This window comes from Actinomycetes bacterium (assembly GCA_036000965.1).
GTDB lineage: Bacteria > Actinomycetota > CALGFH01 > CALGFH01 > CALGFH01 > DASYUT01.
In genome coordinates this window covers 1-56,913 of the sequence record DASYUT010000089.1, presented here as the reverse complement: position 1 = coordinate 56,913, position 56,913 = coordinate 1, and the positions used below count along the sequence as shown (strand labels likewise).

Annotated in this window: 53 protein-coding genes, 3 pseudogenes and 4 riboswitches; of the genes and pseudogenes, 30 read left to right on the top strand and 26 right to left on the bottom strand. The window is 71.7% G+C overall.

Going from position 1 to position 56,913, the window contains the following annotated elements; genetic code table 11:
• Positions 1-196 precede the first annotated feature (196 nt).
• From VG276_07235 to VG276_07215, 5 genes are all read left to right on the top strand, one after another.
• The gene (locus VG276_07235) at positions 197-538 is read left to right on the top strand and encodes a hypothetical protein (GenBank protein HEV8649191.1); all 342 of its coding nucleotides are present in this window, start codon (positions 197-199) and stop codon (positions 536-538) included.
• Between the two features lie 88 nt (positions 539-626).
• Positions 627-893, top strand: coding sequence for a hypothetical protein (locus tag VG276_07230; GenBank protein ID HEV8649190.1), 267 nt, complete (start codon positions 627-629; stop codon positions 891-893).
• Complete coding sequence (locus VG276_07225) at positions 890-1,060, top strand: hypothetical protein (GenBank protein ID HEV8649189.1); 171 nt, start codon at positions 890-892, stop codon at positions 1,058-1,060. Before VG276_07230 ends, VG276_07225 begins: the two co-directional genes overlap by 4 nt.
• 347 nt (positions 1,061-1,407) lie before the next feature.
• Complete coding sequence (locus VG276_07220; GenBank protein HEV8649188.1) at positions 1,408-3,588, top strand: PAS domain S-box protein; 2,181 nt, start codon at positions 1,408-1,410, stop codon at positions 3,586-3,588.
• Positions 3,585-4,034 (top strand): response regulator, encoded by a 450-nt coding sequence (locus VG276_07215; protein HEV8649187.1) that lies wholly within the window; start codon positions 3,585-3,587, stop codon positions 4,032-4,034. Before VG276_07220 ends, VG276_07215 begins: the two co-directional genes overlap by 4 nt.
• Here the strand turns inward: VG276_07215 and VG276_07210 are convergent.
• A complete protein-coding gene (locus VG276_07210) occupies positions 4,007-5,197 on the bottom strand; it encodes an aromatic ring-hydroxylating dioxygenase subunit alpha (protein ID HEV8649186.1) in 1,191 nt (396 codons plus the stop codon). The genes VG276_07215 and VG276_07210 overlap by 28 nt on opposite strands.
• Positions 5,198-5,297: 100 nt before the next feature.
• On the opposite strand from VG276_07210, the gene VG276_07205 reads away from it, so the two are divergent.
• Positions 5,298-5,936: a TetR family transcriptional regulator C-terminal domain-containing protein gene (locus tag VG276_07205; GenBank protein HEV8649185.1), complete on the top strand. Its 639-nt coding sequence runs from the start codon at positions 5,298-5,300 to the stop codon at positions 5,934-5,936.
• Between the two features lie 77 nt (positions 5,937-6,013).
• Here VG276_07205 and VG276_07200 read toward each other — a convergent pair whose 3' ends face one another.
• The gene (locus VG276_07200) at positions 6,014-7,642 is read right to left on the bottom strand and encodes an NAD(P)/FAD-dependent oxidoreductase (protein HEV8649184.1); all 1,629 of its coding nucleotides are present in this window, start codon (positions 7,640-7,642) and stop codon (positions 6,014-6,016) included.
• 318 nt (positions 7,643-7,960) lie between these two features.
• Between VG276_07200 and VG276_07195 the strand changes: the two genes are divergently transcribed.
• Positions 7,961-9,172, top strand: coding sequence for a cytochrome P450 (locus VG276_07195; GenBank protein ID HEV8649183.1), 1,212 nt, complete (start codon positions 7,961-7,963; stop codon positions 9,170-9,172).
• A gap of 87 nt (positions 9,173-9,259) precedes the next feature.
• Here the strand turns inward: VG276_07195 and VG276_07190 are convergent, their stop codons facing one another.
• Entirely contained in the window at positions 9,260-9,637 is a 378-nt protein-coding gene (locus tag VG276_07190) for an ATP-binding protein (protein HEV8649182.1), read from the bottom strand.
• Positions 9,638-10,124: 487 nt separating this feature from the next.
• Between VG276_07190 and VG276_07185 the strand changes: the two genes are divergently transcribed.
• Entirely contained in the window at positions 10,125-12,038 is a 1,914-nt protein-coding gene (locus tag VG276_07185; GenBank protein HEV8649181.1) for an ATP-binding protein, read from the top strand.
• 1 nt (position 12,039) lies between these two features.
• On the opposite strand, the gene VG276_07180 is transcribed toward VG276_07185, so the two are convergent.
• On the bottom strand, positions 12,040-13,101 hold the full coding sequence (locus VG276_07180) for a sugar ABC transporter substrate-binding protein (GenBank protein HEV8649180.1): 1,062 nt from the start codon (positions 13,099-13,101) through the stop codon (positions 12,040-12,042).
• A 254-nt stretch (positions 13,102-13,355) separates the two neighbouring features.
• On the bottom strand, positions 13,356-14,375 hold the full coding sequence (locus tag VG276_07175; protein ID HEV8649179.1) for an SIS domain-containing protein: 1,020 nt from the start codon (positions 14,373-14,375) through the stop codon (positions 13,356-13,358).
• Positions 14,376-14,819: 444 nt separating this feature from the next.
• Between VG276_07175 and VG276_07170 the strand changes: the two are divergent.
• Positions 14,820-14,912 (top strand): annotated as a pseudogene (locus VG276_07170) (TMEM175 family protein).
• Between the two features lie 78 nt (positions 14,913-14,990).
• Positions 14,991-15,197, top strand: a complete 207-nt coding sequence (locus tag VG276_07165; protein HEV8649178.1) for a hypothetical protein — start codon at positions 14,991-14,993, stop codon at positions 15,195-15,197.
• Between the two features lie 274 nt (positions 15,198-15,471).
• Here the strand turns inward: VG276_07165 and VG276_07160 are convergent, their stop codons facing one another.
• Positions 15,472-15,834, bottom strand: a complete 363-nt coding sequence (locus VG276_07160) for a hypothetical protein (protein HEV8649177.1) — start codon at positions 15,832-15,834, stop codon at positions 15,472-15,474.
• Positions 15,835-15,937: 103 nt separating this feature from the next.
• Positions 15,938-16,504 carry a hypothetical protein gene (locus VG276_07155; GenBank protein ID HEV8649176.1) on the bottom strand — a complete coding sequence of 189 codons (567 nt, stop codon included), beginning with the start codon at positions 16,502-16,504 and terminating at the stop codon, positions 15,938-15,940.
• Positions 16,505-17,175: 671 nt separating this feature from the next.
• A riboswitch (Fluoride riboswitch) is annotated at positions 17,176-17,238 on the top strand.
• A 614-nt stretch (positions 17,239-17,852) separates the two neighbouring features.
• Here VG276_07155 and VG276_07150 point away from each other — a divergent pair.
• Positions 17,853-18,305: a hypothetical protein gene (locus tag VG276_07150; protein HEV8649175.1), complete on the top strand. Its 453-nt coding sequence runs from the start codon at positions 17,853-17,855 to the stop codon at positions 18,303-18,305.
• Between the two features lie 267 nt (positions 18,306-18,572).
• Positions 18,573-18,637, top strand: a riboswitch (Fluoride riboswitch).
• Between the two features lie 136 nt (positions 18,638-18,773).
• Here VG276_07150 and VG276_07145 read toward each other — a convergent pair.
• Entirely contained in the window at positions 18,774-19,073 is a 300-nt protein-coding gene (locus tag VG276_07145; protein ID HEV8649174.1) for a hypothetical protein, read from the bottom strand.
• A 52-nt stretch (positions 19,074-19,125) separates the two neighbouring features.
• Between VG276_07145 and VG276_07140 the strand changes: the two genes are divergently transcribed.
• A complete protein-coding gene (locus VG276_07140; GenBank protein ID HEV8649173.1) occupies positions 19,126-19,677 on the top strand; it encodes a hypothetical protein in 552 nt (183 codons plus the stop codon).
• Between the two features lie 311 nt (positions 19,678-19,988).
• Here the strand turns inward: VG276_07140 and VG276_07135 are convergent, their stop codons facing one another.
• Entirely contained in the window at positions 19,989-20,228 is a 240-nt protein-coding gene (locus tag VG276_07135; protein ID HEV8649172.1) for a universal stress protein, read from the bottom strand.
• Positions 20,229-20,235: 7 nt separating this feature from the next.
• On the opposite strand from VG276_07135, the gene VG276_07130 reads away from it, so the two are divergent.
• From VG276_07130 to VG276_07120, 3 genes are all read left to right on the top strand, one after another.
• Positions 20,236-20,676 carry a cation:proton antiporter gene (locus tag VG276_07130; GenBank protein ID HEV8649171.1) on the top strand — a complete coding sequence of 147 codons (441 nt, stop codon included), beginning with the start codon at positions 20,236-20,238 and terminating at the stop codon, positions 20,674-20,676.
• Positions 20,645-20,941, top strand: a complete 297-nt coding sequence (locus tag VG276_07125; protein HEV8649170.1) for a hypothetical protein — start codon at positions 20,645-20,647, stop codon at positions 20,939-20,941. The genes VG276_07130 and VG276_07125 overlap by 32 nt, the downstream gene beginning before the upstream one ends.
• Before the next feature lie 314 nt (positions 20,942-21,255).
• Positions 21,256-21,314: riboswitch (Fluoride riboswitch) on the top strand.
• Between the two features lie 17 nt (positions 21,315-21,331).
• Positions 21,332-22,555: an MFS transporter gene (locus tag VG276_07120; GenBank protein HEV8649169.1), complete on the top strand. Its 1,224-nt coding sequence runs from the start codon at positions 21,332-21,334 to the stop codon at positions 22,553-22,555.
• Between the two features lie 390 nt (positions 22,556-22,945).
• Here VG276_07120 and VG276_07115 read toward each other — a convergent pair whose 3' ends face one another.
• Entirely contained in the window at positions 22,946-23,947 is a 1,002-nt protein-coding gene (locus VG276_07115) for a hypothetical protein (protein ID HEV8649168.1), read from the bottom strand.
• Positions 23,948-23,992: 45 nt separating this feature from the next.
• Positions 23,993-25,156, bottom strand: a complete 1,164-nt coding sequence (locus tag VG276_07110) for a nucleotide pyrophosphatase/phosphodiesterase family protein (protein HEV8649167.1) — start codon at positions 25,154-25,156, stop codon at positions 23,993-23,995.
• 382 nt (positions 25,157-25,538) lie between these two features.
• On the opposite strand from VG276_07110, the gene VG276_07105 reads away from it, so the two are divergent.
• The 3 genes from VG276_07105 to VG276_07095 all read left to right on the top strand — a co-directional run bounded on the left by VG276_07105 (position 25,539) and on the right by VG276_07095 (position 29,933).
• The gene (locus VG276_07105; protein ID HEV8649166.1) at positions 25,539-26,003 is read left to right on the top strand and encodes a hypothetical protein; all 465 of its coding nucleotides are present in this window, start codon (positions 25,539-25,541) and stop codon (positions 26,001-26,003) included.
• A 374-nt stretch (positions 26,004-26,377) separates the two neighbouring features.
• Positions 26,378-26,438, top strand: a riboswitch (Fluoride riboswitch).
• Positions 26,439-26,874: 436 nt separating this feature from the next.
• Complete coding sequence (locus tag VG276_07100) at positions 26,875-28,410, top strand: DNA mismatch repair protein MutS (protein ID HEV8649165.1); 1,536 nt, start codon at positions 26,875-26,877, stop codon at positions 28,408-28,410.
• Complete coding sequence (locus VG276_07095; protein HEV8649164.1) at positions 28,407-29,933, top strand: DNA mismatch repair protein MutS; 1,527 nt, start codon at positions 28,407-28,409, stop codon at positions 29,931-29,933. Before VG276_07100 ends, VG276_07095 begins: the two co-directional genes overlap by 4 nt.
• A 900-nt stretch (positions 29,934-30,833) precedes the next feature.
• Here VG276_07095 and VG276_07090 read toward each other — a convergent pair.
• Positions 30,834-31,124 (bottom strand): hypothetical protein, encoded by a 291-nt coding sequence (locus tag VG276_07090; protein ID HEV8649163.1) that lies wholly within the window; start codon positions 31,122-31,124, stop codon positions 30,834-30,836.
• Between the two features lie 113 nt (positions 31,125-31,237).
• On the opposite strand from VG276_07090, the gene VG276_07085 reads away from it, so the two are divergent.
• Positions 31,238-31,558: a hypothetical protein gene (locus VG276_07085; GenBank protein HEV8649162.1), complete on the top strand. Its 321-nt coding sequence runs from the start codon at positions 31,238-31,240 to the stop codon at positions 31,556-31,558.
• A gap of 104 nt (positions 31,559-31,662) precedes the next feature.
• On the top strand, positions 31,663-32,409 hold the full coding sequence (locus tag VG276_07080) for an ABC transporter permease (protein HEV8649161.1): 747 nt from the start codon (positions 31,663-31,665) through the stop codon (positions 32,407-32,409).
• Here the strand turns inward: VG276_07080 and VG276_07075 are convergent.
• Positions 32,394-32,600, bottom strand: a complete 207-nt coding sequence (locus tag VG276_07075) for a hypothetical protein (GenBank protein ID HEV8649160.1) — start codon at positions 32,598-32,600, stop codon at positions 32,394-32,396. The two genes, VG276_07080 and VG276_07075, sit on opposite strands and share 16 nt — an antisense overlap.
• Between VG276_07075 and VG276_07070 the strand changes: the two are divergent.
• Positions 32,535-32,672 (top strand): annotated as a pseudogene (locus VG276_07070) (SAM-dependent methyltransferase). The gene VG276_07075 and the pseudogene VG276_07070 sit on opposite strands and share 66 nt — an antisense overlap.
• 95 nt (positions 32,673-32,767) lie before the next feature.
• Here VG276_07070 and VG276_07065 read toward each other — a convergent pair.
• Positions 32,768-33,001 (bottom strand): annotated as a pseudogene (locus tag VG276_07065) (DUF664 domain-containing protein).
• A gap of 729 nt (positions 33,002-33,730) precedes the next feature.
• Positions 33,731-34,243 carry a helix-turn-helix domain-containing protein gene (locus VG276_07060; protein HEV8649159.1) on the bottom strand — a complete coding sequence of 171 codons (513 nt, stop codon included), beginning with the start codon at positions 34,241-34,243 and terminating at the stop codon, positions 33,731-33,733.
• Positions 34,244-34,297: 54 nt separating this feature from the next.
• On the opposite strand from VG276_07060, the gene VG276_07055 reads away from it, so the two are divergent.
• On the top strand, positions 34,298-34,810 hold the full coding sequence (locus tag VG276_07055) for a PaaI family thioesterase (protein ID HEV8649158.1): 513 nt from the start codon (positions 34,298-34,300) through the stop codon (positions 34,808-34,810).
• 26 nt (positions 34,811-34,836) lie between these two features.
• Here VG276_07055 and VG276_07050 read toward each other — a convergent pair whose 3' ends face one another.
• Complete coding sequence (locus tag VG276_07050; protein ID HEV8649157.1) at positions 34,837-35,055, bottom strand: hypothetical protein; 219 nt, start codon at positions 35,053-35,055, stop codon at positions 34,837-34,839.
• Positions 35,056-35,188: 133 nt separating this feature from the next.
• The gene (locus VG276_07045) at positions 35,189-35,731 is read right to left on the bottom strand and encodes a DUF4158 domain-containing protein (GenBank protein HEV8649156.1); all 543 of its coding nucleotides are present in this window, start codon (positions 35,729-35,731) and stop codon (positions 35,189-35,191) included.
• 430 nt (positions 35,732-36,161) lie between these two features.
• Between VG276_07045 and VG276_07040 the strand changes: the two genes are divergently transcribed.
• The 3 genes from VG276_07040 (at position 36,162) to VG276_07030 (ending at position 38,295) form a co-directional block, all read left to right on the top strand.
• Complete coding sequence (locus VG276_07040) at positions 36,162-36,416, top strand: hypothetical protein (protein HEV8649155.1); 255 nt, start codon at positions 36,162-36,164, stop codon at positions 36,414-36,416.
• 82 nt (positions 36,417-36,498) lie between these two features.
• The gene (locus VG276_07035) at positions 36,499-37,557 is read left to right on the top strand and encodes an ROK family protein (GenBank protein HEV8649154.1); all 1,059 of its coding nucleotides are present in this window, start codon (positions 36,499-36,501) and stop codon (positions 37,555-37,557) included.
• Positions 37,558-37,581: 24 nt separating this feature from the next.
• Positions 37,582-38,295, top strand: coding sequence for an N-acetylmannosamine-6-phosphate 2-epimerase (locus tag VG276_07030; protein ID HEV8649153.1), 714 nt, complete (start codon positions 37,582-37,584; stop codon positions 38,293-38,295).
• Between the two features lie 113 nt (positions 38,296-38,408).
• Here VG276_07030 and VG276_07025 read toward each other — a convergent pair whose 3' ends face one another.
• The 5 genes from VG276_07025 to VG276_07005 all read right to left on the bottom strand — a co-directional run bounded on the left by VG276_07025 (position 38,409) and on the right by VG276_07005 (position 43,165).
• Positions 38,409-39,629 (bottom strand): sugar ABC transporter permease, encoded by a 1,221-nt coding sequence (locus tag VG276_07025; protein ID HEV8649152.1) that lies wholly within the window; start codon positions 39,627-39,629, stop codon positions 38,409-38,411.
• Complete coding sequence (locus tag VG276_07020) at positions 39,626-40,402, bottom strand: ATP-binding cassette domain-containing protein (GenBank protein HEV8649151.1); 777 nt, start codon at positions 40,400-40,402, stop codon at positions 39,626-39,628. Before VG276_07020 ends, VG276_07025 begins: the two co-directional genes overlap by 4 nt.
• A 73-nt stretch (positions 40,403-40,475) precedes the next feature.
• Positions 40,476-41,609 carry a sugar ABC transporter substrate-binding protein gene (locus VG276_07015; protein HEV8649150.1) on the bottom strand — a complete coding sequence of 378 codons (1,134 nt, stop codon included), beginning with the start codon at positions 41,607-41,609 and terminating at the stop codon, positions 40,476-40,478.
• A 421-nt stretch (positions 41,610-42,030) separates the two neighbouring features.
• Positions 42,031-42,225, bottom strand: coding sequence for a hypothetical protein (locus tag VG276_07010; GenBank protein ID HEV8649149.1), 195 nt, complete (start codon positions 42,223-42,225; stop codon positions 42,031-42,033).
• A 49-nt stretch (positions 42,226-42,274) separates the two neighbouring features.
• Positions 42,275-43,165 (bottom strand): GAF domain-containing protein, encoded by an 891-nt coding sequence (locus VG276_07005; GenBank protein ID HEV8649148.1) that lies wholly within the window; start codon positions 43,163-43,165, stop codon positions 42,275-42,277.
• Between the two features lie 274 nt (positions 43,166-43,439).
• Between VG276_07005 and VG276_07000 the strand changes: the two genes are divergently transcribed.
• The gene (locus VG276_07000; GenBank protein ID HEV8649147.1) at positions 43,440-44,420 is read left to right on the top strand and encodes a D-glycerate dehydrogenase; all 981 of its coding nucleotides are present in this window, start codon (positions 43,440-43,442) and stop codon (positions 44,418-44,420) included.
• Positions 44,421-44,616: 196 nt separating this feature from the next.
• On the opposite strand, the gene VG276_06995 is transcribed toward VG276_07000, so the two are convergent.
• Complete coding sequence (locus VG276_06995) at positions 44,617-46,014, bottom strand: S8/S53 family peptidase (protein ID HEV8649146.1); 1,398 nt, start codon at positions 46,012-46,014, stop codon at positions 44,617-44,619.
• Between the two features lie 173 nt (positions 46,015-46,187).
• On the opposite strand from VG276_06995, the gene VG276_06990 reads away from it, so the two are divergent.
• Complete coding sequence (locus VG276_06990) at positions 46,188-48,848, top strand: CHAT domain-containing protein (GenBank protein ID HEV8649145.1); 2,661 nt, start codon at positions 46,188-46,190, stop codon at positions 48,846-48,848.
• Between the two features lie 107 nt (positions 48,849-48,955).
• On the opposite strand, the gene VG276_06985 is transcribed toward VG276_06990, so the two are convergent.
• From VG276_06985 to VG276_06975, 3 genes are all read right to left on the bottom strand, one after another.
• Entirely contained in the window at positions 48,956-51,535 is a 2,580-nt protein-coding gene (locus VG276_06985) for a hypothetical protein (GenBank protein HEV8649144.1), read from the bottom strand.
• Between the two features lie 139 nt (positions 51,536-51,674).
• Complete coding sequence (locus VG276_06980) at positions 51,675-51,995, bottom strand: hypothetical protein (GenBank protein ID HEV8649143.1); 321 nt, start codon at positions 51,993-51,995, stop codon at positions 51,675-51,677.
• An 11-nt stretch (positions 51,996-52,006) separates the two neighbouring features.
• Positions 52,007-54,853, bottom strand: a complete 2,847-nt coding sequence (locus VG276_06975) for a penicillin acylase family protein (GenBank protein HEV8649142.1) — start codon at positions 54,851-54,853, stop codon at positions 52,007-52,009.
• 259 nt (positions 54,854-55,112) lie between these two features.
• Here VG276_06975 and VG276_06970 point away from each other — a divergent pair, with 259 nt between their 5' ends.
• The 3 genes from VG276_06970 to VG276_06960 all read left to right on the top strand — a co-directional run.
• Positions 55,113-56,492, top strand: a complete 1,380-nt coding sequence (locus VG276_06970; GenBank protein ID HEV8649141.1) for an aspartate aminotransferase family protein — start codon at positions 55,113-55,115, stop codon at positions 56,490-56,492.
• A gap of 2 nt (positions 56,493-56,494) precedes the next feature.
• Positions 56,495-56,656, top strand: a complete 162-nt coding sequence (locus VG276_06965) for a hypothetical protein (protein HEV8649140.1) — start codon at positions 56,495-56,497, stop codon at positions 56,654-56,656.
• A gap of 124 nt (positions 56,657-56,780) precedes the next feature.
• The coding region (locus VG276_06960) for a helix-turn-helix transcriptional regulator (protein HEV8649139.1) at positions 56,781-56,913 on the top strand (133 nt) is incomplete at its 3' end.

Sequence of the window (56,913 nt, the reverse complement as noted above, 5' to 3'; positions counted from 1 at the left end):
CGTCCTGGCCGGCTGGCTGGCCGAGAAGGGGGTGGCGATCGAGGAGGCGTAATACGCGAGGTGGTACGGCTCCGGGCGGTGGGCGAAGGGCACCAGCAACGCCCTGACCTGCGGGAACGGAGTCGAGTGTAATACAGGGATGGCCGGGGCGGCGTTGGAGCGCCCCCCGGCCCGACACCGAAGGAGTGAGCCTTCGATGCGAGAGCAGTCATCGCACGTGCGCGTGCTCAGCGTCAACGGCCTCGATGTGGCCCAGCGCGAGGTCCTGATCCAGGCCGGCGTCCGGCTCGCCCCGGTCCGGACCGTGAACCTCACCGATGGCCAGTGGGTCCGGACGGAGCTGCTGGACCACATCCCCACCGAGGAGGAGCTGGCCGGGATCGAAACGGCGTCACATGACGCACATTCCGGTCACGTCCTGTCTCAAGGGGCGGACCTGCCATCTCCCGATGGCCGGTGGGAAGACCTCGAGACCGAGCGGCGCTTGGAGGAAGCCCACTACGACCTGGGGCCCGACGACGAGGAGCGATCCGCGTGAGCGACCTCCGGGAGCAGCTGGACGAGGGCCTGCCCGAGCCCCTGATCCTCCACGAGGGGAGGCGTACGTCGGCCGCTACCTGCGCCTGGTGAAAGCCCACGCGGAGTACCGCGGGGACGTGTGGGTCATGGTCGTGGAAGGCGACGACGGGGAGCGCCGGAGCCTCTGGCTGCTCCACCAGGCCCTCCTGAACGGTTTGAAGCGGTTGCAGCCGAAGCTGGGGGAGATGGTCGGGGTCAAGAACCTCGGCAAGCGGAAGAGCGCGACCGGCTCGGACTACGTGGACTGGCGGGTCCTGGTCGACCGCCCACCGCCGGGATGGGACGCGATCGACCCAGCGGACGGTGAGCCGTGAGCGACCCGAGGGAGGTCACCAGGGAGGCGTTCCAGGCCGATGTGGAGCGGGTCGGGGAGCTGCTGGCGATGCTCACCGCCGACGCGCTGATCCTGGACATCAAGGTCCCCGGGATCATCGTCCAGCTCACCGGGGAACTCGACCGGTGGGCCAAGACCCTCCGATAGCCGAAGGCCTGGGTTAGACGTCTAACCCAGGCCGCATCACTCCCCTTACTCATCCTTCATCCAGGCGGAGGATCCGGTCGCGGTCCCGGCTCGGCGCGCAGCGTCGAGCCCTGTGCCGGCCGGTTTCCGGGGCGCCGGCTTCGTGCCGGGCGGTCAAGATCGCCGGGAGTGGCGCCGACGGGCGTTCCCGCCGTTTCGCCATGCGATCGGCGCGATGCTATAAGGACGCCCAATTAGCGGTATCCGGACCTCTGACCCACGGAGGGTGGCCGGGTCCGGAGGCGTGGGGGGGGATGGCGATGTGGATGGGTGGGCGCGCTGGGCGAGGGCGGCGCTCCAGGTGGCGGGTGCCCCCAAGCGACGTCCGGTCGATCGCGATCGTCGAGCAGGCGCCGTTGCCGGCGTGCGTGCTCGACCCGAACGGCTGGGTCGTCGCCGCCAACCGCAGGCTCGAGGAGCTGCTCGGGTGCGGCAGCGGAGGGCTCCGCGGCCGGTCGCTCGGGTCGCTCGCCTACCCGCCCGACGCCGAGCTCGCCCGCGGCGCGCTGGCGGCGGTGTTCGGCCAGAGACTCGACCGCCACCTGGTCGACACGCGCTGCCAGCGGCTCGACAACCAGCAGCTCGTCTGGGGCGCATGGGACCTGTCGCCGGTCCACGACGGCCGGGGACGGCCCCAGCTCGCCCTCGCCGTGGTGCGGGACCTGACCGAGGCCATGCGCTCCGAGCATGAGCGCCGGTTCTTCGAGTTCCTGCTCAAGATCATGGGCGAGGCCGCCGACAGCGACGCGATGCTGACCGCGGCGGTCCAGACGATCTGCCACTTCACCAGGTGCGCGATGGGCCAGGCCTGGGTGCCGGTGGACGGCGCCCTGGTGTGCAGCACCGGCTGGTATGCCAAAGGGTACGGCTTCGACCAGCTCCGCGCCGACAGCGAGCAGCTCCGCTTCGGGTACGGCGCCGGGCTCCCGGGCCGGGTGTGGACGACCGGCCAGCCGTGCCTGCTCCGCGACGCCGACGACCTGGACCGGTTCGACCGGGGCGCCGCGGCGCGCCGGAGCGGGGTCGGCGAGGCGATCGCGGTCCCCGTCAAGACCCCGACCGGGCTCGTGGCAGTCCTGGAGTTCTTCGTCGCCTACGAGCGGGTCGGGGAGCCGGGACGCCTGCAGCGCATCGCACGGGCGGCCGGCGAGCTCGGCCCGATCATCGAGCGCAGGCGCGCCGAGGACGCGCTGCGGGCGTCCGAGGAGCGGTTCCGGGGCGTGACGGGTGCGGCCATGGACGCGATCGTGTCGGCCGACGCCGAGGGGCGGCTGCGCTCGTGGAACCAGGGGGCCGAGCAGATGTTCGGCTGGGCCGCCGACGAGGTGCTGGGCCGGCCGCTGACGGTGATCATTCCCGAGCGGCTGCGGGCGCTGCACGAGGAGGGGCTGGCCAGGGTCAGGCAGAGCGGCCACTCCAAGCTGGCCGGCAGCGTGGTGGAGCTGGTCGCGCTGCACCGCGACGGCCACGAGTTCCCGGTCGAGCTGTCGATCGGCGCGTGGCGGTCCAGCGAGGGCCTGGCGTTCTCGGGCGTGATCCGCGACATCACCGAGCGCAGGCGCGCCGAGGACGCGCTTGCCGCAGCCAGCCGGGAGCTGGAGCGGACCAACGCCGAGCTCGAAACCCTGATGTACAGCGCCTCGCACGACCTCAAGAGCCCCATGGTCTCCCTGCTCGGCTACCTCGAGTACCTGAGGGTCGACTACGGCGACGTGCTCGGCGAGGAGGGCAACCACTACGTCCAGCGCATGTCCGACTGCACCCTGTACATGCAGCGGCTCATCCACGACCTGATCGACCTGTCACGGGTGGGCCGGCTCGGCGGCGACGTCGGCGAGGTCGACCTCGCCGAGCTCGCCGGGACCATCGTCGACGAGGCGGTCGTGGCCCACCCGGCGGCCAGGTTCCACGTGGGTCGGCTGCCGGTCGTGGCCAGCAACCCGGTCAGCTTCCGCCAGCTGCTCACCAACCTGGTCGAGAACGCCGTCCGCCACGGTGGCCGGCCCGACGTCAACGTGACCATCGAGGCCGCGACCCGCGCCGACGGCGCGCTGGAGCTGTCCGTGCGCGACGACGGCAAGGGCATCCCGCCCGAGCACCGCGAGCGCGTGTTCGGGGTCTTCGAGCGGCTGGACGGGCCCTCCACCAGCGCCGGGACCGGGATGGGGCTGGCCATCTGCCGCAAGATCGTCGAGCTGCTCGGCGGCAGCATCGCCATCCACGGCAGCGCCGGCAGCACCGCCATCCACGACAGCGGCGTCGACGGCAGCGGCAGCAGCGCCGGCGGCGGCAACAGCGGTGTCGGCGGCAGCGGCAGCGCCGGCGTCGGCAGCAGCGCCGGCGTCGGCAGCAGCGCCGGCGGCGGCAGCAGCGCCGGCGGCGGCAACGGCGGCGCCGACGTGCGGGTGGTGCTGCCCGGCCACCTGGTCGGCCGCTGGCCCGAGCAGGACCGGAACCTGGCCCTGCACGACCGGGGGGCACTGGTATGACCACGGCGGCGGTGCGCGTGCTGGTGGTCGAGGACGACGACGACCACCTCTTCCTGATCCGGCGCTCGCTCAAGGACCTGGCCGGCGTCACCGTCGACGTGGCCCGCACCGGCGAGCAGGCCCTGGACCACCTGCGGCGGGGCCGCTTCGACAGCCAGGCCCTGCCCCAGCTCGTGCTGCTCGACCTCAAGCTCCCGAGGCTCGACGGGCTCGAGGTCCTGGCCCGGATCCGCGCCGACGCCGCCCTGCGCTCGCTCCCGGTGGTCGTGCTGACGTCCTCGGAGCGGGAGGAGGACCGCGAGCAGGCCCTGCGGGTGGGTGCGACCTGGTATGTGTGCAAGCCCGTCGACGGCGCGCGCTTCCGGGCCGAGGTGGAGCAGGTCGCGGCCCGCTGGGCACGGGGACCGCGTAGCGGGCCCTACCCGCCCGGACGGGTGCCCAGGTAGGCGCGGGCCAGCATCGAGACGAAGTGGTGGACCGCGTCCTCGCTGGGCGCCATCGGGCCCGGGCGGAAGTGGGGGGAGGCCAGGCCGCGCTGCACCGACTCGCACGCCGCCCAGTCCTGCCGGTTGGTGGTGTCCCAGAAGGCCGTCGCGTACGAGGGGTCGAAGCCGGGACGCTCGGCCGCCTCGCGCGGGAAGTACCAGCTGCAGGTGACCCGGGTCGAGGCCGGGCCCAGCGGCTCGAGCAGGTGGGTCATCACGTAGTCGGGGTGCAGGGAGAGCAGCAGGTTCGGGAGCACGCCGAGGTACAGCACGGTGCGCAGCCGCTGGCCGTCGAGCCCGGGGATGGGCACGCCCAGGCTGCGCCCGTCGGCGGACATGGTCTCGGCGTGGTCGCGCAGGTCCATCGACCCGCCGACCCAGGCGCCGGCCTGCCCGCTGTAGTTGCGGCCGCTGTCGGGAGGGCTCACCCGGCACAGCTCCGGGTGGATGAGCGGGCAGTGGTAGCACTCGTGGTAGTTCTCGCACACCACCTTCCAGTTCGCCGCGAGCAGGTAGGTGTGCTCGCCGAGCGGGACCAGGTCGGCGAGCCGGTAGGGGGCGACCAGGTCGTCGAGCTCGCCGGCCTGCTCGGCCAGGGGCGGGGCGTCGCCCGAGGCGTTGACGAAGGCGAGGCCGTGCCACACCTGGACCGGGAGCGGCAGCAGCCCCCACTCGGCCGGGTCGAAGCCGGGGAGGTCGCGGAAGCCGGGGGCCGCGCGCAGCGAGCCGTCCAGGGCGTAGTTCCAGGCGTGGTAGGGGCAGACGATCGACCGCCGTGAGCGCTGCTTGTCCGGCTTGCCTGAAGCGAGCGAGACCGGGCCCAGCAGCTCGTGCCCGCGGTGCCGGCAGACGTTGGCGAACGCGCGCAGCTCGCCGTCGCCGCCCCGGACGAGCAGCACCCCGGCCGGGCCCACCTGGACCGCGCGCAGGCTGCCCGGCCGGGCCAGCCAGCCGGCCCATCCGACGCACGTCCAGGACCCGGCGAACAGGTGCTCGAGCTCCCAGGCGAGGACCGCCTCGGAGACGTAGGCGGCCCGGGGGAGCATGCGGCTCTGGCCGAACGGGAGCAGGCTGTCGTGGAGGTCGGTCGCGGTCAGGGGCGAGGCGGCTGCGGGCTGGGTCATCGGGCCTCCAGCTCTTGAACTGACTCACCAGTCAGTTTATCGGCTGGGACGTGCCGCGGACAGATGCCGGTCGCCGCACGACCCGGTAGAATCCCGGTTCGTGGCTCGTATCAAGGCGGACGTGCGCCGCGAGGAGATCCTCAGGGCGACCTGCCGTGAGGTGCGGGCACGCGGCTTCTCCAGCACCAGGGTCGGAGATGTGGCCGCCGCCCTCGGAGTGTCCAGCGGCCTGGTCTTCTACCACTTCGCGTCGAAGGACAACCTGCTCAGCGAGGCGTTCCGCCACGCGGCCCAGGCCGACCTGGACCAGCTCGCGGTGGCGGCCGCCGGGGACCACACCGCCCTGGACCGGCTCGACCGGGTGTTCCGGCTCTACGCGCCGGGCGGCAGCGACGCCTGGGTCATGTGGATCGACGCCTGGAGCCAGGCGCTGCGCAGCCCCGAGCTGCGGCGGGTCTCGCGCGAGCTCGACCTGCGCTGGAAGGAGACGATCGCAGGGGTGATCGGCGACGGGGTCGCGGCGGGGGAGTTCGCCTGCCCCGACCCGAGCGGGGCCGCCTGGCGGCTGGCCGCCCTCCTCGACGGCCTCGCGGTCCAGGTCACCGTCCACACCGGCGTGCTGTCCAGGCAGCAGATGCTCGACTGGGTGCGGGTCGCGGCAGCGGCCGAGCTGGGGCTCGCCCCGCCGCCCCCCGGCCAGGCCGCCTGGGGCGCGCCCGTGCCCGCCCGGGCACGGTAAGGAGCCGCCGGCATGGACTGGGACGGGTCGCTGCACGGCGCCGCCCGCGTCCCCGGGGTGAGGCGCGGCTGGCGGGCTCAGCGGAGGGGCAGGCGGGCCTTGCGGTGTCCCAGCCGGGCCCGGCGCAGGTCGCCGCGGATCTGGGCCACCGCGTTGCGGCCCGGGATGCCGGTCACCCCGCCGCCGCCGTGCGTGGCCGAGCTGGCCTGGTAGAGGCCGCGGACCGGGGTGCGGAAGTCGGCGTACCCGGCGGCCGGGCGGGTGTGGAACAGCTGGCTGGCCGACAGCTCGCCGTGGAAGATGTTGCCGCCGACCAGGCCGTACTCGTGCTCCATCTGGTAGGGCCCGATCACCTGCCGGTGCAGGATCGAGCTGGTGAACCCGGGCGCGAGCTCCTCGACGCGGGCGACCACCCGGTCGGCGTGGCCCTCCAGCTCGGAGTCCATGGGCTTGCCGGCCCACTCGTGAGGCACCCACTGGGTGAACATCGAGACGACGTGGTGGCCCTCGGGGCAGAGGGTCGTGTCGAACACCGACGGGATGCAGATGTCGGCGAACGGCTTGGCCGAGGGCCGCCCGGCCACCGCGTCCTGGAAGGCCCCTTCGACGTCGTCGAGGGACTGGGCGAGCACGATCGTGCCGCCGTGGACCTCCGGGTCGAAGCCGGGCTTGGCGGCGAACTCGGGCAGCCGGTCGACCGCGAGGTTGACCTTGACGGTCCCGCTTCGGGTCTTCCAGCGCTCGATGTCGGCGACGAAGTCGGCCGGCAGCTCGCGCGGGTCGAGGTGGCGCAGGAACGCGATCTTCGGGTGGGTGGTGGTCACCACCAGGCCCGAACGCAGCTCCTCGCCGCCCTCGAGCACCACGCCGGTGACCCGGCCGTGCCGGGTGGTGATCCGGCCCACTGGGGCGGAGGTGCGCACCTCCGCCCCGAAGGAGCGGGCCGCACCGGCCAGCGCCTGCGTGACCCCGCCCATCCCGCCCTTGGGGAAGCCCCAGCCGCCCAGCTTCCCGTCGCCCACGTCGCCGATGTGGTGGTGGGCCATGACGTAGGCGGTGCCGGGGGAGCGCGGCCCGGCCCAGGTGCCGATCACCCCGCTGACGCTCAGCACGCCCTGGAGTTCGGGCGACTCGAAGAAGTCGTCGAGCAGGTCGGCGATGCTCATGGTGAACAGCCGGGTCGTGTCGGCCACCCGGCGCTCGTCGAGTGAGCGCAGGCGCCAGGCCAGCCGCGCCTGCCTGGCCAGCTCGGCCGGCCGGTGGGACCCGAGCCGGGGCGGGACCTCCGACAGCAGGGGGCCGAGGACCGCGGCCAGGCCGCCCATCCAGGCGTCCCAGCGCTCCATCGCGGCGGCGTCGGCCAGCGAGAACTTCGAGATCTCGGCCCGACGCCTGGCCGGGTCGTCGGGCAGCTGCAGGTAGCGCCCGTCCGGGTAGGCCACGAAATAGGGGCCCTGGGGGTAGACCTCGTAGCCGTGCCTGGCCAGGTCGAGGTCGCGCACCAGCGCCGGCGGCAGCAGGCTGACCACGTAGGAGAGCGACGTCACCTGGTAGCCGGGACCGAAGGGCTGCTCGGTGACGGCGGCGCCGCCGACCACGTGGCGCGCCTCGCAGACCAACGTCGACAGGCCCGCCCTGGCCAGGTAGGCGGCCGCGACAAGCCCGTTGTGGCCGCCGCCGACGACGATGGCGTCGTACTCCCGCATGCTGCCTCCTGAGATCTCTCCGAGACGAGAGCCCCGCTCGAGTACCCATGCCGGGGGCGCACGACCCCTGAGGAGGCAGGTCCTGACCGCGACGCCGCTGCTCGACCGGCGCCCTCAGGATCTATCTAACTGACTCGTCAGTCAAGAATCAGGCGGCGTGGTAGCCGTGGCCGGCCCCGAGCACGGGAACGCGGCCCCGAGCACGGGAACGCGTCGACCCGGCAGCGTTCGCCTCGCCCCCGGCCAGCGCTCGGCTACCGGGATCGACGTGGCTGGCCGCCGTATCCTGGGTACGGCACCCACCAGCGGAGGTCGCGCATGACCGGGACGACGCCAGCGCTCGAGTTCAACCCCTTCCTGCCCGAGGTCCATGCGGATCCCTACCCGCTCTACCACCGGCTACGGGCCGAGGACCCCGTCCACCGCAACGGGCCCGGCTTCTGGGTGCTCACCCGCTACGCCGACGTGGTGGCCGTGCTCCGCGACCCGCGCATGAGCCGCGACCCGCGCCGGTCAGCGCAGTACCAGCTCCTCCAGCGCGGCAACGACGGCGCGGACCTGTGGGAGGACGGCGCCCCGTCGATGCTGTTCGTCGACCCGCCCGACCACACCCGGCTGCGGACGCTGGTCAACAAGGCGTTCACCCCGACGGCCATCGGCCGGCTCCGGGCCCGGGTCGAGGAGCTGGTCGAGGAGCTGCTCGACCGGGTGGCCGGTGCAGGGGAGATGGACGTGGTCGAGGACCTCGCCTATCCGCTGCCGGTGACCGTGATCTGCGAGCTGCTCGGGGTCCCGCCGGCCGACCAGACGCGGTTCCGGGACTGGTCGGGCGCGCTCGTGCACCTGCTCGACCCGCTGGTGGCCGAGGACGTGATGGAGCGGGCGCTGCAGGCGCGCGCGGCGCTCCGCGGCTACCTGGGCGACCTGGTCGCCGAGCGGCGCGCGCACCCGGCCGGCGACCTGCTCACCGCGCTCGTGGCCGCCGAGGACGAGGGACACCGGCTCAGCGCGCAGGAGCTGATCTCGATGTGCACGCTGCTGCTCGTGGCCGGGCACGAGACGACCGTCAACCTGATCGCCAACGGCACCCTCGCACTGCTCGCCCACCCCGCCGAGCGGGCCCGCCTGGCTGCCGACCCCGGCCTGGCCGCCAGCGCGGTCGAGGAGCTGCTCCGCTACGACAGCCCGGTGCAGCTGACCAGCAGGCACGCCACCTCCGGCCTGGAGGTCGGCGGTCAGCTCGTGCGCGAAGGCGAGACCGTGATCGCCGCGCTCGGCGCGGCCAACCGGGACCCGGCCCAGTTCGCCGACCCCGACCGGCTCGACCTGGCCCGCTCGCCCAACCGGCACGTCGCCTTCGGTGGTGGCATCCACTTCTGCCTGGGCGCGCCCCTGGCCCGGATCGAGACCCAGGTCGCGCTGGCCGCCGTGCTGCGCCGCCTCCCCGGCCTCGCCCTCGGCACCGAGGAGCCGACCTGGCGCGACACGGTCACCCTGCGGGGCCTCGCCACCCTCCCCGTCCGCTTCTGACGCGGCGTCCTCGTTCGATGTGGGGAGCTTGCTCTGGCGGCGATCGCCTCAGATGCACCCGGCGACTGCCGCAGACACATCCGCTGATCACACCGTGACCTCGAACCAGACGAGGTGGCCGCTGGTCACGCTGGTGCTGTCCCAGTCGGCGGCGAGCTCGTCGAACAGCTCGAGGCTGCGGCCAGCGATCGAGTCGATGCGCCGGCCGTCGCGCCTGAGCGGGAAAGGCGCGCCGGCGTCGCGGACCTCGACGTGGAGCAGGTCCGGCTCGAACGCGATGCTCACCTGGAACGTCCGGTTGGCGTCGCAGGCGGCCGAGTGCAGCAGGGGGTTGGTGATCGCCTCGTCAACGAGCAGCCGGGCCGTCTCGTAGGAATCGGTGTCGCGCAGCAGGGCGCTGCTCACGAACTGCCGTACGGCGGGCATCTCGTCGAGCCGCCCGGTGAACTGCCGGCGTACGGTCAAACGTCTCCCTCCTCCATGGGGGACCGGGCCGTGGAGGCCACGTTCCTGGCCTCGCCTACCCAAAGTGACCGGCTCCGAACCGTGCAGCCGACTGTCGCGACCCCTCAGGCGATCGGGGCCCGGCGCGCCTCAGTCGACCGCGCGGCGCAGGAAGCCGGCCGAGAGCCTCTGCCCGGTCGGCGCGCGGCAGATCTGCCCGCTTCGGTCGATCGCGCGGCCTGCCCGCTCCGGTCGATCGTGTAGAGCAGGAGGCTGCGGATGCCGGCCACCGCCCAAGGGGTATGCGAAAGTTCGCTCCTGCTCGTGTATCGTAGAAAACCCTCGTGACCCATTGGTCCCGTTTCACGGCCCCCCTTGCCAACCTGGAGGATCTCTACGAGGCCAGCGTGAGCGTTCCCAGCGGTAGGGTCGGTACCACCGCGGCGGTGGCCGGCCGGGCGTCAGCCTGGCGCGCGGCCCGCGCCGGCCACCCCTTGGGAGCCGGGCGGTGACGGCCCGGGTTGGCGGCCGGGACGTGGCCAGGGACCAGCGCCGCTTCCGCCTCGCCGTGCTCGCCTCCGCCGCGGCGGCGACTGCCTTCGCGGTCTGGGTCGGCCGGGAGGTGGGTGGGCCTCAGGTCAGCTCCGCGGTCGACGACGTCGGCTCGGTGCTGGCCGCGTGGGCGGCCGCGCTGGCCTGCTTCGCCGCCGCCCGGCGGGGGCCGTCGGGGCTCGGCCGAGCCTGGACGATGTCGATGCGCCGGGCCTGGTGGCTGCTGGGACTGTCGGCCTTCGCCTGGGGCATCGGGGGTGTGCTGTGGACCTGGTACCAGTTCGGGCTCGGGATCGAGGTGCCGTTCCCGTCCTGGGCCGACGTCGCCTACCTCAGCGCCATGCCGCTGGCCGCGGCCGGCGTGCTCGCCTTCCCGACCGCGCCCGTGCTGGCCGCCGCCCGCCTGCGAACCCTGCTCGACGGGCTGCTCATCGCCGCCTGCCTGCTGGCGGTGAGCTGGGGGACCATCGGCGACATGGTGTACTCCGCGACGGACCTGACGGTCGCCGAGCGTGCGGTCGGCCTGGCCTACCCGTTGGGCGACATCGTCACCGGCGCGATCGCGCTGGCCGTGCTGGCCCGCTCGCGCGGCCGCGGCGTGGTCCCGCTGACCTTGATCGCCATGGCGGTGCTGGCCTTGGCCGTGGCCGACTCGACGTTCCTGTACCTGACCCAGCGCGACCTGTACGGCAACGGCAACGTGCTCGACACCGGCTGGGTGGTCGGGTACCTGCTGCTCATGCTGAGCGCGCTGCGGCCCGCCGAGGCCAGGATCAGCCCCGACATCGACGAGCGCGGCTCGCTGGCCCGCATCTGCCTGCCCTACGCCGCGGTGGCCGCCGCCATCGTGACCATCTGCGCCGCGCAGGCCCGCAACGGCGCCATCGACGCGTTCCTGTTCTGGGACAGCGTGACCGTCATCGCCCTGGTGGTCCTGCGCCAGCTCGCGATGTTCGTGGAGAACCGGCAGCTGAACCAGCGGATGGAACGGACGGTGGTGGAGCTGTCGGAGCGGGAGGCGGAGCTCGGGCTGGCACTGGCCCGCGGGCAGACGGCCGCCGAAGGCCTGCGCGCCGCCGACCAGATGAAGGACACATTCCTGCGTGCGGTCTCCCACGACCTGCGCAACCCGCTGACCGCGATCCTCGGGGTGGCCCTCACCCTCGAGCGGACCAGGATGGAGCTGCCCCGCGACAAGGGCATGGAGCTGCTCGGGATGCTGGTGGACAAGGCCCACAAGCTCGACCGGCTCCTGACCGACCTGCTCGACCTGAACCGGCTCGAGCAGGGCGTGCTCGAGCCCAACCGCTCCCGGATCGACATCGGCGAGCTGGTGCGGCGGGTCGTCCGGGAGGTGGACCTGCTTGAGGGCTGGCCCGTCTCGGTGGGGATCGGCGAGCTGACCGCCGACGTCGACGGGCCCAAGGTCGAGCGCATCATCGAGAACCTGCTCATCAACACGGTGCGGCACACGCCGGCGGGCACGCCGGTGTGGATCCGGGCCGCCGCCGTCGGTCCCGACCTCGAGCTGGTCGTCGAGGACTGCGGCCCGGGCGTGCCGCCCGAGCTGGCCGGCACCATCTTCGAGCCGTTCCGGCGGGGCGACCCCGGGGTCGCCCCCGGGGTCGGCATCGGGCTGTCGCTCGTCGCGCGCTTCGCCCAGCTCCACGGCGGCCGGGCCTGGGTGGGGGAGCGGCCCGGCGGTGGGGCCGCGTTCCACGTGCTGCTGCCCGACGCCGTGCCGTGGGCCGTGAAGGCGGCGCCGCCGCTGGCCTCGCGGGTGGCCATCCCCCGCAAGCCCCACCCGGGCCTCACCACCCCGATCCAGCGCACCACCTCCGCGGCCCGGGCGCAGCGCTCGGCCGGATGAGTCAGCTGGTGATCTTGGCGGCCAGGCAGGCCTGCGCGTAGGCACCGGTGCAGATCTGCTCGGCGGTGAGAAAGCCGTCGGCGACGACTGTGTCCTTGATGTTGTCCTTGGTCACCACGACGGTGTCCAGCAGCGCCGAAGGCACCTCCTCGCTGCCGTTGTTGACCTTGCTCTTGGCGATGTCTGGGGGCGTCTTGCCCGTGGCGAGCGCGACCGCCAGCTCCGCGGAGGTCTCCGCGATCTTCTTGATCGGCTGGTAGACGGTCATGAGCTGCTGGTTGACGAGGATCCGCTGGATGGCCGCGACCTCCGCGTCCTGGCCGGTGACCGGCCGCTTGGCCGGGTCGATCTGGGCGCCCTTCATCGCCGCGATCACGCCGCCGGCCATGCCGTCGTTGGCCACGTAGACGCCGTCGAACCCGTCGGGGCCGAGGCTGGTGATGGCCTGCTCCATCTGCCGCTGGGCCTTGTCCGGGCTCCAGTCGGGGGTGTCGTACTCCTTGGCGACCTTGACGCCGGCGGGGTCGAGCACGCTGTGCGCGCCCTTCTTGTACGGCCCGGCGTTGCTGTCGGTCGGGGCGCCGTTGATCATCACCACCGTCGGTTTGGCCTTGCCGGCCTGCTTCAGCGCGTCCAGTAGGGACTGGCCCTGCTGCTGGCCGACCTTGTAGGGGTCGATCGACACGTAGTAGTCGAGGTCGGCGTCGCTGACCAGGCGGCCGTAGCTGATCACGGCAACCTTGGACTGCTTGGCGCGCTGCACGATGCCGGCTGCGGACTTCACGTCCACGGCGGAGATCACGATCACCTTGGCGCCGTTGGTGATGGCCGCCTCGGCCTGCTGCTGCTGCTTGGCCGAATCCTGGTTGGCGTTGTTGTAGATCACGCTGCAGCCTGAGCAGAGCTCCTTCACCTTGCGCTCGAAGTTCGGGCGGTCCTGCTGCTCGTAGCGAGTGGTCTTCGACTCCGGCAGCAGCAGGGCGATCTTGCCGGCGCCCTCGCCACCGCCTCCGCCGCCGCCCGAGCCGCTGTCGGTGGTGGCACAGCCGGCGGCCAGCAGCATCACGGCCGCGACCGCCGACGCCGTGCGGACCACCTTGCTCACCGTGCTGCCAGCCAACGCCCTCACTCCCTTCGGGATCCATTCTCGGGATGCGTTCCCCTTCGGGATGCGTTCCCCTTCGGGTTCGGGATCCGTTCCCGCCCGTGCAGCCTACTGCGCCCCGCCGGAATGTCCATTCGGACACCTTCCAGATAGCTCAGCGAGGCCAGATAGCTCAGCGAGGCGAGCAGGGCCGGGCGGCCGGGCGCGGGACATCAGAGCGTCTCAGTGACCTTCTCGAGACCCCGGGGGGCGTCCGGATCGCCACCCCGGGCGATCGCGAGGTCCCGCGCGAGCTGCTGGAACGGCAGGATCTCGAGCAGGGGCGAGAGCTCCTCGGGCACACCTGCGGGCAGCTCGACCCCGACCGTGGCCTTGGCCACCGCGTCCGGGCTGCCGACCACGAACAGGTCGGCGCCCACCTCGCGCAGCTTGGCGAGGACCTGCCCCATGGCGTCGCCGCCGACCCCGCTGGCCATGACCGCCAGCACCGGCACCTGCGGGTCGATCATGGCCAGCGGCCCGTGCAGCAGGTCCGCACCTGAGAACGCCTGGGCGGAAAGGTAGGACGTCTCCATGAGCTTGAGGGCCGCCTCGCATACGGTCGCGTAGGAGTATCCCCGGGCGGTCGTCACCAGGCGGGTGGCGAACCGGTAGCGCTCGGCCAGGTCGGCGACCACCTCGCCGTTGCCGAGCACGCGCCGCCCCAGCCCGGGCAGCCGGTCGCACCCTTCGCAGGCGCCGCCACGCCACCCGTCCACCACCAGGTAGAGCGCGAGCAGCTGGGCGGTGTAGGACTTGGTGGCGGCCACGGCCCGCTCGGGCCCGGCGAGCACGTCGACGTGGAGCTCGGCGGCCTGGGCCAGCGGCGACCCGGGCGCGTTGGTCACGGCCAGGGTGAGCGCGCCCTGCTCCCGGGCCAGCGACATGGAGTGCACCAGGTCGGGCGAGCCGCCCGACTGGCTCACGCCGACCATGAGCACGCCGGTCAGGTCAGGGCGGGCGCCGTAGGTGGTCATGGTGGACGGCGACACCAGGCCGGCCGGCAGCTCGACCAGGATCTCGACCAGGTACTTCGCGTAGAGCGCCGCGTTGTCGCTGGTGCCGCGGGCGACAAAGAGCACGAAGCGGGGGCGGTGCTCCCGGATGCGCCTGACCGCGGCCTGGACGTCGGCTTGGCCGCCGCGGAGCAGCCGCTCCCACACCTCGGGCTGCTCGGCGATCTCGGCGGCCATGCGACGCCCAGGCGCCGCGGGCGGCGGGAAGGGTCCGGAGGTCACGTCGTCCTCCCCTCGGGGTAGCGTGGAACTGCCAGTATGCCCGGTTGGTGGGGACGGCCACGCCGCCGTGCCGACGTACCCTGGGTCCGACGAGTAGGCGAACAGGATTGAACGCTACCGCCTTCGCCCACTCGTCGGACCCTACTACTCGTGGGCCTGCGAAGGCTGGCCGCCGGGACCGCGGGCGCTGCCGCCCATCGGGCCCGACCGCACGCTGCTGCTGCGCGACCCCGACCGGCGGGACAGCGATGGACGGCGCCGTCGCCGTGCCGCCGGAGCGGCACAACTTCCGCATCCGGTCGCGACGCGCCGAAACGTGGACCGGGCGCTTCACGATCTGGGTCAAGTCCGGCTGACAGTCGCTTGCAGCTTGCAAGTGACATCGATACGGTCGGTCCCATGGAGACGACCCGGGTGGAAGCGTTCAGCGACGGCGTCTTCGCCATCGCGATCACTCTGCTCGTGCTCGACCTGCGCGTGCCGCAGGAGGTGGCCACGGGCGGCCTCGGGCATGCGCTCGCACGGTGAGGGCCCCGTCGGTAGCTGCTCGGCTCACTACTGGTCGCCGTCATGGTGGCCGTCTCCGGCTATCGGCTGGGCTTTGCGGTGCTGGCCGTCCCCGGCGTGGCCGCGGTGGTGTTGTTGGCCCGGCTGCGCACCGCCGCTCCCGACCCGGCCACCCACGACACCGCCGACCCCATGGGTGACCGCCACCAACCCGAACCCCGGGCCGAACCCCGGGCCCCGGTAGAAGGTGGCCGGGTCGGGGCGCGTTGACGATCCGTCCCGGTCCTGTACGTTGCGGTGGCGGCTGGAAGGCGATGAGGCCCGCCCCGGGCCCGGCCGCCTTGCTCGTCGCCCAGCAGGACTGATGGCTTCTACCTCGAAGGTGAACGGGGTGGAAGCTGTACGCCTCAGGAGCCGATCCTCGGCTGATCCCATGTCCCTCACCTCTATCCGGGCGGCACGGCCCTTCAGGTCAGCCGGTCGCCGTCCGCCAGGGCCGGCTCGCCAGTCGCCCAGGCCGCGTCGATCTCAGTCCCCGAGGGGGCTAGTCAGCATGCGGCCCACCCGAGGTTGATCCGTGGTCGGCGGTCAGCCTGGAGAGCTCGGTTCGGAGCACCTCTTCTGCGGTCGCGTACCGCAGCGCGGCCACCCACAGGCGGTCAGAGGTCGCAGCGTGCCGGCGCCGACCGGGAGCTCGCCGCGGCGGCCACTCGGCAGGGGCGGCGTAGGCCGGGACGCGGGCGTCCCGGAACGCTGCGAGCAGGTCATCCACCAGCACTGGGTCGACGTCGGCGATCGGTGCCCAGGCCGGAGCGTCGAGCCCGTTGCCACGGCCGAACGGCGGGAGCCATGCCGCCCGCCCGTCTCCGTAGTGCGCCGCTGCCGGCGACGGGAACGATGCGGTCATCGCGGAGACCTCCGCCAAGCCGAGGAACGACGCATCCGGCCACCCGTCGGCGTGGGAACTTCGGCGCCCGGCAGGCGACCTGACGATCCTTCCCCGAGCCGGTTCATGGTGGGCCATGCGCCGACGTGCGGTCGCCAACGGCCGGCGAGCCTTCCTCGAGGTCCCGCAGCCGGGCGCCGATCATCCCTTGGGCGACGTGGATCCCGGTGATGGCGCTCGCGTGCAGTCGGTCAGCCCTCGCCGGGTCCTCGCACCGGGCGGGGCGCTCGCACGCGGTACGGAGCTGACCGAGGGTCCGGCGCAACCCGGACCGCATCAGCAGTGATGCGTGCCGGTCGACCTCCTGCTGGCACAGGTCGAGCTGCCGGCGCAGATCCAGCTCGTCGAGCGACGGGCTGCTGTACGGCTGCCCGCTGCGCCGTGCGGCTGCAAGACGAGCGTAGTGGTACAAGGTGCTGGCGCGGGCGAGCCGGGTGAGCCCGTCATGGGCGGCGAGCAGTGCCCGTCGCTCGTCCTCGTCCGCGACCTGCCGGGCCTTCTCCGCGCGTTCCAGCTCTATACGGGCCTGCTCGCGGCGCAGCACGCTCCGTTCCCGCCGCAGGTCGTAGAGACGCATGCCGACGCCGCCAGCGAGGGAGCCGGCCGCCACCAGGAGCACCGGTTCAGCCATCGTCAACCCCGTGGTGGTCGTGGGACCGGGAACATCCCAGGCGTGGAATCCACCGGATCGCAGGCTGGCCGAGTGCGGTCGACCCGTCGGTCGGCCCGACGGTCCGGCGCGGGACCACTGTCCGCGGTAAGTCTTGGGCAGCGGCGGGGGTTGTAAAGGCCACCCGGAGCCGGTCAGTGGTCGGGCCGGTGACCGAGCGCAGGATCGCCGGAAGCAGCGCGGGGATGGGATCGGCGCGAGCGGGGACCCCGGAGCGGTGCCGAGCCCCGAGCAGCGGCTGGCTGATCCGGACGTCCACGTCCAGGGTCGGCGCCGACCCGAGCGCACCAACGCCCTCGTCGTGTCCGTCGGACGGCAGCCAGCCTGGGCGCCCGCAGGCCCGATCCTGGTAGGAGACTGAGATGCACGACCCCGTCACGACCCCGCCTCCTGCCACCCGCGTGAAGGGCAGGACCCATCGGCCGGTCGGCGGTTGGACCGCTCGTGGTTGGCGGTCCCGGCGGGGGCCAGCGCCGGGCGGCCGGTGCGACCGCACCTCAATGATAGCCTCGCGGGGAGCCTCCCTGATGAGCTGGCTGGAAGGATGCTGATCGCCAGACACGGCCCAGAATTACCGAGCAGAGCAGCAGCATTCCTCCCCTGGCCTGCCCGGCCCACGCGCCAGCCGCTATCCTGGTCGTGGCGATGAGGCTCGCCTGGACCGCGCCACGTGCGCTGATGGCTTCTACCTGCTGTCCCACCTGGCGTCGAGTGAGCAGGGGTATGCCGATGCAGCCCGGTCGTGATCCCGACGAACTCGCCATGGTCATCGAGGGAGCATCGGCGCGGTGAGCTGGCGTCGGCGGCGGCGCGCGGGCGTGGCGAGTTCAGCGGGCGAGCTAGCGGGCCTGGTCGCCCGCGACGGCTGCCCGCTGTGCGGCGTGCTGGCGCAGGCCGAGGATCGTTGGTTCTTCTGGTTCGTGGCCGAGTCATATAGCTTCCCAGAACTCACCGGGCAGCTGCGAGCCTCCCTCGGGCTGTGCCCGGCCCACACCAGGCGTCTGCTGGCGTCCACCGCCCCCGTCAACGTCGTGCGTCACCTCGGCGACCTCGCCGAGGTGGATGCCAAGGCGGGGGCTACAACGGCCCGCGTGCACGCAGCCCTGTGGCAGGCCGAGCTGGAGCGCTTCGCCGCCGCACTGGACGGGGGCTCCCCACGACCGGCGCTACCGGGCGGCTGCGGGACCTCGCACGCTCGTGGCGGACACACGCGCGATCCTCCCCCCGCCTCCGCGCGAGCCGCCGAGCCACGCTCGCGCTGCGTGACGCGCTCCGCTCGCGCCCCGCGGCGGTCGCGCACGCCCGCGGCATGCTGCGGCACCAGCCATCGTGCACGGCTTGCCGGGCGGTCGGAACGGTCGAGGACCGCCAGGCCGCGCTGCTGCGCGCCGGCCTCGGCGACGTGAGCACGCGTGCCGCCTACGACCGCTCGCACGGCGTCTGCGCCTGGCACGCGGCAATCCTGGAAGGAGGGCTGGCAGGCCCGGCGCGTGATCTGGCACAGACCCGCCTGGCCGTCCTCACCTGGGAGCTGGACGAGCTGGATCGCAAGTCGAGATGGTCGACACGGCACGAGCCGTCAGGCCCGGAGGGCGACGCCTGGCTGCGGGCGTTCGCGGCGGTGGACGGCCACGCCTTCCTCGGCGGTCCGGCGCGCGGGTCCGGGCAGGCTTGCGCGGGCAGCCGTGACGCACCGGACCTTAGAGCCGCTGTGGGGATGGAGCCTCCCGTGCCGCCCGTGGTGGCTGATGACTCGCCGTGACGGACGACGGTGCACAAAGCTGCGATGAAAGCTTCAACCACTCGCGGCGTACCGCTGCGCCGCTTCAGCCCGGCTGCAATCCCACGCCGAGGCATTCATGCAAAGGATGTAGCTTGGGTGGCCCACGGACCGGTCGTCTTGCCGCTCAGGGCCATCAGGTGATGGTCGGCTACCTCCGCCTGCAGCGTCGCCTCGGGCGGCTCGACATCCCCGACATGACCGCCGCTCCGGCCTCTTGATCGAGGGCTCTCTGCTCATCCTGACCGTTGTGCTCCCAGCGATGGAGCTCGCTGCGACCGCCCTCTGTCCGGGCTGATGGCTCCTGCACCCAGTGGGCCAACTCCGGAAGGGCAGAGATGATCGGCGACGTCCTGTGGCTGCTTGCGGGCGTTGTCGTCGGCGTCTGGCGGATCCCATTCCTCAACGCCGTCAAGGCGGCAGTCTACCGTCTGCCCTCGCTCGCGCCAGCTACCGCACAAGCCTGCGGTACCAGGGAATCCGAGCGCTGGCGGCGCGGCACTGGTTGGCGGTCGCGCCCGGGTAGCTGCCCTGGACGAGCGGGGCCAGCCTGGCCAGGCTGCCCCGGTCGCCAGTGTCGCCGTGGTAGTCGTAGGACTGCCGATTGAAGTAGTCCGTGAGGTCACCGGCCAGGGTGGTCAGCGCACCGAAGCTGCGCTCGAGCAGCCGGTCGCGGCCGCGGGGCAGCGCCTGGACGAGCGGGATGTGAGCGAGGCAGATCGGTCCGGTCTGCTCGAACGCCTCGTCCAACGCCCGGCCTTCCAGAACCTCGGCGAGCTGGCCAGCGGCCGACCGGCCCGCGTTGGCGGTCAGGCAACAGCGGCTCACCCCTACCGGCCAGCCGATACCATGGCAACGCAGCGCCCCTGCGCCCGACCAGGCCGAAGGAGGAACCCCTACGCCGGAACGTTCCGTCGCCCAGTGGGCACAAGCCGAACCCGCGGCGCGGGACGCCGTCCTTGACCTCGCCGAGCGGGCGGTCGCCCTGCAGCCCGCAGCCGAGACGGCCATCCAGCTCTACCGCCTCGACCGGCCGCCGACGACCGCCATGACCGAGGAGGGGCGACGGGTGGCCGAGGCCTACCTGGCACTCGGCGAGCGGCTCCGCTCCGTTGACGTCGACCACCCCATCGGCGCGATCCTCGCCATGCTGCTGGACCGGCACCTGCACCTCGTCCGCCTCGCGCTGGAAACGGTCGAGCCGCCAGCCAGCGGCGCGGCCGGGCGCTGGCCTCCTCCGGCCGGGCTCGGGCAGGCCGCCGGTGACCTCGTCGGAGTCCGCGACCTGCTCCGGCGGACATTACGGATCGCCGGCCGGGCAGTTACCGACCTCCCGGCCGGAGGGCGCCTGTAGGTATGGCACGATCGATTTGCAAGAGGCCGCTAGCTAGGGCGTGGTTTCTTTTAGAAATCTCACTATGCGTGACAATCCACCTGCCATCTAAGCAGCCAGTTTCACTCAAGGCGTTCGCCCGTCGGGCTGCTGAGGCCCATGGGCACCACGCTCCTAGTCCCCGCTAGTCCCAAAGCCGTCCGGTTAGCTGGATTTGCGAGCACAAACTCCCTGGTCAGCGTGGTCACATCAGGCCAGAAGGGCCCTTAACCGGATGGCATTGCCGCTAGTCCCGGTTCGCCGCTCACGGGCGTGACGTGCCGGGCGGATCGTCAGCGGACGATCAGCACCGAGCAGGTCGCGTGCCGGCTGACCTTCTCGGCCGTGGTGCCGAGGAAGCGGCCCCAGACAGCCGAATGGCCGCTGTGGCCAAGAACGATGAGGTCGGCCTCCTGCTCGGCGGCTGCCCGGACGATCTCCTGGGCCGGGTGGCCGGCCCGGATCACCGTCTGCATCGCGACGCCATGCGCTCGGGCGTAGGCGGTCGCGTCCTCGGCCCACTCCTTCGCCACCCTCTCGGTGCTGTTCCTCAAGCCCAACCTCTGGACGATCCCGTTCGTGCTGGTGTCGGTCCTGCTCGTTTGGCTGATGCCGCGGCTGGAGGGCTGGTTCTTTCACCGCTACGGCAACCGCGTGATCGAGCCCGAGCTCAAGGGCGCGTTCGCCGCCTTGTTCCTGCTCATGTATCTCGGGGAGCGGGCCCAGAGCCACGCGGTCCTGCCCGCGTTCCTGCTCGGTCTCGGCCTGGCCCGCAGCTTCGAGCGCCACCGCGCCGAGCAGCAGCGCTTCCGTGTCATCGCCTTCGCCCTGCTGACGCCGTTCTTCTTCATCCGCTCGGGCATGAACGTCTCGCTCGGCGCCGTGTGGGCCAACCTTGGGCTGCTCGCCCTGTTCCTGGCTGTCAAGGTCGCTGGGAAGTTTCCTCGGCGTGTACCCGCTTGCCCGCCGCCACGCCCGTGACCACGCCACCTACCTCACCCTGCTGATGAGCACCGGGCTCACCTTCGGCACGATCTCAGCGACCTACGGGCTGAACGCCGGGATCATCACCCGCGCGCAGTTCTCGGTGCTGGTAAGCGTAGTCGTGCTCACCGCGATCGTCCCCACCGCGATCGCGCAGCGGTTCTTCACCCCCAGGATGGGACCTGCAACCAGCTTCGGTGCCGACGACGAGCGCAGCCTCAAGGCTCCGGCGCAGCAGACAGGCCTTCCCGCAAGCGAGTGAGCAGTCGGTCGCGGGCAGTAGCGTCCCGGTGGGGCCGAGACCCTACGAGCCGCACTCGGCCGAGGAGTGGGCCGATCTTGCAGGATGTGGCTGAGATGACACCCAGACCGGCAGGCAACCACTACCGTGCCGATCGCCGCTCACACCACGTCCCGCTCTCGGTCGAGCGGACTCATGACCCCTCCCGGTCGGCGAACGCCTCCTGCCTCGGGCAGGAGCCAGTGAGGAGCGGATCGACCGACATGGTCGGCCGGGGCAGGTTGGATCGCGGCGGCGAACGTGTCCGACGTGCCGATCCCCATTCGTGCGGGTAGCCTGACGCGAGGGATGGAGCTCCCGCAACCGCCGTCCGGCTGATGGCTCCTGTCGGCTCGACGTAGGGGGACTCCAATGGCCTCGACGAGCCCCGCCCCGGCCGCTGCCGGCCTGCGGCGCAGCGCCGTCCGGTTCGTGGTGTTGCTCGGGGTGCTCAGCTTGCTCGCCGACACCACGTACGAGGGCGCCCGGAGCATCACCGGCCCGTTCCTGGCCATGCTCGGCGCCAGCGGCGCCGTGGTCGGCGCCGTTGCCGGCTTCGGCGAGCTGGTCGGCTATGCCGTGCGCCTCGGCAGCGGCCGGCTCAGCGAGCGGACCGGACGTACCTGGCTGTTGACCATCGCCGGGTATGCGGTCAACCTGCTCGCTGTGCCGCTGCTGGCGCTCGCGGGCAACTGGCCCGCTGCGGCGACGCTCATGATCGCGGAGCGGATCGGCAAGGGCGTCCGGGTCCCCCCGCGCGACGCGATGCTGTCGCACGCCGCCGCGCAGCTGGGGCGCGGCTGGGGCTTCGGCCTCCACGAGGCGCTCGACCAGGTCGGCGCGGTGCTCGGGCCGCTGCTGGTCGCCCTGGTGGTGGCCACCCACCACGGCTACCGGGCCGGGTTCGTGCTGCTTGCCGTGCCGGCTGGGCTCGCTCTGGCCGTGGTGGCCGCCGCCCGCACCCAGTATCCCAATCCGCGGACGTTCGAGGCCGACGAGCAAGACGGGCCGACCGGGACTGGGCTGCCGCGGGTGTTCTGGCTCTACCTGGCCGCGAGCGGCTTGGTCGCGGCCGGGTTCGCGGACTTCCCGCTGATCGCCTTCCACTTCCAGCAGGCCGGCGTGGTCACCGGCGGCGCCGTCCCGCTCTTCTACGCCATCGCCATGGGAGCGGACGCGCTGGCCGCACTCGCTCTAGGCCGGCTGTTCGACCGGGTCGGCATCGCCGCCGTGATCGGCGCCGCGCTGGCGGCGGCCGCCTTCGCGCCGCTGGTCTTCTACGGCCGCGCGCCGCTCGCAGTGGTGGGACTGGTCCTCTGGGGCCTAGGCATGGCGTCGCAGGAGTCGGTGATGCGCGCGGCGGTCGCCGCGATGACCCCGCCCGACCGACGCGCCAGCGCCTATGGGATCTTCAACGCCGGCTACGGGGTGTGTTGGTTTGCCGGCAGCGTCCTGCTCGGCGTCCTCTACGACCGCTCGCTGGCCGCGCTGGTCGGCGTGTCGGTCGCGGTCCAGCTCGCCGCCGTGCCGTTGCTGCTCGCCGTTCGAGGCCGGCTGCGGCCTCGGTCCGGTCAAGCTGCCCGGTCAGGCCGGTAGGCGACCGTCGCCCACGAGTAAGCATCCTGGGCCGCGACGCCTTGATCCCAGCCGGGCTGGGATCAAGGCGTCGCAAGGCCGGTTCCGATGCCGACCCCGCGGCCAGTCGCGCCGCCGCCCAGCATCTTGCAGCCGCGTAGGCCGATCACTGCCGTGCTCCCCCGCAGCGCTACCTCCCGACCGGCAACCAGCCCAGCGCCTCAATCCACGCGCCACGCTGCTTGAGAGTCGCCGGTGCCGCGTCGGCGGTCATCGCACCACCAGGTCTCGACACGTAGGTCCCATCGACCTGGCAGCGGTCATCAACGGCGTCGGCCAGCAGCGGCGTGAACGAACCCACCTGTAGGTTGTGACGTGGCGGCTTCGCCGACGGTCGCCGAAGGCCATGTGTCAGTGGCGAAACCGGTCGCCTGCGCGCTCGGCGAGTGCTTCTGGGGTGATGTCGACCGCCGCCTCCCAGTGCAGCCGCTCCAGGTACATGGCGTCGGAGCGATACAGCGGCCGCGGGTTGGAGCGGCACACCAGCCGGAGGTTCAGCAGGTAGCCGGGGGTGCCCGCTGGGGCGCCGTAGACGGCTAGGTTGAAGCTCTCGAAGCCAAGCTCGGCATACAGGTTGAGGGCGGTGGCGATCCCCCAGCCGAGCTCGGCGACGCGGTCTTGGCCGAGCTCGGCGGGGGAGACCACCCCAGGCAGAAACGCCCGCAGCTCGCCCGGCCCGAGCGGCGCGAAGCTGGCCAGCCACTCGACGCTGCCGGTGGAGCCGAGGTGGCGGCGCCCCTCGCGACGCTCGGTCGCCAGGTAGTCGTTGAACCGCTCGGGCGGCATCTCGGCGAGCAGGCGCTGGAAGGTGGTCGGGACGGGGCTGGCCGCGCCCTGCAGGTGCGGGTGGTACAGCGAGCTGCCCGAGGGGAGCATGTGATTGGCGTTGACCGATACCCAGCGCGCCGCCGGGTCGGCCTGCAGCACCGCGGCCGCGAACGCCACCTGGGTGGCCAGGTTGTCGCCGACGAGCACCGGGGTCATCGCCCCGAGGGGCAGGAAGTGCAGGGACGGGGAGTAGACCGAGACCGAGCTGTGGGGCGCGTAGGTGAGCAGGTTGGGGAACAGCACGGCCTGGCCGCGCCGGATACGACCCTCGGGGGCGATGGCGGGTACGAGCCGCGGGGTAGCCTGCTCGATCCGGTCCGGGCAGAACGGGCAGCCGGCCCTGGTCTCCTCGGCCAGCGCGGCCAGGTCGAAGTCGCTCGGCGGGAACAGTCCACTGCCGGTGACCAGCCGCGCGCCGTGGCCGGTGAGCGGATCCCAGCGGATCTCCACGCTGGTCGGGACGTGCTCGTTGCCCTCACCTGGGGGCAGCAGCTCGCCGGTGAGCACGACGCGACGAAGCTCCATGGTCGGCATCTTCCCGCGCCCGGCGCCGTCCTGTGAAGCGGAAGCCTATCGGCGCAGGAGCAGCAGCGGCACGAGCTGCTCGGCCGGGGTCATGGAGCCGTGATGGCCGACCATGGCGGCCTCGCCCGGATAGGTGTCGCGGTCGAACACGCCGATCGCGGTCCGGGCGGCCGCCACGACGTCGCCGATCCGCGGGCGTACCCGGTCGAGCACCTGCGGCCCGAACCAGCCGCCCGCGGTCGCCTCCTCCCGCGACGCGACCCACACGGCGTCACCGAGCACCGCCCGCCAGGCGGCGAGCACGTCGGCCGCCGCCCCGTCGACCGCGTGGACGTGCCTGGCCCGAGCCTCACCGGCGAGCAGGCGCACCCCGGCGGCCAGCTCGGGATGATCAACGAGATCGACTCGCTGGTCTGGCCCGAGATCGACCATGCCATGGTCGCCGGTAACGGCCAGCAGGGTGCCGCGGGGCAGTCGCTCGGCGATGAACTCGACGAGCAGGTCGACGTGGCGGAGCTGCAGGCCCCAGGCATCCGCGCGGGTCCCGCGGGCATGCCCGGTCAGGTCGAGGTCGCGGTGGTAGACGTAGACCAGCCGGCGCCGTCCCGCGGCTAGCTCCCGCACCGCCAGGCCGCCCTGGTCGCCGACAGAGACCGCGTTCTGGTATCGCCCGCCGCGTAGCACCGCTCGGGTCAGGCCCGACTGGGCGTGGTCCCGCGGGCCGACAAGGACGATCTCGACGCTGTCCAGAGCGGCCCGCTCGAACGCGGTCGGATCGGGCTGGAGCTGTTCGGGCACCACCCGGTCGCGCAGGTCGACCTGGTGACCCCGGCCGGCCGCCGTCCAGTGCAGGCAGTTCAGTGCCGCACGCTGGCCGGGGACCGCCATCGTCGTGCCGACCAGGCCGTGCTCACCTGGGGGTCGGCCGGTACCGAGCGAGCCGACGCTCGTTACCGTGGTGGCCGGGAAGCCGGCGGTGAGTGTCCGCGCGCTGTCCACGCCGACGTTTAGGAACGGCGCGTGCTCGAGGTTAGCCTCCAGCAACTCCCACCCGAGCCCATCCACCAGCACCAGGCAGACCCGGTCGACCGGGTCGAGGCCGAGGCGGTTGGCGAATCCTGGCGCGTCGAGCGCGGCAAGCAGCGACGGCACAAGCTCGGCCAGCGACGCCTCGCCGTAGCGAGGCAGCGACGGTGCGGGCTCGGCCACGCCTCCCCTCCGGTCCTGGGCCATGGTCATACGCAGCATATCGGCCACCCGCCGGTACGGACGGCACGTCGCCGGCGCACTCTCGAATCCCTCGTCTGGCGGCGACGGATAGGCGCCAGGACGCGACGAACGCATCGAGCGGGTTCAGATTTCACGTCGCTGGACTGGCTCGCACGGACGCCGGCCGGACCAGTCGAGCTTGCGGACCACCGCTGGTCCAGAGTACCGCTCGAACCTGGGCGGCGCGTCGCCCGTGGCCCTCGTTGCTATCCTGGTCGCGTCGCGGATACCGCGACCAGCGATGGAGCTCGCTGCGATCGCCTCGGCTGATGGCTCCTGCGCAGGCAGGAACGGCTGCTTCTGGATGACGAGGTGATGCGCCATGGCTCGGTTCTCCCTGCTCCGCCGCCGATCCAACGGACCGGCCCAGGAGACGGCAGGGGTCCAACCGCTGGACCCGGACGAGGCACGCCGGCACCTGCAGCAGGCGTGGTCGATCATGGACCGGGCGATCGAGCTGCACCCGGTGGCCGAGGCGGTCATCCGCGCCTGCCGAGAGGACGACGCCAAGACGGGTGTCCTGGGAGCCGAGGGTGGCAGGGTGCGCGACACCTACCGCCGGCTCCGCGAGGAGCTGCGGCCGTTGAACCTGCCCTCGTGGCTGGCTGACGACCTGGCTTCGACCCTCGACCATCACCTCGAACTGGTCAGCCTCGCGCTCGATCTCTCCTACCGCCCGCAGACCGAGCGGATCGAGATGCAGCGGCATCGGCTGCATGGCCTTGGCCCCTCAGCCGGCTACCTCCTCGCCCTCCGCCACCGGCTGATCGAGGAGCTCGGGGCGTGAGGTGGCGCCGGTCTCGCTGCTGAGCCGTTCGGGCGACGAATCGGAGGCGGTCGTATGGCTAATGTCAGCGACGATGAGGTCTTGCTCCTCTGGCGCGCGCTGTCGACGTTCCGCGGGGACAAGAGCCCAAGTGCCAGCCGAGCGACACGTCTCGGCGGGGTACGTGTCCTCTCTTTGCACGGTGTCCACGCTGGCAGGGCCGAGACGACTGGCTGCGCAGCCTCGGGGACTCCATCGACAAGACCGAGCGACGCCGAGCGGCATGGCCATGCCAGCCGACTCTCGACTTGCTGGGTCCCCAGACGCGACGGATCGGCCAGTAGCTTCCGGCGGCGCTCCCTCGGCCGAGATGCAGGCGTGTCGCTAGGGGGTAGAATCGCCACGGCGATGAAGCCCGCCTGAACCGCCGCAGCGGCTGATGGCTTCTACGGAAGACTGAACCGGTGGAAGCTGATGACGCGCTGCGATCGCCTCGGCCTCGACTCGCCATCCCGGCAGGTGCCGTATCGGCTCGGCCCGCGATCGTCGTGTCGAAGCTTCCCGCTCGGCGGAGGTGATCCGTGTGGGTGGAAAGCCGATGCGACGCCGCGGCTGCGGGTTCACGCTCGTCTCGAGCCGGATCTCGCGGCCGCTCTGTGGTCGCCGCTGGGAAACGCCCCTGGCTGACGGCAGGAGAACGGTGTCCTCCGGCGCGGTTGAGACGGCTGGGACGGGCGCCCCTAGTCAGCCGTCCGCCGGTGAGCGTCGCTCTCCCGAGGTGTTTCTCAGCGGCGGTCTGCTGCACGCCGTAGTTCCCGTCGCATCCGGACGGGCGGGCAAGTCCGAGCTGAGCCACTCACGCCCATATCGCGCCAGGAGGTGACCTCTTCCTGTGCGATCCCCCAGCATCCTCTTCGACCGGCCCGACAGCAACGTCGACACCGATGTGCGGGAAGAGCCCTCCTCTTTCGCCGACTTGAATGTCGATCAGGTGCTGGAGTCGATGATCGCCAGCCGCGAAGAATATGATCTCAACCCCTTCTTCTACGCTCCGTTGCACGACGTCGCAGCCGTTCGCTATCGCCATGAAGTACTGCGCGACCTCGAGAAGAACGCAGTGTTCGAGTCTATACGGGCATTCACGCACAAAATCTGGGCAATGCGCGAGCATCTCGCGCGAGCAGAGAAGCTCCACTACACATACCAGAAGGAGAGCTGGTTTCTTGACGCCGTGGAGATATATTGCGACGCCGTCAGCTCTCTGGCCGAGGAGCTCACTCTTCTAGAGGTGACATCGCGTGGCTTCCAGGCGTTCCGCGAGTACCTCGCGGACTACACGGCATCCGACGGCTTCAAGTCGCTTGCGGCCGAAACGCACAAGCTAAAGGACGATCTCGCGAGGGTGAAGTATTGCGTACACATCAGGGGGAACCGGGTCAAGGTCAGCAAGTACGACGGGGAAGCCGACTACAGCGTAGACGTGGAGAAGACATTCGCGAAGTTCAAGCAGGGAGCCGTGAAGGACTACCGGGTCAAGCTCCCCGACTGGCCGGACATGAACCACGTTGAAGCTCGCCTACTGGATTTAGTTGCACGACTATATCCGGACGTCTTCCTGACGTTGGACAAGTACTGCGCTCGCCACCGCAATTACCTCGCTAAGACGATTGGCAATTTCGACCACGAGGTACAGTTCTATCTGGCGTATCTTGAGTACATCGAGCGGTTTAAGTCAGCGGGATTGCCGTTTTGCTACCCCCATGTGTCCGCTCGGTCCAAGGAGGTCTATGCCTATGAAGCATTCGATCTTGCCTTGGCCAACAAGCTCGTCCCCGAGCGCTCCGCCGTGGTGTGCAACGATTTCTTCCTGAAGGACCCGGAGCGCATCTTCGTGGTCACTGGTCCGAACCAGGGTGGCAAGACGACCTTCGCGCGGATGTTCGGCCAGCTGCATTACCTCGCCAGCCTCGGCTATCCGGTCCCGGGGAGGAAAGCGCGGCTGTTTCTGCCCGACCGGGTGTTCACCCACTTCGAGAAGGAGGAAGACCTCGCGACCCTCAGGGGGAAGCTCGAGGATGAGTTGGTAAGACTTCACGACATCCTGCAGCAGGCAACGAGCAACAGTATCCTCATCATGAACGAAAGCTTCACCTCGACGACGCTGAGGGATGCTCTGGTTCTCGGCACGGAGGTGATAAAGCAGATAATAAAGCTGGACTCGTTGTGCGTGTGCGTGACGTTCGTCGACGAGTTGGCTTCTCTCAGCGAGACCACCGTCAGCATTGTCAGCACGGTAGTCCCCGATACTCCCGCAGTGCGGACATACAAGATCGTCAGAAAGCCTGCCGACGGACTCGCCTACGCCGCCGCGATCGCCCAGAAGTGCGGCCTCACGTACGAGTCGCTGAGGAGGCGCATCGCGCCATGAAGGCTTTCCTCATGCATGGAGACGAGGATTTCGACCTCCAGCGGGGGCTACCACCGAACGAAGGAGCACTGACGCAGGACCTTGAGCTGAACACGCTGTTCAACGCCATGGCCCTCGGTGACAAGTTCCTGTTCGACGTGGGCAGGAGGGCTGTTCTGTCGACCCTGACGGACTCGGAGGCGATCGTCTATCGCCAGCACGTTCTTGCTGACTGTCTCGAGCAGTCGTCCATTGTGAGAGAGATTTACGAGATCGCCGTAGAGGCGATCCAAGGCGAGAAGAAGATCTGGGGCGTGTTCGTGAGTTCACCCGACACGACCCTCAACAGGTCCCTGCAGGTGCTGGAGTTGTTCGTAGGGTTCCTCAAGAGGCTGCGCAAGATCGCCGACGAACATACGGAGAAGTTCCGGTCGGAAGGATTCGTGCGCTTCTTCGCGATGCTTGCGAAGGAACTCGACGACGGGTACTTCGAGACCGTCGAAGACCATCTAAGAGAGCTCAGGTTCCGACGCGGCGTGCTGATCAGCGCCCAGCTCGGCAAGGGCAACAAAGGCATCCACTACGTACTGCGAAGACCTCGGGAGCAGAGCTGGATGGAGCGGATTTCTCCGAAGACCCGCTCCGGCTACAGCTTCCAAATCTCGGATCGTGACGAAAACGGTTTCCATGCTTTGTCGGAGCTGCGAGGGAAAGGGATCAACCTCGTTGCCAACGCGCTCGCTCAATCGGCCGACCACATTCTAAGCTTCTTCATCATGTTGCGGACGGAGCTGGGCTTCTATATCGGTTGCCTGAACTTGCACGGGCGGCTTGCGGAGAAGGGCGAGCCAACGTGCTTCCCCGTGCCCCTAGCTCGGGGCCAGGCCGCGCTTTCCGCTCAGGGACTCTACGACGTCTGTCTCACGCTGAACCTGGAAGAGCGAGTCGTTGGCAACGATGTGAACGCGGAGAACAAATGGCTTGGAATGATCACTGGCGCTAACCAGGGGGGGAAGTCGACGTTCCTGCGCGGCGTAGGCTTGGCGCAACTGACGATGCAATGTGGGATGTTCGTGGCGGCGGAATCCTTCAGCGCCAATGTCTGCGACGGCATCTTCACGCACTACAAGCGAGAAGAAGACGCCACCATGAAGAGCGGCAAACTCGATGAAGAGCTCAGCAGGATGAGCGACATCGCCGACAAGATAACTCCAAACTGCATGTTGCTGTGCAACGAGTCGTTCGCAGCGACAAACGAGAGAGAGGGCTCCGAAATCGCGCGGCAAGTCGTCCGTGCACTGATCGAAGCCGGCATTAAGGTCTTCTTCGTCACTCACCTTTTCGACCTCGCGCAAGGGTTCTACCTCCAAGAACTAGACACGGCTCTCTTCCTTCGCGCTGAAAGGCAGCCCGACGGTCGGCGCACGTTCCGGCTTGTCGAAGGCGAACCACTGCCGACCAGCTATGGCGAAGACTCCTATTGGCGCATCTTCGGCACCGCTCCCGATGCCGCACCGGCGGCAGTCGCAGACATGAGACCGTGACGGTCGACGTGGCTCCACCCAGCGAGACGGAACCTGGGCACGTGCTGCCGCCGGGCGGGTAGCTATCGCCACGTCTCGCTGCGGCTCGCCTTCTGGCGTTTGTGGGGTCAGAGAGCGTGTCTCCTTCGGGCGGGTCGTCGCGCCTAACGCCGATTTCCACGCAGCGAGTTGCCCCCAGTTTCAGGCGAGTTCGTAGCGGAGGGTGCGGCCTTGCCAACAGAGGACGGTGATGGTGGGCAGGTCGGCAGCGCGGAGGACGGGTGAGTGGGCGCGCCGGGGCTGCGATGGTGGTGACTTGGCCGTGGTTGAGGATCTGCCCGCTGATACCGAGGAAGTGTCGTTGCAGGGTGTCGGGGGTGCCGGTGGCCTGGCCTGGCAGAGGGCGGCGCAGTGCTGCGCAGCCGGCGCTGGCGAGGACGGATAGTGCGACGTCGAGGTCGACGTTGAGCGGCACTGCTGAGGATAGGGCGGGGCGTCGAGGTGGAAGCTGCGGATGGCCAGGTGCTGAGGATGGCGGCGCAGGTCGAGATCCTTGAGCGTCGGACTGTTGTACGGCTGCCCCGTCCGGCGTGCGGCTTCGAGACGGGCATGGTGGTACAGCGTGCTCGCACGCGCGAGCCGTGCGAGCGCCTGATCGGCCGCGAGCAGTGCCCGTCGCTCGTCTTCCTGCGCGGCCCGGCGGGCCGCCTCCGCGCGTTTCCAGATCGAGGCGGGCCTGCTGCCTGCGCAGCAGGCGCTGTTCCCGGAGCATGTCGTGGACCCGCATGCCAGCGCTGCCAGCGAGTGCACCTGCCAGGAGCAGGAGCACCGGCTCAGTCGTCTCGAACCTCCGAGGGCGGCCGAACCTGGACGACCTTGTCCGCCCTGCGAGTCGTGGCGGAGGCCTCGGGCTGGGGCCGATCAGGACAATCCCCAAAGGACCGCTGTGCCGTCCCCGCTCGCGGTGGCGAGCCAGCGGCCGTCGGGGCTGAAGGCGACCCCCAGGACGGCCCCGCCGTGGACAACCCTGGTGCGCTCCTGGCCGGTGGCGGCGTCCCAGATGCGAGCGGTGCGGTCGTCGCTGGCGGTGGTCAGCCGACGGCCGTCGGGGCTGAAGGCGACCGCGTTGACGTTTGCCGCATGCACGAGCACCCGTACCGCAGCGGGGCTGGCAGCGATCGCCTGCACGCCCGCCAGCGGCGGAATGGTCACGGAGGCCGTCGAGGTCCGGTCCTCGGCGGCAGCCGACCGCGCTCAGCGGCCCGGCCGGCGCAGTCCCAGTCGGCGCGGTGAGGAATCGATCGACGAGCCGGACGAGGCGGCCCGTGTCGTCGTCGAAGGCGACCGGGCCCGGACCCTCCAGGCCCTGCGGGGCGTCGGCGGCCAGGAACCGACCGACGACCGGCCGCCCCGGCAGGATCGTGCTCCCGGCGCTCGATGGCGCCAGGACGCTGACCGAGGCGCTGCGGCGACTGGACACCGCCGGTGTCGCCCCTGAGGACGTGGCGTTGCACAAGCCGACCCTCGACGAGGTGTTCCTCGCCCTCACCGGCCACCTCGCCAGCACCGTCAACCGGAACGGTCACGACACCCGTGGCGGCGCGGGTCGCGGCGACCACCACCATCGTGAAAGGGCAGACCGATGAGTGCCACCACAATCCCCACCCGACAAGGCTAGCTGGCACGCACCGCCAGCGACATCACGGTCATCACCCACCGCAACCTGCTCCGCACCCTGCGGCTGCCCGACGTGCCGGTGCTGTCGGCCAGCATGCCGGTGATCTTCATCCTGCTGTTCACCTACATGTTCGGCGGCGCCATCCAAGGCGCCCTCCCGCCGGCCGCCGCCGGCAGCTACGTCAACTGGCTCATCCCCGGCCTGCTCGCCCAGTTCGCACTGTTCGGCGGAGGAGCCACCGCGTCCGGCCTGGTCGAGGATCTCACCAAAGGGGTCATCGACCGCTTCCGCGCGCTGCCGATGGCCGGCTCGGCGGTGCTCGTCGGCCGGACCCTGTCGGACCTTGCCCGTTCGGCGGTGACCCTGACGCTCATGCTGGCCGTCGGCTTTGGGATCGGATTCCGCCCGCAGACCGGCTTCATGGGCCTGCTCGGCGCGCTGGCGGTCGGCCTGGCCTTCGGCTACGCGTGGTCGTGGGTGATGGCGCTGCTGGGGCTGGTGGTGCGCAACGCCGAGGCGGTCCAGGCGGCGGTGTTCATGGTGGTGTTCCCGCTGGCCTTCACCAGCTCGGTGTTCGTCCCGACCCCGACCATGCCGTCCTGGCTGCAGCCGTTTGCCGCCAACCAGCCCGTCACCGTGGCCACCAACGCCCTGCGGGGCCTGGTCCTCGGCCCCGGCGCCCTCCCGCCAGGGCGGACCGTCGCCGGGCAGGTCGTCCTGGCGCTGGTCTGGGCCGCCGCGATCACCGCGGTGTTCGCCCCCTGGCCGTCCGCAGCTACCGCCGCACCGTCAGCTAACCCGCATCATCCCAGCAGGTGAGAAGGATGCCCATGTCCACCCGCAGCCAGCCCGGACCGGTCCGCCATCCCGTCTTCGCCCGCTGCTATGCCCGGGTCGGCCACCTCCCGGACGCCCAGGCCGGCGTCGCCGAGCACCGGAGGCAGCTGCTCGCCGGCCTGACCGGCCGCATCGTCGAGGTCGGCGCCGGCAACGGCCTCAACTTCCCGCACTACCCGGCCACCGTCACCGAGGTCGTGGCCGTGGAGCCAGAACCCTACCTGCGCCGCCTGGCGCTGGCCGCGGCCAGGCAGGCGCCGGTGCCCATCCGGGTGGTGGACGGCACCGCCGAGGCGCTGCCCGCCCAACTGACGCGCAGATCGGCGTTCTCGTCATCGTCGTCGAAGGGCAGCGGCTCGGTCGCGCGGCCGAAGGTCTGGCAGAACCAGCCGTACTCGACGGCCGCCAGATGCTTCACGAGGCCCAGCAGGTTGGTGCCCGACGGCGTCATCGCCCGTCGCAGGTCGGCGTCGTCGAGGCCTTCGAGCTTCCACAGCACCGCATCGCGGTGCCGGTCGAGGCTGACGCGCAGGCTTTCCTTCTCATCGCCGGTGAACGGCACCCGTCGAGCCATGATCGTGCTCCTCCATTGAACGCGCCAGCGGCACCCGTCCTGGCCCAATACTCCCGAAGCTGTCCCCAGGGGCAAGGTATAGGGAGTATGGGCCATGAACTGTTGGCGGCTGGTGACACGGACCCGGGCGGGCACTGTTGCATCTGGGCGAAGGGCGTCGCCGACGAGTCGCTGAGTGGAGGAGGGCACACACCTGCGAAGGTCTTTCACGACCGGAGTGCCAAGAGCACGCCCCTTGACCAGCGGTGATGGTGGAGTGATGGGACGGTGATGGTGCCCCCGGCAGGGCACGTCCCAGACCTGCGGACCACGGTTCGGCTATCCGCGCAGGTCAGGCTATCGACCTCGGCCAGCGGGCAGGCAGAAGCTGGACTGACCCCAGCGCATCACCCTTGCAGGGTACAGACCATGGGGCGCGACCACCTGGCTGAGCCCGAAACAGATCAGATCCGGTCTCCCGGCGCGCCTGGCCGAGCATGGGTCGAGATCCCGACCTTCCAGACGAGGATCTCCGGCGGTTCCGTAGAGCACCCGTTCAGGGCCAGAGGGACAGGTGAGGGCACCCGCATGACAAACCAGGGGAGCGGCGGACATGGGCGGATCCCAACGTGCTTGCCCCCGTGACCCGCATGGCAGCGGCGTGCAGCAGGCCGAGATCTTCCCGGACCTGGCAGGGCAGGGCGACGCGCTTGCAGAACCACCCGACAGGTTTCCGACGAGCGGACGTTCTCACTGTCGATATCCCGCCTGCGTGGCGGCGTCGCCGATCGGGCTCAGGCGGATCGCGCCTGGGCCTGGGCGCGGCTGGACCTGCCGCATCGTGGCGATCTCGTGGCCGGCCTCGCAGCGCAACACCGCGTGCACCTGGGTCTCGCAGCCGGCGTGGACGGTGCGAAGCGGCGGGCCGCTGGGGTCCGCAAGGTAGCGGTCGCCCCAGTCGCGCACGGCGACCAGCACCGGGTACAGGTCGAAGCCCTTGTCGGTCAGGCGGTACTCATAGCGCCCCCGGGCGCCCGGTTCGCGGTAGGGCTCGCGCCGCAGGATGCCGTGGGTGACCAGGCTGGCGAGCCGGTTGGCGAGCACCTGACGCGGGATCCCGGTGCGCTCGCGCATGTCATCGAAGCGCCGCACCCCGGTGAAGATCTCGCGGAGGACGACCACGGTCCACTTCTCACCGAGGATCTCCATCGCTCGGCCGATGGTGCAGTTGTCGATCGACCAGTTCAGGGCTTCAGGACGCATAGCGCCATGCTAGATCTCGTTGACAGACTCAGCAAGGCCTGCCATGCTGCGTCTATGAGTGAGACTCAGACGACAATACGGAGCCGCACCTTCTCGTGGTCCGACCCGGCGCTCACCGCCGTGCACCTCGGCCGCCGCAGCGGGCTGGACCTGCTCCGGGCGATGGTCTCCGGCGAGCTGCCTGCCCCGCCCGTCATGGATCTGCTCGGCGTCGAACGGTTGGAGGTGGACGAGGGCCGGGCCGCGGTGGTCATGACCCCACAGGAGTTCCACTACAACCCGCTCGGCACGGTGCACGGCGGGGTCCTCGCGACGCTGCTGGACACGGCCGCGGGGTGTGCGGTCCACTCCACGCTGCCCGCCGGCGTCGGCTATACCTCGCTGGACCTGACGACCAGGTTCCTTCGCCCGGTGACGGTTGCCTCCGGCGCGTTGCGCTGCGAGGGGACGGTGCTGGCGCGGGGCCGGACCACGGCGCTGGCCGAGGCGCGACTCACCGATGTGAAGGGCCGCCTGGTCGCGCACGCCACCTCGTCCTGCCTTCTCTTCGAGACCGGCGCGGACTGATCCCATCGCCAGTCGACGAGCTGCGGTCAGCCCGCCAGCGCGTCTCCGGGGAAGCTGCGGCAGGGATGGACTTCGTAGGTGAACACGCCGGCCTGCATGCCCGGGTCGCCGTCCATGATCCGCCGGACCTTGTCGACCTCGGCGTCGAAGATGGCGATGCCACAACCTGCGAGTAGCGCCCACACGTCGGTCGGGCTGGTGGCATGCTGCCGGCGGCCTCCGGCCCGTTCGATGGTCTGGCCCACGAGCCCCGGCGCCATGGCATGCGGCTGTGCGTGTCGTGTCCCCCGGACGCTCCGGCGGGCTCGGAGGCCCCAACGCCGCGTGGAATACGACCCACCCTGTGGAACCCGCCCCTACCAAGCCAGGCTCTTCCTACTACCGCGGACGATCAGCGATCCCCGGGAGCACTGACGCGAGCTGCTCGGCGGCCTGCGTCAGAGTGCCGGTGAGCTGCATGAACGCGTTTGCGCACCCTACGGGCCCGATGTGGTCAGCGCGGCAGCGGGCCAGCAGCGCCTCCCGCAGTCGCTCGTCCGACAGCTCCACCGGGGCGACCTCGGCGGCGAGCCAGAAGACCAGCTTCTCCTCGTCGGCGCGGGCCGCCTCCCGGAACCCCAATGCCCGGCGGACCTGGGCGCGGTGGTACTCGATCGTACGGCCCGTCCACGAGTAGCAGGCGAACAGCGCCGGGTCGACCCCGACCTGGCCGGCGAGGTAGTCGACCGCCGCGCGCGGCACCTCGCCGGCATGGCGGGGGAAGCGGGCTTCCAGCTCGTAGAACTTCAGCAACAGGGCAAAGCCCAGCCGAGTCGGCCCGGACTTGTTGCCCACCAACTGCCAGTCGTCGCGGTCGCTGGCCGCATCGGTCGCCAGCGTCCAGGACTCGATCAGCTCCTCTGGAGCCCACCCCTGCAGCACCGGCGTTCCCTCCGCTCCCGCAACGCCGCCAAGGTTGCCGCAAGGTTCAAGACGCCCCACGCCACGCTGTGGCGCCTCCGTCCGACATGCGACCGCGCAGAAACCCTGACACACCAGAAGTCAAAGGCGAAACTTACCCGCGAGTCACTTTGCGGCTGGCCGGAGCTTCGGGAGTCCGGGGCCTACCTGGAGGACCACCCCGACCCGGTTCCTCAGGACGGCCGGGCTGTTCATCCCGATCTGGACGGCCTGGCGGGGTACACCCACCACGCCGACCGCTTCGACTCCGACGACGTCGTGTTCCGCCTGGCGATCTTCGCCGCCATGGTCGGGGTGGGCGCGCTCGCCACCCACGTCGAGGACGCCCGGCGGGCGAGGTCACCGGGTTCGCGCTCGCCTACATCCTCGTGCGGCTGATCCTGGTCGCGCTGTGCCTGCGCGCCTGGCGCCCGGCGCCCCTGCCCGCGAGCTGATCCGCGACCACGTGCGCGGGTTCTCCGCCAGCATCGCGCTGTGGGGCGCTGTCGCTGGCGTTGCTGCCGCTCACCGTGCGCTACGGGCTTTGGGTCTCGGGCTGCTGATCGACGAGCCGACCCCGATCCTGTCGGGCGCGATCGTCCGGGCCGGGGCGTTCATGCATGCCTCGCACGTCCTCGAGCGCTATGGCCTGGGGTCCGACGAGTAGGCGAAGGCGGTAGCGTTCAATCTTGTTCGCCCACTCATGGGAGCCCTACCCTGGCCGCTGAGGTCGTCGGGTGGGAGGCGGGATGCGGGTCGAGGTCGGTGGCCAGCCGCCCGGGCGGGGCACCGGCGCCGTCTGCCTCGGCGTCGACATCGGAGGTACCAAGACCCGGGTCGGCCTGGTCGCAGCCGATCACCGGGTGCTCGACGTGCGCGAGGCGCCCACGCCCGCGCGGGACGGCGCCCGCGCCGTGCTGGAGGTCGCGGCCGGGCTCGCCGGGGAGCTGCGCAGCCGGCCCGGCCAGGTCGCCGCCTGCGGTGTCGGCACCGCGGGCGTGGTCGACGCGGCCAGTGGCACGGTCGTCGCGGCCACCGCCGCGCTGCGTGGCTGGGCCGGGACGCCGGTGGCCCGGGAGCTCGCCGCCCGGCTCGGCCTGCCCACCTATGTCGACAACGACGTGAACGCGTTCGCGCTCGGTGAGGCGGCCGCCGGGGCGGCCGCGGGAGGGGCCCACCTGCTGGCTGTCACGGTCGGCACCGGCATCGGCGGCGCGTTCCTGCTCGACGGCCGGGTGTGGCGGGGAGCCCGCCACCACGCCGGCGAGATCGGCCACCTGCCCCTGCCGGGCCTGGGCGACCGTCTTTGCCCCTGCGGGGCGAGCGGCCACCTCGAGAGCGTCGCGGCCGGCCCCGCGATGGCCGCCCGCTACCGCGCGCTGGTCGGAGTGGGCTCGCCCGGTCCACGTGCGGGCGCCTCGCCCGACGTGGGCCAGGCCCGGGGCTCGCGTGGCGAGGCGACCGCCCCGGCGGGCGCCAGCGGGCAGGCGCTGGCGTTCGTGGACGTGGCGGCGCGGGCGGAGCGCGGGGACGCGCTCGCTGCCGAGGTGATCGACGAGGGCGGCGGAGTCCTCGGGCTGGTCCTGGCCGGGCTCGTCAACGCCCTGGACGTCGAGTCGGTCGTGGCCGGCGGCGGGGTCGCGCAGCCGGGAGGCCGGTACTGGGCCGCGGCCGAGCGGCGCTACCACCGCCACCTGCTGCCGGCCGTGGCCGGCGTCCCCCTGCTGCCGGCCCGGCTCGGCCGGGACGCAGTGCTGGTCGGCGCGGCCGAGCTGGCCCGCCGGGCCACCACCGAGCCGGCGCCGTGAGCGCCCGCAACGGAGAGTGATCCGATGAGCGAAGGGTGGCCCGGCGGTCTGCTGCGGCGGCTCCGGGGTGGGCTCGTGGTGTCCTGCCAGGCCCCGCCCGGGGACCCGCTCCACGGGCCGGCGTTCATGGCCGCGATGGCCCGCGCGGCCGTGCTCGGCGGCGCGGTCGGGATCCGCGCCAACGGCCTCGCCGACGTCCGGGCCGTCCGCCAGGCCGTGGACGTGCCGGTCGTGGGGCTTTGGAAGGACGGCGACGAAGGGGTGTACATCACGCCCACCCTGCGGCACGCGCGCGCGGTCGCCAGCGCGGGCGCGCAGATCGTCGCCGTCGACGCGACCGACCGCCCCCGCCCCGACGGGTCCACCGTGGCCGAGATGGTCCAGGCCCTCCGGCGCGACGGCCGCTGCCTGGTCATGGCCGACGTGGCAACCCTCGACGAGGGTGTCGCGGCCGCCGAGGCAGGCGCCCACCTGGTCGCGACCACCCTGTCCGGGTACACCTCGTCCAGCCTGCGACGCCCCGGCCCCGATCTGGAGCTCGTCGCGGCGCTGGCCGCGCGCGCCGGTGTCCCGGTCGTGGCCGAGGGGCGGATCGCCGTGCCCGAGCAGGCCCGCGCCGCCCAGGACGCGGGCGCCTGGGCGGTCGTGGTCGGCGGCGCGATCACCCGCCCGGAGCAGATCACCGCCCGGTTCGTGGCCGCGTTGCGGCCCGGAGCGGGTCCGGCACCCGTACCCTGACCGGCCTCAGGTGCGAGCGGACCGCCACGGCCCCAGCGTGGGCGCCGGGCATCGGCGTCTGTGGGGGCGCCGGGCGCCGCCCCCACAGACGCCCGGCGCCCCCACCCCGCGGGTCAGGCCCGGCCGTGGGCCTGGCGGCCGCGCCGCGACAGCGCGTCGACAGTGGCAGCCAGCAGCAGCACCGCCCCAGTGACCATGAACTTCTTGTCCGAGGTGACCCCGAGCAGGTCCATGCCGTTGGAGATCGACCCGATCACCAGTGCCCCGAGCAGCGCCGAATAGGCCGACCCGCGCCCGCCGAACAGGCTGGTGCCGCCGATCACGGCCGCAGCGACGACGTTGAGGAGCAGGTCGCTGGCGCCCGACGACTGGTTGACCGCGAACAGGCGGGAGGCGGCCAGGATGCCGCCGGCCGCCGCCAGCGTGGAGGCCAGCACGAACACCACCAGGCGGACGTTGTTGACCTTGATGCCGGCCCGGTGGGCGGCCTCGGCGTTGCCGCCCACGGCCAGGATGTGGCGGCCGAAGCGGGTCCGCTTGATGAGCTGGTCGAACACGACCACCACGCCGATGAAGATCATGGCGGCCAGCGGGAGCCCGCGGTCGGCGGCCAGCACCGCGGCGGTGGCGAGCAGGGCCGCCCCGATGACGACGATGCGGGTCACGATCGCGCGCGTCGGCGGTACCGGCAGCCCGGCCGCCGCACGGGTGCGCCGCTCCCAGAGCTTCGCCCCGGCGTAGGCGGCGATCGCGACGATGGCCAGCAGCCATGCGTCCAGCGGGATGAAGAACGTGTTGGCCAGCCCGGTGATGGTCTTGTCGGTGAGGTTGACGGTGCCGGTCTCGCCGAGCACGAACAGCAGCGCGCCCTGCCAGGCGAGCAGGCCGGCAAGGGTGACCACGAACGCCGGGATGCGGAAGCGGGTGACCCAGAACCCTTGCAGCAGGCCGATGGCGGCGCCCGTGCCCAGCCCGGCGAGGATGGCCAGCGGCCCGGACACGCCCTGCTTGACGTTGAGGACGGCCATGACCGCGGCGGCCAGGCCGCTGACCGCCCCGACCGACAGGTCGATCTCGCCGAGCAGCAGCACCAGCACCATGCCGACCGCCATGGTGCCCAACGCGGCGATCTGCAGGACCAGGTTGGTGAGGTTGCCGGGGGTCAGGAAGTTGGGGTTGGCGATCTGGAAGATCGCCCAGATGATCGCGATGCCGACGATCACCGGGAGGTTGCCGAGCTCCCCCTGGGCCACGCGGCGGCGAAGCCCGGCCCAGGCGCCGGCCAGGCCGGGCTGGTCGGAGAGGAGCCTCGGGTCGAGGTCGCTGACGGTCATTCCTCGCTCACCTCCACGGGCGCCTTCTCGTCGCCGGCCTTGGCCCCGGTGATGGCCGACACGACCTCGTCGGAGCTGGTCTCCCTGGCGTCGAAGGCGGCCACGTGCTTGCCCAGGCGCAGCACCTCGATGCGGTCGGCGACCTGGAACACGTCGGCCAGGTTGTGGCTGATCACCACCACCGCCAGGCCCTGGTCGCGCAGCCGGCGGATGAGGTTGAGCACCTGGGCGGTCTGGGCGACCCCGAGCGCGGCGGTCGGCTCGTCGAGCACGACCATCCGGGGCTTGCCCAGCATCGACCGGGCGATCGCGACCCCCTGGCGCTGCCCGCCCGACAGCGAGGCGACCTGGGTGCGCACGCTCGGGATGCGCACGGCCAGGCGCTTGAGCACCGACGAGGCCTCGCGCTCCATCGCGGTCTCGTTCAGCAGCCGCGAGCCGCCCGTCTCCTCCCGGCCCAGGTAGAGGTTGGCGACCACGTCCAGGTTGTCGCAGAGCGCGAGGTCCTGGTAGACGGTGGCGATCCCCAGCGCGGTGGCCGACTGGGGCCCGGTGACGTGGACCGGCTTGCCGTCGAACAGGTACTCGCCCTCGTCGTAGGTGTTGATGCCCGAGATGGTCTTGATCAGGGTCGACTTGCCGGCCCCGTTGTCACCGACCAGCGCGGTGACCTGGCCGGTGTGGGCTGCGAAGTCGACGGCGCTGAGCGCCTGCACCGCGCCGAAGCGCTTGCTCACACCGCGCAGCTCGAGAAGTGGCGTGTTCGTGGCCACCCGCGCCTCCTTCGGGATGGGTGGACGAGAGGGCCGGTGGGCGGCGGGCCGGCGGCCCGCCGCCCACCGGGTGTCAGGAGCTGATCCCGGCGGTCTGGCAGGCCGAGGCGGCTGGGCCGGCGCAGATGTCGGCCGCCTTCAGGAAGCCGTCGCTGATCATCTTGCCGATCGTCTCCTTGGCGGTGTCCTTGGTCACCGCGATCGGGGTGAGGATGATGGACGGGACGTCCTTCTGGCCGTTGGGGGTCTTGTCCTTGACCAGGCTCGCGTCGGGGGTCTTGCCGTTCACGATGTCGACCGCGAGCTGGGCGGCGCCCTCGGCCTCCGGCTTGATCGCCTTGTAGACGGTCATGTACTGCTCGCCGGTGAGGATCCGCTGGACGGCGGCCAGCTCGGCGTCCTGGCCGGTGACAGGCCGGCTGGAGGGACTGATGCCCTGGCCCTTCAGGGCCGCGATGGCCCCGCCCGCGGTGCCGTCGTTGGCCGCGTAGACGCCCACGAAGTTGTTCTTGCCGACCGCGGTGATCGCCTGCTCCATCTCGTCCTGGGCCTTGTTCGGGCTCCAGTCCGGGGTGTCGTACTCCTTGGCGACCTTGAACCCGCTCGAGTCGATCACCGAGTGGGCGCCCTTCTTGAACAGCGAGGCGTTGTTGTCGGTGGGCGCACCGTTGATCATCACGATCTGGCCCGACTTGCCGTCCTTCTTGAGCTTGTCGACCAGCGCCTGCCCTTGCAGCTTGCCGACCTGAACGTTGTCGAACGAGACGTAGTAGTCGATGTCGGCGTTGTTGATGAGGCGGTCGTAGCTGATCACCGGGACGCTCTTGGCCTTGGCCTTGCTCACGATCGAGGCCGCCGAGGCCGAGTCGACCGGGTCGAGGACCATCACCTTGGCGCCGTTGGTGAGGGCGGCGTCGGCCTGGTTCTGCTGCTTGGACGCGTCCTGGGCGGCGTTGGAGTAGATGACCTGGCAGTCGGCGCACACCGCCTTGACCTTGGCCTCGAACAGCGGCCGGTCCTGCGCCTCGTACCTGGTGGTCTTCGTCTCGGGTAGCAGCAGGGCGATCTTCTTGGCCCCGCCCGATGGCGTGCCCCCGCCCGACGACGACTTCGTGGTCGCGCAGGCGGCCGCCACCAGCGCGATGAGCGCGCTGAGGGCGACGACCCGTACGGTCCGGCCGATCCGCTTGTCCAGCAACCTTCCCACCTTCTTCCTCGTTCTGGCCCGCCGCGCCGGTCGCGCCCGGCGCAGGGCCTGCTGACGCCTGCCGAACCCTGCTGCCGCCATCACCTCCCGGTCGGCCACCTGGCCGCGGCGCGGCCGGAGGACGGATGAGACGAAACGATCCGACTCGCGCACCACAAGCGCAACCGCTGCGAGCATCTCGGCCCGGTCGACCCCGAGGCCGCCCACCGTCAGGCGCCTCGCCTCGTCGGGATGCCGGTTCGGCGATCTGGCAGTTGCTGCGCCTCGCCGGTACGGCCGACGAACCCCGGACTCCACACCCGCGCGCCCATGCCGTCAGTATGCCCCGGCACGACAACGTACGACCCCTTTTGCGCGGCGGGCCCGGGGCGCCGCGTGGGACTCGGACGCCGAGGCGCCGAGTGGCCGGAGGGTGGAGCCGTCAGCGGTGCCGCGGGGGCTCCGGGAGCGCCTCGCCGTGGCCGGCCGTCCCGTCGAGCTCGCGCAGGCGGGTGCGGATCGTGTCCCCGGCCCGGGTGAAGGCGCGCCGCCGGGCCCAGGCGAAGTACTCGCTGGAACGCAGCCGGCCTGTGCTCCACGCCCGCGCCTCCTCGGGCATCACGCGGCCCCGAACCATCGCGCCTCCCTCCGGTCGGACGTCACCCTTACCTTGCCAGCTCCACCGGCTACCTTGCCAGCTCCACCGGCCCCTCGACAAGCCCGGCGCCCAGGAGCTGGGCCATGGCCCGGACCACGTTCAGGTCGGTCTCGTCGAACGCGTGGGGCAGCGGCGCATCGACCGAGAGCATGCCGAAGCTCTGCTCGCCGCAGAACACCGCGACGCTGATGAACGACCGGTACTTGCTGGTCGGCTTGGGCTGGACCCCGGGCGGGAGCGCCTCGGCGTGGACGTCCTCGACGAACAGGAAGTCGTGGAAGCGGACGAGCAGGAGGGCCTCCTGGCCCGACCGGTCGTCGGGACGGTCGGTGAACACCCGGCTCGGCCGGTCCGAGCGGCCGGTCCAAGCCTGCGGGCGCATCACCCCGCCGTCCAGCTCGAAGAATGTCGCCCGGGTCCGGTCGCCGTTGCACAGGTTGGCGGCGGCCTCGACGATGAGCTGCTTGAGCTGGCCTTGCAGCGAGCTGCGCTCCGGCCTGGTACGGGCCTGGTGGACCCGGCCCACCACCTCGGCGATCGGCGCGGTCACGTCCCCGACGATGAGCCGCAGCCGCGCGTCAGTGTCGATCGCCAGCGCTTCGGCCGACCTGGCAGCCGCCTCCTGGCGGATCTCCCGCCGCGACTTGATCCACAGGGGGATGCCGACCGCGACCCCACCGGCCACGACCAGGCTCCACTCCGAGGGCGAGCGCGGCGGCCCGTCCTTCAGGGTCGTCGCGGCGTAGCCGAGGGCCACGGCCAGCGCCTCGGCGAGCAGGTAGCCGCGGAGCCGGCTGCGCGCCTGCCCCTCCGGAAGGCCGGGCAGGGGCTCGCCCGTCCCAGGCCGCACCGGCTCGCCCCGGAGCGCGCCCCCGTCGGCGCTGGGAACCGGGTTGGTGACCCTCTCTGGCAGCGGCACTGTCCACCAATCGTGTCGTCGTGGGCTTCTGGTGGTCGCCGGCTTCTGGTGGCCGCCGGCTTCTGGTCGCCGCCGGCTTCTGGTCGCCGCCGGCTTCTGGTCGCCGCCGGCTTCTGGTCGCCGTGAGCTTCTGTTGGTGTGCTTCTCGCCGCAGTATCCCAAATGCCGCGAGGGAAGCGGGCGCGCCGGCGGTCCTTGACCGTGGCGGGTCGTCGGCGGTAGCAAGAGCCGTCGCCGTCGGCGGGGTCGTCCCCCGAGCAGAAAGGCCGCCCAGGTGCCCGTCAAGCGCCCCTTCGTCTACGTCACCCGCCGGCTGCCCGGCGACGCCCTCGAGCGGCTCGCCGCCGCCGCCGACGTCGGCGTCTGGCCCGAGCGGCTCCCGCCGCCGCCCGAGGCGGTCGCCGAGCACGCCGCCGAGGCCGACGCGCTGGTCACGATGCTCACCGAACGGGTCGACCGCGCGCTCCTGGATGCCTGCCCCCGCCTGCGCGTGGTCGCCAACGTGGCCGTCGGCTACGACAACCTCGATGTCGACGAGCTGACCAGGCGCCGCATCCCGGCCGGCAACACGCCCGGGGTGCTCACCGAGACCACCGCCGACCTGGCCTTCGCCCTCATCCTGGCCGCGACGCGGCGCCTGGTCGAGGCCGAGCGGTCCATCCGCAAGGGCGAGTGGGTCACCTGGGACCCGGAGTTCATGCTCGGTCACGACCTGGCCGGCGCGACCCTGGGCATCGTCGGCTTCGGCAAGATCGGCGCGGCCGTCGCCCGGCGGGCGCAGGGGTTCGACATGCGCGTCCTTGCCTGGACGCGCCATCCCAAGGACGCGGCCAGGGTCGAGTGGGTCGGGTTCGAGGACCTGCTCCGCCGCTCGGACGTGGTGAGCGTGCACTGCGCCCTCACCCCGGAGACCCGCGCGCTCATCGACGAGCGCGCCCTCGAGCTGATGAAGCCCACCGCGGTGCTGGTCAACACCGCCCGCGGGCCCATCGTCGACCAGGCCGCGCTCGCCGGCGCCCTGCGCCGCAACCGCATCTTCGCCGCTGGCCTCGACGTCACCGAGGAGGAGCCGATCCCGCTGGACGACCCCCTGCTTTCGCTCGACAACTGCGTCGTCCTGCCCCACATCGGCTCCGCGACCGTGGCCACCCGGGCCAAGATGGCCGGGCTGGCCGCTGACAACGCCCTCGCCGCCCTCCGCGGCGACCGCCTGCCGCACTGTGTCAACCCCGAGGTCTATGACGCAGCCGGCTAAGCAGCAGGTCACTAGTAGAAGGTCTGCAAGGCTATCAAACTGGTCAGAACAGTGGCGCCATCAGCGGTGACGCAGCGCAAGCGGAACAAGCTGGGTAGATCTCCTTGGCGGCTTCGATGAACTCCTGCGGGACGGTGTCGGCGGTCCACAGGGCGGCGTCGAGTGCTGCGCGGCAGGTGCGCATCTGCCTGGCACGTCAATACTCTGGGCTGCGAACGAGCTTGACGAGTGGTGGCGCCTCCGGCTCGTCCTGCGGTGCGACGACCCAGCCCCGTTCCTCTGCCTCCGGCGACCGGTCGAGCAGGTGACCAAGCACCTCTCGCGCGCTCCGCTGTCCCGGCGACGTCCGCGCCGCGATCACGCCGGTGACGTTGGCTGCGGCATAGGATGTCCCGCTCCATTTCGCCGCTCCGTCGAAGCGGAGATCCTGTCCGTCCAGGAAATTCTCTTGAATGCCTTCAACGGGACCACGCAGGTACGTGCTCACGAGCTTCTTTCCAGGCGCGAGCAGTTTGACCCACGGAACGTCCGGACTGAACTTGGCTCGTACCGGCTTCTCGAACTCCTTGGAGGCACCGACAGCCACGACACCGTCGAAGGCTGCTGGCCATAGCGGCGCCTTGGGATCGTGCTCGCTCTTGCCCTCGCGCTCATCCTCCCGAAGCTTCTCCTGCTCCTCCTTCACCCTCCCGTGATTGCCAGCCGCCGCCACGACGATGACCCTGGGCCCAAGCCGGTCGAGCGCCCGTTGCAGCACAAGCGGCGCCTGACCGTCATCAGTGAAGCAGCCGAACGACAAGTTGAGGATGTCAACGTCGAACCGCGCGAACTGGACCATCGCCGTCGCGACAGCCCAGGTGTCGGCGGTTCCGGTCTTGCTGTCGAGGACTCCCTTCACGACGAGCTCGGCACTCGGCGCTTGTCGCCGAACAAGACCGGCAACGAACGTCGCATGCCCCGCCCGCCAACTCCGCGGCGTCCCCGACTCACGAGCCACGACGGCCTTGCCGTCGATCCCGAAGCACGCGCCCCGCAGGAACTCATGTTCGACGAGCGGGGTGTCCAGGAGGCCGACCCTTGCAAAGTGCGAGTCCGGCCCTGCCCGACGCGCCCAGGAGGCCGGGAGCGCTGCGGGACCGGGGGGCCCGTCCCCTCCATGGCCGATGACGTACTCGCCGCCAGCCTGCTGGACGACGAACTGCTGGCCGGGCACTCCCTCGACGACCCGGTTCTTGCCCATGGTGGGCCACCAGCCGGCGTACTCCCTTCCGAACGATTCCCGCAGGCCTCGTAGCAGGAAGTCCAGGTCCGCGGCGTGGTCACCACGCGACTTCCGGACCAGTTCTGCGCTGTAGTAGGAGCATCCGAGCTTCTCCTCGTGCTCCCGCAGCAGCGCCTCGATCCCCGTGATGTCGCCCAGCTTGAGCCGCGCCAAGCCGAGTTCGTGGCTCTGGTCCTCAGGTCCGGGATCTCCCTGGGCCAACCCGAAGCCACGGAGTCTCATCAGTATGTGCGGGAGGTAGCGGAGCTCGACGACCAACTCGTTCTGGGCATACTTCTCTATCCGCCCGGCTTTGTACGGGTGCTCCGCCATCCTGCTCGCCTTCCTTTCGGGGGTAGGTGCAGCGACTCGGGGTAGGTGCAGCGACCGTCCCGAGGTGGTCACTTGGCTCCTGGACTGGAGGAGACAGCCTGGCCAGGATTGATACAACACCGTAGAAGCCGGTTGAAGCGTACGGCAGTTTCGCGCCACTCTAGTCATCGCTCATGAACAGCACCATCAGGGAACAGGCCCGCGAGGCGCTCCGGCTCGCTCAAGGCAGTCCGGCCCGGTCGTCCAAGCTCGCATCCGCAGTCGTGCTCCAGGCGCGCAAGGAACACGACCACGTGGCGGGCGCGGTCGCCGAGCGGGCGCTGGGGCTGGCTGCCGAGCACCTCGAGGATCAGGATGTCGCACTGCGGCATCTGCGGGCCGCGGTCGCGCTTGGCCGCAGAGCCGGGTCGGCCCAGCTAGCGGCCGAGGCGCAGATGACGCTCGCCTTCCTCTTGAGCGTCCGCGGGCAGTCCGGGCGGGCGTTGGGAGAGATCGATGCAGCGGTGTCGGCCCTGCGTGGAATCGAGCGAGTGCGAGCCCGGGCGCAGCGGGCCGCGATCCTGCACCAGCTTGGCCGGCTTCCCGAAGCGTTCTCGGAGTACCGCAAGACCCTCCGCCTGCTGCAGGACGCTGGAGACCTCGAATGGGTGCAGCGGGTGTTGTCCAACCGGGCGGTCCTGCACACGTTCCAGCAGGAGTTTGCCGCTGCCGAGCAGGACTTGCAGCAGGCCGAGCGGGTGTGTGCGCGGGCCGGCCTCAGGCTGTCGATGGCGTATGTGCTGGAGAACTTCGGCTTCCTCAACGCGCAGCGCGGCGACGTGGTGGCCGCCTTGAAGTACATGGGCCTTGCCGAACGACACTACCGGATGCACAGGAATCCGCTGGGCTCGCTCCTCGTCGACCGCAGCGAACTCTTGCTGTCGGTCCGACTCGTGTCGGAGGCCCGAGAAGTAGCAGAGCAGGCGGTGAGCGAGCTCGAGGCGGTCCGCGAGCGGATCAGGCTGCCCGAGGCCCGGCTGGTGCTTGCCAGGGCGGCGGGACTCGACGGAGATCCCGACCGCGCCCTGCAAGAGGCACGCCGCGCAGTGCGGGAGTTCGCGCGGCACAACCGCCGCAGGTGGGTGGCGCTCGCACGCTTCGCGGCGCTGACAGCCTCCCTGGCGACCGACCGCCTCCCACAGCCCAGCGCTCGACAGGCGGAACGTCTTGCAGATGAGCTCGCCGCTGCTCGTTGGCATGCGGCTGCTCTGGATGCGCGGCTGCTCGCAGGCCGGCTCAGGCTCGACCGCGGTCAGACACGGCAGGGCTGCTTGCAGCTTCAGCAGGCGAGCCTGCACCGCGAGCGGGGGCCAGCCTCGCTACGGGCACGCGCCTGGTACGGAGAGGCGCTGCTACGGCTGACCAGTGGGAACCGTCGTGGCGCGCTTCGCGCGGTCACCGCCGGGCTGCAGATCCTCGACGAGTACCAGGCCACCCTCGGAGCGACGGACTTGCGGGCCCGCGCCTCCGGGCACCGGTCTGAGCTCGTCGAACTCGGACTGCGGGTTGCCTTGCAGGACGGCAGCCCCGATCGGGTGCTGCTGTGGGCGGAACGCGGCCGTGCGCGCCATCTCCTGCTCCGGCCCGTCCGCCCGCCGGACGATCCGGTCCTCGCCCACGACCTGTCCGAGCTGCGGGCGACGATCGCCCACATCGAGCAGCGCCGTCGGGAAGGTCGCAGTGTCGCCAAGCTCGTCCACCGTCAAGTTGCTCTCGAACGTGAGATCCGCGACCACTGTCGTCACCAACGCGGCGACGCGAGCTGGCACGCGGTGACTGCGCGGTCGTTGAAGCAGGATTTGGGCGAAGGGCTTGGTGTGACGGCCTTGGTCGAGTTCGTGCAGCTGGACCAGGCACTCCATGCCGTCACCGTGGTGGACGGAAGCGCACGCCTCTCGCAGCTTGGATCGATGACGCAGGTGCAAGACCTGGTCGACCGCCTGCCGTTCGCGCTACGACGCCTCACCCGTCACCATGCCGCCGCGGCGAGCCGCTCCGCCGCCGCGGTTGTGCTGCGGCACGCGGCAGCGCGGCTTGACGACATGCTTCTCCGACCGCTCGCTGACCAGATCGGTGACCGCCCGGTGTTGGTGGTCCCGACTGGACCGCTGCAATCCTTGCCCTGGTCGATCCTGCCGTCGCTCTTCGGACGGCCGGTCAGCGTGTCGCCCTCGGCAGGGTTGTGGCGCATGGCCAGCCGACGTCCACCTGCATCCGGCGGCCACGTCATCGCCGCCGACGAGAGACTGCCAGGCGCCCGGGTCGAGGCGGAGAAGGTCGCCGCGATCTACCAGACGAAGGCCATGCTCGACCCGCTGCCAACCGTCGCGACGCTGACCGATGCGTTGAAGCAGGCGAGCCTGGTCCACCTCGCGGTGCACGGACGTCTGCGCGCCGACAACCCGCTGTTCTCCTCGATCGACCTCGGCGACGGCCCGCTGACCGCGTACGATCTGGAGTCCCTGGAACAGACGCCCCACACGGTCGTCCTGGCGGCCTGCGAGAGCGGCCGGGCGGTCGTCCTGGCGGGAGACGAGTTGCTCGGGCTTGGCGCAACCTTCCTGTCCCGTGGCACTCGGCAGCTGATCGCCTCCGTCGTCACGATTCCAGATGTCGAGACGGCTCCACTCATGATCGAGCTTCACCGCCTTCTCGCGGCTGGGACTCCGGCTGCAGCAGCGCTGGCTCGTGCCCAACAGCAGGTTCCCCAAGATCACTGGACGGCGGTGGCCGCAGCAGCGGGATTCGTGTGCATCGGGGACGGGTTCGGAGGGGCGCTGGTGCATTCGCGATGATCGCCCTGGAGCCGCTTAGGGCCCTCCGCTCGACAACTTGTACAAGCTCGGCCCTCTGGCCTGGGCAGGCTCCTTCTGGAATGCCAATGTTGCTGAGCGGCGAGCCCTTAGTAGCTGACCGTGCCCGCCAGGGACGTCCAGGTGAGCGACGACGGCCGCCAGGCGGCGCCGTCCCAGGCCTTGTGGAGCACGGCCCGGTCGGTGCCGACCGCCACCACGTCCAGCCGGTTCGGGCCCCGTGCGGCAGCCGCCGGGCTGGCCAGGACGTTGCCGCCCAGCCGCTCCCAGGTGCCGGCGGGCGCCCACCCGGTGGTCGCGCTCAACGCCTTGTGGTAGAGGTTCTTGTTGGTGCCGACCACGAACACGTCCAGCCGGCCCGGGCCCCACGACACCGCCACCGGGGCGCCCTCGACCAGGCTCGGGAGCCGCTCCCAGCCGAGCTGCGAGGGCAGCCAGGCGCCCGCGTCCCAGGCCTTGTGGTACACGGCCCGGTCGGTGCCGACCGCGAACACGTCGAGGCGGTCCGGGCCCCAGGACACGGCCGCCAGCCCGCCTTCCATGGTGCCGCCGATCGGCTCCCAGGCCGGCCGCCAGCCGGTGGGGCCCCAGGCCAGGTGCCGCACCTGCCTGTCCGGTCCCAGCGCGACCAGGTCGAGGCGGTCCGGCGCCCAAGAGGCCGCGGCGGGCACGCCCACGACCCTGCCGCCGAGCCGCTCCCAGGCCGGGGACGGCTGCCAGGCCGTGCCGTCCCACGCCTTGTGGTACAGGGCCCGGTCGGGCCCGACGGCGAACAGGTCGACCAGGCCCATGCCGCGGGACACGGCCACCGGCGCGCTCTCCACCGGGTCGCCGAGCCGCACCCACCCGGCCTGGGACGGCTTCCAGCCGCCCGCGTCCCATGACTTGTGGTAGATCGCGTGGGTGGTCCCGACCGTGAAGACCTCCAGACGCCCGGGGCTGGGGGAGAGGACCGCAGCCGGTCCCTCCGGCACGATCCCGCCCAGCCGCGTCCAGCCTCCGCTCTGCGAGGGGTGCCAGGCCCCGCCGTAAAGGGCCTTCTGGTACAGGGCCAGGTCGGTGCCGATCACGAACACGTCGAACCGGCCCGGGTTGGGGGAGGTGGCGGCCGCGCCCGGGGTCGAGGTGGCCTGGGCGACGAGCTGGCGGAGGTTCGGGCGGGCCCCGATGCGCTGCCCAGCCGGAGCGCCGGGGCCGTCCTGCTGGGGCGTGCCCGTGCCGCGCAGCAGCCGGCGGGCCTGGAACGGCGTGCGCGGCGGCCTCCCGACCGCCCGCATGGCGCCCTGCAGGCTCCCGACCGACCCGACCACGATGGGGGAGGCGCTCGAGGTGCCCCCGAACGAGTCGGTGTACCAGACGTCCTCGCTCTGGCCGCCCTGGAGGTCGCCGTAGCCGGTGGTGGTGACCTCCCGGCCCCAGCCCTGGGCGTCGACGGCCGCCCCGTGGTTGGAGAAGTCCAGGCGCGAGCGGTCCGGGCCCCAGTCGGCGCCGTGGGTGCCCGGCGGTGGGGCGCCGGCGCCGACCAGGACCGCGCCGCTGTCGCGGGCGCGGCGCCGGAACGGGTTGGCCCAGCCGGCCGGGAAGCCCGCGTCGGGTGTGTCGTACAGCGGGTCGTCGAGGTCCTCGGCGCCGTTGCCGGCTGCCTCGACCACGACGACGCCTCGCCGGATCGCGTACCGGATCGCGTCGTAGTCGTCCGGCCACCACTCGACCGCGATGTAGCCGAGCTGGTCGTCGCGGGTCTGGTAGCCGAAGCGGGGGCCGGGGCGGTGCAGCTCCACCAGCAGCAGGTCGCCAGGGCGGAGCGCGTTGGCCGCCAGGTGGATCGCGCCCGAGGAGCCCAGGGCGGCGATGGAGACCGCGCGCGCGACCGCCTGCGGGCAGATGCCGGTCACCCCCCGGGTGTTCCGGTCGCCGCTGAACTGCCCGAGGACGGCGGTGCCGTGGTTGCGCCATGCCAGGTCGGGGATCTGCGGGCCGGCGACCACGCCGCCCTGGTTCTGCAGCAGGTCCTCGTGGGTGAACCGCCAGGCGCCCTCCACGTCGATCACCGCGACGCCGGCCCCCTCGCCCCCGGCCCGGGTCCAGGCCCAGCGCGCCTCGATCCCGCCTGGCGCAGCGTTGAGGTACCCCTGCCTGGCCTCGAAGCTCGGCGTGGCCACGGGGGGCTCGTCGGCCAGCGCGGCCATGGCGTTGAGACGCAGGGGGAGCGCGGTCGGGGGCTTGACGTAGGCGCCCTGCACGGGCTCCTGCTCGCGCAGGCGCGCGGCCAGGGCGGCAAGGTCCTGGCTCTCGGCCGCCTCCACCCGGTAGTAGACCGACAGGTCGGGTGGGGCCGGGAGCTCCTCGCCGCCGGCCTCCTCCGTGCCGGTCTGCTCCGCGCCGGCCCGCTCGCCGCCGGCCTCCCCAGCGGCGGCCTTCCCCGTGCCCGCCTCCTCGCCGCCGGTCCCGTCGCCGGCCGGGGCCGGACCGGCCGCAGCGAGGGCCTCGGCCTCGTGGCGCAGCCGCTCCTCGCTCGCGCCGAACAGCGGGCGCAGCCGGGCGCCCGCCTGGTCCAGGACGGCGGCGAGCGGGTCCGGGTCGGCCCGGGCCGCGGTCAGCCGGGGACCGGTCGCCCGCAGCCCGGCCTCGGGCCGGGCCACCAGGATGAGCTCTGGCTGCATCTGCATGGTCACTCCCCATGTGACTGGCTTGCCTGCTCGTCTTGCGGTGCTGCTACGGCCCCGTCACGACCCCGCCCAGCACAGCAGCGCATGCGACTGGATGGCCTGCCCGTCTCGCGTGGTGCTGCCCTGGGCTCCGACTGGTCTACGGCGGCTCGGCCGGCGGTTTCACGTACGCGGCGGTGACCCCGTCCACGGCCCGCAGCACCCCGACCGCCCGCTCCGCAGCCGCCTGGTCGGGGACCTCCAGGGTGAACCAGGCGGCCAGCTCCGGGTCGCCGGTGCCCGTTGCCGCGTTCCTCCCGATGCCGCCCGACTCCGCCGGGGAGGCCGGGTGCAGGGGTCGCAGCGGCGCGCCGAGCGACTCGGCGGCGCGCACGAGCGCGCGCGCCTCGGGCGCGGCGGCCTGGCCATGCAGGCCGGCGGCGAGCTCGGGCCGGACCTGCACGATGATGGGCACGCTCACGCCGGCCGGCCTCAGCGGAGCAGCAGCGGGAAGGTGTCGTCGGTCAGCCAGCCCGGCAGCAGGTTGACGTAGAAGCGGCTGCCCGGCACGCCGCTGGTGCCGCCGGGCAGGCTCGACTCGGCGTACACCCCGAGCGGGCCGTGCCTGCTCACGAACCGGTTGGCCGGCCCGCTGCCGAACATGAAGCCGTTGGCGTCGCCGCCCCGCACGTCGTGGGTTGCCGCGTCGACGGTGTCGAAGCCGCCGTCGACCGGGATGCCGCGCAGGCCGGGCAGGGGCGGCGGGAACGCTCCGGCGGCCGGCGGGATGTCGAACCGGCCGCCCAGGGGGTGGTCGAGCACGACCCGGTGCAGCAGCCCCCAGCGGTAGTCGTCCTGGTCGGTCGAGCCGTGGAACGCGGCCGCGAACTCCGGGCCGGCGAGCCGGTCCAGGGCGCGCCGCAGGCTCGCGAGCACGGCGACGTCGCGCCGGTCGGCGGCGGACGCCACCCCGGGCAGCGGGAAGAAGTCGACCCCGGAGGCGCCCACCCCGCCCCTGGCCGGGAAGGTCTCGAACAGGTGCTTGAGCGCGGTCAGCGACCGCTCGCCGTCCGGGTGGGGCAGGCGGAACGGCTGCAGGCGGGCGTCGATGACGTCGCGCACGAACTGGCTGCGCCACACGGCGTAGATGGTGGCCGCGACGCTGCCGCGGACCTCCTGGGCGCTGGGAGGCAGGCGGCGGCCCTGCACGTCGCTGGCGTCGTAGCCCTCGGGGATGCCCGTCGGGGTCGAGCGGTCCCAGGCGGCCAGGCGCCCGACCGCGTGCACCACGGCCGGGTCGGCGGCGAAGGCGGCCAGCGCCGGGGTGGCGCTGGACCGTGCGGCGGTCATCGCCCCCAGGATCCTGGGGACGAAGAACTGCGCGTCGACCAGCACGGTGTCGGCCTGGATGCGCTGCACGCCGCCGAGCGACAGCTTCCCGCCCCGCGTGAGCTGGCCGCGGATGAGCTGGTCGATGCGGCCACCGCGGATGCCGTCGTAGCCCGGGTTCAGGTAGTAGATGCCGCCGCCGGGACGGAGCTGGTTCAGCGGGTCGTTGTCCAGGCTCGTGCCGATGGGGTCGTTGTTGGCGTTGACGACGAAGCCGGCGCGCGGGTTGACGGTGTGCGGCATCTCCGCCGGCGGCAGGATCTCGTAGGGGAGCGCCTGCCCGGGGTGGCGCTGGCTGGCCGGGAGCCACTCGTTGCCGCCGGCGCCGTTGCGGACGAAGAACGGCGGCAGCCCGTTGACGGTGCCGGCCTGCAGGTCCTCGCGCAGAGGCAGCTCGCTCGAGGTGAAGTAGGCGATGGTGCCGTGCACGTCGGCGTAGGTGAAGTTCTGGCTGCCGACGTCGAAGAACTGCAGGCCCTCGCGGAAGTCGGCCAGGTTCCTGGCGTCGTCGGCGAGCAGGAAGGTGTCGATCTCCCTGGTCGGGCTGAACCCGGTGTACTGCACGCTCAGGGCGGTGCCGGCCGCCTGGTCGAGCTGGATGATCGGGCCGTTGTTGCGGCGCGGCACGATCAGGGTGGCGGCCGGCACGGGGCCGCCGGGCGGGACGACGGTGACGTCGTCGGGCCGGCCCGAGCCCGGGTTGTTCTGGCGGAACACCTCGGGGATCGGCACGACCGGCTCCAGGCTGCCCTGGTGGACCGTTGCCAGACCGCTCGGCGACGACGGGTCGGGGCGGACCTGCTCAAGGTAGGTGTCGGTCACATCCAGCGGGTTGACGGTCGCACCCCAGGAGATGAAGCGGTTATGACCGACGACGACCCCTGGCGCGCCCGCGAAGCCGCTGCCGATGACGTCGGTCGGCCCGGCCGTGAGCTGGACCGGGTAGAAGGTGGAGGGGGCGTCCAGGCCGAGGTGGGGGTCGTTGGCGAGCAGCGGCGCCCCGCCGACGGCGTTGCTGCCGCTCACCGCCCACTGGTTGGAGCCGGCGGCGGTGGCGCCCCGGGTGACCGCCCGCTCGAGCAGCGGGACAGCGCCTGCGCGCTCGAGGTAGCGGCGCCCGAGCGCCGCGGCCGCGCCCAGGTGGTCGGCGCTGTGGCCGGCGCTCGCCGGCCGTGCCGTCACGGCCGCCTGGGCGCGCTGCCCGGTGCCGGCCGGCTGGTTGGCGTCCGGCACGGTCGCGAACGGCGTGAACGGCTGGGTGCGCCACAGATCCTCGAAGAACAGCTTGGTGCCGTCGAAGCCGGCAGCCCGGCCGGCCGCCTGGTAGGAGGCGAGCGCGACGGTGAAGCCGAGGTCGAGGTCGAACGAGAGGCTGAACGACACCAGCTTGGCGACGCTCAGGCTGTCCACCGGCGCCCAGGGCCGGAACCCGGTCAGGTGGAGCGCGGCGTACTCGGGCGGGAGCTGGTGGCCGGCGACCCAGGCGTTGACCCCCTCGGCGTAGGCGGCCAGCCCCGCCCTGGCCCGCGCGGAGACCACCGGGAGCGACCGCGCCGCGGCCCGGTGCAGGCCGATGGTGCGCAGCTGCACGTCGCCGGCGAGCGCGCCCGGGCCGAGCAGCTCGGCCAGGGTGCCCCCGGCCTGCCTGCGGCGCACGTCCATCTGGAACAGCCGGTCCTGGGCGTGGGCCCAGCCCTGCAGGAAATAGAGGTCGTGAGCGGTGCGGGCGTGGATGCGGGCGATGCCGGCCGCGTCCCGGGTGACGCCGGCACCCCGGGCGGCGGCCCACGCGGGCAGCCCGGCCGTCCCCGACGGCGCCTGGCCGGCCGCTCCCGTCCCCGACGGCGCCTGGCCGGCTGCTCCCGACCCCGCCTGGCCGGCCGGCCGCGCCGCCGCCCCCGCGGGCACCAGCAGGAGCAGGGCCAGGGCAACGAGCAGACAGCGCCGCATCGGGGCACCCCCTGGGACCGGCTCCCGGGGCCGCCCGTCCTTGGATCGGCCGTCGTCCGAGCCCGCCTGCGAGCCTACCGTGGGGGCACCGGCCTAGGGAATACTTGGGCAAAGAGGACAGGGGAATGCGGCCTATCAGGTTTCCGGAGAAATCACTCACCGCGCCTGCCCGAGGTGCTCGAGGGCCCAGTTCATGCTGGCCGACTCGCTTTGCACCACACAGCAACGGTCCCACCAGAGCGCACGAGAGGGAGCTGGGATGGCGGTTGACGCGCGGACCACCGGCCTGGACGCGAGCCGGCTCGACAAGCTGATCGCAGCGCAGGAGCGGATCTTCCTGGACCGGCAGCCCCGCTCGGCCGAGCTGCTGCGCCGGGCCAGGGGCAGCCTGGCAGGCGGGGTGACCTCGAGCTGGCAGATCGCCCGGCCCCAGGCGGTCTGGCTCTCCCACGGGGCCGGGTCGAAGGTCTACGACGTGGACGGCACCGAGTACGTCGACCTGCACGGCGGCTACGGGGTCATGGCAGTCGGGCACGCCCACCCCGCGGTGGTGGCCGCCGTCACGGCCCGGGTCGCCCGGGGCACCCACTTCGCCCAGCCCACCGAGGACGCCGTCGCGGTGTCGGAGGAGCTGGCCAGGCGCTTCGGCCTGCCGGTGTGGCGGTACGCCAACTCCGGCACCGAGGCCACCATGGACGCAGTGCACCTGATGCGGGCGATCACCGGGCGGCCCAGGATCGTCAAGCTCGAGGGCGCCTACCACGGCCACCACGACTCGCTGCAGGTCTCGGTCTACCCCCCGGCCGGGGAGACCGGCCCGGCGTCCCGGCCCGCGAGCGTCCCGGCCAGCTCGGGCGTGCCGGCCGAGATCGTCGCCCTGACCACGGTGGTGCCGTTCAACGACCTGGAGACCCTCGAGCGGGTCCTGGCCGAGCACCCGGGTGAGGTCGCCGGCATGATCGTCGAGCCGATCATGATGAACGCGGGCATCATCCCGCCCGCCCCCGGCTACCTCGAGGGCGTGCGCGCACTGACCCGGGGCCACGGCGTGCTGCTGGCCTACGACGAGGTCAAGACCGGGGTCACCGTGGCCGCCGGCGGGGTGACGGAGCTGTCCGGGGTCCAGCCCGACGTGATCTGCCTGGCCAAGGCGATCGGCGGGGGCCTGTCCACGGCCGCCGTCGGCGGCACCGCCGAGGTCATGGAGCACATCACCTCCGGCCGCTACGACCAGGTCGGCACCTTCAACGGCAACCCGCTGGCGATGGCCGCAGCCAGGGCCGCCCTCACCGAGGTGCTCACCCCGGCCGCCTACGAGCACTTCACGACCCTGCGGGAGCAGATGGCCACCGGCTGCCAGGCGGTGATCGAGCGGACCGGCCTGGCCGCCCACGTGGTCGCGGTCGGCGCCAAGGGCTGCGTCACCTTCTCGCCCGGCCCGGTCCGCAACTACCGGGACTTCCTCGAGATCGACGACCGGCTCAGCCACTGCCACTGGCTGTTCCAGCACAACCGCGGGGTGTTCCTGCCCCCCTGGGGAAAGTCCGAGCAGTGGCTGCTGTCGGTGCAGCACACCGAGGCGGACGCCCAGCGGTTCCTGGAGAACTTCGGGGCCTTCGCGGACGCGGTAAGCTCTTGACCGTGGCCGGAGGAGAGGGGCAGCTCGTCGGGCTCGTCAGGCGGTTCGAGGACGTGACCGCGGTGGACGGGACCGACGTCCACGTCCTGCCCGACGAGGCCGTCCGCGTCCTGCCCAACACCCCGGCGGCGGACCCCGACCCTGTGGGCGAGCCCGTCCCATGAGCACGCCGAGGGCCGCTGTCGGGCCGAGGTCGCCGCGTGACCACCGCGGACTGGCGATCCCGCGGGAGGTGGGAGGCAGGACGTGAGCGAGGTCCAGCCGCGAGGTGGCCCGATCGTCCGGCGGATGCTGGTCGGCGCCCAGCTCCGCCGGCTCCGCACCGAGCAGGGCATCACCCGCGAGCAGGCCGGCGAGGCGATCCGCGCATCCGAATGGAAGATCCACCGGCTGGAGAACGGCCAGGTCGGCTACAAGGAGC

Excerpts from the sequence above, each read along its gene's own strand:
- VG276_07115 (HEV8649168.1), bottom strand. The coding sequence starts at position 23,947 with ATGGAGCTTCGTCGCGTCGTGCTCACCGGCGAGCTGCTGCCCCCAGGT.
- VG276_07180 (HEV8649180.1), bottom strand. The coding sequence starts at position 13,101 with ATGCTGCTGGCCGCCGGCTGTGCCACCACCGACAGCGGCTCGGGCGGC.
- VG276_07165 (HEV8649178.1), top strand. The coding sequence starts at position 14,991 with ATGGTGGCCGTCTCCGGCTATCGGCTGGGCTTTGCGGTGCTGGCCGTC.
- VG276_06975 (HEV8649142.1), bottom strand. The coding sequence starts at position 54,853 with ATGCGGCGCTGTCTGCTCGTTGCCCTGGCCCTGCTCCTGCTGGTGCCC.
- VG276_07060 (HEV8649159.1), bottom strand. The coding sequence starts at position 34,243 with ATGCGTCCTGAAGCCCTGAACTGGTCGATCGACAACTGCACCATCGGC.
- VG276_07195 (HEV8649183.1), top strand. The coding sequence starts at position 7,961 with ATGACCGGGACGACGCCAGCGCTCGAGTTCAACCCCTTCCTGCCCGAG.
- VG276_06985 (HEV8649144.1), bottom strand. The coding sequence starts at position 51,535 with ATGCAGATGCAGCCAGAGCTCATCCTGGTGGCCCGGCCCGAGGCCGGG.
- VG276_07035 (HEV8649154.1), top strand. The coding sequence starts at position 36,499 with ATGCGGGTCGAGGTCGGTGGCCAGCCGCCCGGGCGGGGCACCGGCGCC.
- VG276_07030 (HEV8649153.1), top strand. The coding sequence starts at position 37,582 with ATGAGCGAAGGGTGGCCCGGCGGTCTGCTGCGGCGGCTCCGGGGTGGG.
- VG276_06990 (HEV8649145.1), top strand. The coding sequence starts at position 46,188 with ATGAACAGCACCATCAGGGAACAGGCCCGCGAGGCGCTCCGGCTCGCT.
- VG276_07160 (HEV8649177.1), bottom strand. The coding sequence starts at position 15,834 with ATGACCGCATCGTTCCCGTCGCCGGCAGCGGCGCACTACGGAGACGGG.
- VG276_07105 (HEV8649166.1), top strand. The coding sequence starts at position 25,539 with ATGGCTCGGTTCTCCCTGCTCCGCCGCCGATCCAACGGACCGGCCCAG.
- VG276_07120 (HEV8649169.1), top strand. The coding sequence starts at position 21,332 with ATGGCCTCGACGAGCCCCGCCCCGGCCGCTGCCGGCCTGCGGCGCAGC.
- VG276_07210 (HEV8649186.1), bottom strand. The coding sequence starts at position 5,197 with ATGACCCAGCCCGCAGCCGCCTCGCCCCTGACCGCGACCGACCTCCAC.
- VG276_07235 (HEV8649191.1), top strand. The coding sequence starts at position 197 with ATGCGAGAGCAGTCATCGCACGTGCGCGTGCTCAGCGTCAACGGCCTC.
- VG276_06995 (HEV8649146.1), bottom strand. The coding sequence starts at position 46,014 with ATGGCGGAGCACCCGTACAAAGCCGGGCGGATAGAGAAGTATGCCCAG.
- VG276_07010 (HEV8649149.1), bottom strand. The coding sequence starts at position 42,225 with ATGGTTCGGGGCCGCGTGATGCCCGAGGAGGCGCGGGCGTGGAGCACA.
- VG276_07095 (HEV8649164.1), top strand. The coding sequence starts at position 28,407 with ATGAAGGCTTTCCTCATGCATGGAGACGAGGATTTCGACCTCCAGCGG.
- VG276_06970 (HEV8649141.1), top strand. The coding sequence starts at position 55,113 with ATGGCGGTTGACGCGCGGACCACCGGCCTGGACGCGAGCCGGCTCGAC.
- VG276_07215 (HEV8649187.1), top strand. The coding sequence starts at position 3,585 with ATGACCACGGCGGCGGTGCGCGTGCTGGTGGTCGAGGACGACGACGAC.
- VG276_07025 (HEV8649152.1), bottom strand. The coding sequence starts at position 39,629 with ATGACCGTCAGCGACCTCGACCCGAGGCTCCTCTCCGACCAGCCCGGC.
- VG276_07150 (HEV8649175.1), top strand. The coding sequence starts at position 17,853 with ATGCTGCGGCACCAGCCATCGTGCACGGCTTGCCGGGCGGTCGGAACG.
- VG276_07175 (HEV8649179.1), bottom strand. The coding sequence starts at position 14,375 with ATGGCCGCCGAGATCGCCGAGCAGCCCGAGGTGTGGGAGCGGCTGCTC.
- VG276_07055 (HEV8649158.1), top strand. The coding sequence starts at position 34,298 with ATGAGTGAGACTCAGACGACAATACGGAGCCGCACCTTCTCGTGGTCC.
- VG276_07200 (HEV8649184.1), bottom strand. The coding sequence starts at position 7,642 with ATGCGGGAGTACGACGCCATCGTCGTCGGCGGCGGCCACAACGGGCTT.
- VG276_07155 (HEV8649176.1), bottom strand. The coding sequence starts at position 16,504 with ATGGCTGAACCGGTGCTCCTGGTGGCGGCCGGCTCCCTCGCTGGCGGC.